General features: G+C 62.5%; 49 protein-coding genes and 1 pseudogene (2 of these 50 only partly in view). 31 read left to right on the forward strand and 19 right to left on the reverse strand.

Features of this window, described 5'->3' with window-relative positions:
• A protein-coding gene (locus C6558_RS03600; protein WP_025426041.1) for a LysR family transcriptional regulator crosses the window boundary here: on the reverse strand, positions 1 to 469 show its 5' portion. Its footprint begins 428 nt before the window's first position; 469 of the gene's 897 nt are visible here — the first part of the coding sequence; the start codon lies at positions 467 to 469; its stop codon lies beyond the left edge, outside the window.
• 106 nt (positions 470 to 575) lie between these two features.
• On the opposite strand from C6558_RS03600, the gene C6558_RS03605 reads away from it, so the two are divergent.
• The 4 genes from C6558_RS03605 to glcF all read left to right on the forward strand — a co-directional run bounded on the left by C6558_RS03605 (position 576) and on the right by glcF (position 5061).
• Positions 576 to 2015 carry an FAD-linked oxidase C-terminal domain-containing protein gene (locus C6558_RS03605; protein WP_025426042.1) on the forward strand — a complete coding sequence of 480 codons (1440 nt, stop codon included), beginning with the start codon at positions 576 to 578 and terminating at the stop codon, positions 2013 to 2015.
• Entirely contained in the window at positions 2012 to 3223 is a 1212-nt protein-coding gene (gene glcE, locus C6558_RS03610) for a glycolate oxidase subunit GlcE (protein WP_057211572.1), read from the forward strand. The genes C6558_RS03605 and glcE overlap by 4 nt, the downstream gene beginning before the upstream one ends.
• A 33-nt stretch (positions 3224 to 3256) precedes the next feature.
• On the forward strand, positions 3257 to 3637 hold the full coding sequence (locus C6558_RS03615; RefSeq protein ID WP_025426044.1) for a DUF4870 domain-containing protein: 381 nt from the start codon (positions 3257 to 3259) through the stop codon (positions 3635 to 3637).
• A 128-nt stretch (positions 3638 to 3765) separates the two neighbouring features.
• Positions 3766 to 5061: a glycolate oxidase subunit GlcF gene (gene glcF, locus C6558_RS03620; RefSeq protein ID WP_025426045.1), complete on the forward strand. Its 1296-nt coding sequence runs from the start codon at positions 3766 to 3768 to the stop codon at positions 5059 to 5061.
• Between the two features lie 63 nt (positions 5062 to 5124).
• On the opposite strand, the gene C6558_RS03625 is transcribed toward glcF, so the two are convergent.
• Entirely contained in the window at positions 5125 to 5820 is a 696-nt protein-coding gene (locus tag C6558_RS03625) for a L,D-transpeptidase (RefSeq protein WP_025426046.1), read from the reverse strand.
• A gap of 191 nt (positions 5821 to 6011) precedes the next feature.
• Positions 6012 to 6782 (reverse strand): L,D-transpeptidase, encoded by a 771-nt coding sequence (locus tag C6558_RS03630; RefSeq protein WP_084814473.1) that lies wholly within the window; start codon positions 6780 to 6782, stop codon positions 6012 to 6014.
• Positions 6783 to 7033: 251 nt separating this feature from the next.
• Between C6558_RS03630 and C6558_RS03635 the strand changes: the two genes are divergently transcribed.
• The gene (locus tag C6558_RS03635) at positions 7034 to 7669 is read left to right on the forward strand and encodes a DNA-3-methyladenine glycosylase I (RefSeq protein ID WP_025426048.1); all 636 of its coding nucleotides are present in this window, start codon (positions 7034 to 7036) and stop codon (positions 7667 to 7669) included.
• 24 nt (positions 7670 to 7693) lie between these two features.
• On the opposite strand, the gene C6558_RS03640 is transcribed toward C6558_RS03635, so the two are convergent.
• On the reverse strand, positions 7694 to 8077 hold the full coding sequence (locus tag C6558_RS03640; RefSeq protein ID WP_025426049.1) for a DUF305 domain-containing protein: 384 nt from the start codon (positions 8075 to 8077) through the stop codon (positions 7694 to 7696).
• A 150-nt stretch (positions 8078 to 8227) separates the two neighbouring features.
• Positions 8228 to 8596: a hypothetical protein gene (locus tag C6558_RS03645; protein ID WP_025426050.1), complete on the reverse strand. Its 369-nt coding sequence runs from the start codon at positions 8594 to 8596 to the stop codon at positions 8228 to 8230.
• Between the two features lie 173 nt (positions 8597 to 8769).
• On the opposite strand from C6558_RS03645, the gene hisS reads away from it, so the two are divergent.
• The 6 genes and pseudogenes from hisS (at position 8770) to C6558_RS03680 (ending at position 17480) form a co-directional block, all read left to right on the forward strand.
• Complete coding sequence (hisS, locus tag C6558_RS03650; RefSeq protein ID WP_025426051.1) at positions 8770 to 10284, forward strand: histidine--tRNA ligase; 1515 nt, start codon at positions 8770 to 8772, stop codon at positions 10282 to 10284.
• Positions 10285 to 10289: 5 nt separating this feature from the next.
• Complete coding sequence (locus C6558_RS03655) at positions 10290 to 11432, forward strand: ATP phosphoribosyltransferase regulatory subunit (RefSeq protein WP_025426052.1); 1143 nt, start codon at positions 10290 to 10292, stop codon at positions 11430 to 11432.
• Positions 11429 to 12124 carry an ATP phosphoribosyltransferase gene (gene hisG / locus C6558_RS03660; protein ID WP_025426053.1) on the forward strand — a complete coding sequence of 232 codons (696 nt, stop codon included), beginning with the start codon at positions 11429 to 11431 and terminating at the stop codon, positions 12122 to 12124. The genes C6558_RS03655 and hisG overlap by 4 nt, the downstream gene beginning before the upstream one ends.
• A gap of 107 nt (positions 12125 to 12231) precedes the next feature.
• A pseudogene (locus C6558_RS40260) lies at positions 12232 to 12940 on the forward strand (glutathione binding-like protein).
• A 77-nt stretch (positions 12941 to 13017) separates the two neighbouring features.
• The gene (locus C6558_RS03675) at positions 13018 to 14256 is read left to right on the forward strand and encodes an NAD(P)/FAD-dependent oxidoreductase (RefSeq protein ID WP_038575919.1); all 1239 of its coding nucleotides are present in this window, start codon (positions 13018 to 13020) and stop codon (positions 14254 to 14256) included.
• Positions 14257 to 14681: 425 nt separating this feature from the next.
• Entirely contained in the window at positions 14682 to 17480 is a 2799-nt protein-coding gene (locus C6558_RS03680) for an EAL domain-containing protein (RefSeq protein WP_025426055.1), read from the forward strand.
• A 165-nt stretch (positions 17481 to 17645) separates the two neighbouring features.
• On the opposite strand, the gene C6558_RS03685 is transcribed toward C6558_RS03680, so the two are convergent.
• From C6558_RS03685 to groES, 3 genes are all read right to left on the reverse strand, one after another.
• On the reverse strand, positions 17646 to 18092 hold the full coding sequence (locus C6558_RS03685) for a hypothetical protein (protein WP_025426056.1): 447 nt from the start codon (positions 18090 to 18092) through the stop codon (positions 17646 to 17648).
• A 765-nt stretch (positions 18093 to 18857) separates the two neighbouring features.
• A complete protein-coding gene (groL, locus tag C6558_RS03690) occupies positions 18858 to 20495 on the reverse strand; it encodes a chaperonin GroEL (protein ID WP_025426057.1) in 1638 nt (545 codons plus the stop codon).
• Positions 20496 to 20557: 62 nt separating this feature from the next.
• On the reverse strand, positions 20558 to 20854 hold the full coding sequence (groES, locus tag C6558_RS03695) for a co-chaperone GroES (protein ID WP_004675403.1): 297 nt from the start codon (positions 20852 to 20854) through the stop codon (positions 20558 to 20560).
• 468 nt (positions 20855 to 21322) lie between these two features.
• On the opposite strand from groES, the gene C6558_RS03700 reads away from it, so the two are divergent.
• The 5 genes from C6558_RS03700 to C6558_RS03720 all read left to right on the forward strand — a co-directional run bounded on the left by C6558_RS03700 (position 21323) and on the right by C6558_RS03720 (position 27655).
• Positions 21323 to 22171 (forward strand): TIGR01459 family HAD-type hydrolase, encoded by an 849-nt coding sequence (locus tag C6558_RS03700; protein WP_025426058.1) that lies wholly within the window; start codon positions 21323 to 21325, stop codon positions 22169 to 22171.
• Positions 22172 to 22184: 13 nt separating this feature from the next.
• A complete protein-coding gene (locus C6558_RS03705; RefSeq protein ID WP_025426059.1) occupies positions 22185 to 23168 on the forward strand; it encodes a bifunctional riboflavin kinase/FAD synthetase in 984 nt (327 codons plus the stop codon).
• 345 nt (positions 23169 to 23513) lie between these two features.
• Positions 23514 to 26423, forward strand: a complete 2910-nt coding sequence (gene ileS / locus C6558_RS03710) for an isoleucine--tRNA ligase (protein WP_025426060.1) — start codon at positions 23514 to 23516, stop codon at positions 26421 to 26423.
• A gap of 128 nt (positions 26424 to 26551) precedes the next feature.
• Positions 26552 to 27172, forward strand: a complete 621-nt coding sequence (locus C6558_RS03715) for a hypothetical protein (RefSeq protein ID WP_025426061.1) — start codon at positions 26552 to 26554, stop codon at positions 27170 to 27172.
• A gap of 3 nt (positions 27173 to 27175) precedes the next feature.
• Positions 27176 to 27655 (forward strand): GNAT family N-acetyltransferase, encoded by a 480-nt coding sequence (locus C6558_RS03720; protein ID WP_025426062.1) that lies wholly within the window; start codon positions 27176 to 27178, stop codon positions 27653 to 27655.
• Positions 27656 to 27667: 12 nt separating this feature from the next.
• Here the strand turns inward: C6558_RS03720 and C6558_RS03725 are convergent, their stop codons facing one another.
• Positions 27668 to 28117, reverse strand: a complete 450-nt coding sequence (locus tag C6558_RS03725; RefSeq protein WP_025426063.1) for a nucleoside deaminase — start codon at positions 28115 to 28117, stop codon at positions 27668 to 27670.
• 73 nt (positions 28118 to 28190) lie between these two features.
• Between C6558_RS03725 and C6558_RS03730 the strand changes: the two genes are divergently transcribed.
• Genes C6558_RS03730 through C6558_RS03740 form a run of 3 tightly spaced genes read left to right on the forward strand, consistent with a single transcriptional unit; the run spans position 28191 to position 31711 of the window.
• Positions 28191 to 30200 carry a pseudouridine synthase gene (locus C6558_RS03730; protein ID WP_025426064.1) on the forward strand — a complete coding sequence of 670 codons (2010 nt, stop codon included), beginning with the start codon at positions 28191 to 28193 and terminating at the stop codon, positions 30198 to 30200.
• A gap of 6 nt (positions 30201 to 30206) precedes the next feature.
• Positions 30207 to 30767 carry a 16S rRNA (guanine(966)-N(2))-methyltransferase RsmD gene (gene rsmD, locus C6558_RS03735; RefSeq protein WP_025426065.1) on the forward strand — a complete coding sequence of 187 codons (561 nt, stop codon included), beginning with the start codon at positions 30207 to 30209 and terminating at the stop codon, positions 30765 to 30767.
• 59 nt (positions 30768 to 30826) lie between these two features.
• On the forward strand, positions 30827 to 31711 hold the full coding sequence (locus C6558_RS03740; protein WP_025426066.1) for a patatin-like phospholipase family protein: 885 nt from the start codon (positions 30827 to 30829) through the stop codon (positions 31709 to 31711).
• Between the two features lie 114 nt (positions 31712 to 31825).
• Here the strand turns inward: C6558_RS03740 and C6558_RS03745 are convergent, their stop codons facing one another.
• A complete protein-coding gene (locus tag C6558_RS03745) occupies positions 31826 to 33661 on the reverse strand; it encodes a monovalent cation:proton antiporter-2 (CPA2) family protein (protein ID WP_025426067.1) in 1836 nt (611 codons plus the stop codon).
• 161 nt (positions 33662 to 33822) lie between these two features.
• On the opposite strand from C6558_RS03745, the gene C6558_RS03750 reads away from it, so the two are divergent.
• The 5 genes from C6558_RS03750 (at position 33823) to C6558_RS03770 (ending at position 38475) form a co-directional block, all read left to right on the forward strand.
• Positions 33823 to 35169: a TldD/PmbA family protein gene (locus C6558_RS03750; RefSeq protein ID WP_025426068.1), complete on the forward strand. Its 1347-nt coding sequence runs from the start codon at positions 33823 to 33825 to the stop codon at positions 35167 to 35169.
• A 61-nt stretch (positions 35170 to 35230) separates the two neighbouring features.
• Positions 35231 to 36046, forward strand: a complete 816-nt coding sequence (locus C6558_RS03755) for a 3'(2'),5'-bisphosphate nucleotidase CysQ (protein WP_025426069.1) — start codon at positions 35231 to 35233, stop codon at positions 36044 to 36046.
• A gap of 57 nt (positions 36047 to 36103) precedes the next feature.
• Complete coding sequence (locus tag C6558_RS03760; RefSeq protein ID WP_025426070.1) at positions 36104 to 36340, forward strand: DUF4170 domain-containing protein; 237 nt, start codon at positions 36104 to 36106, stop codon at positions 36338 to 36340.
• A 91-nt stretch (positions 36341 to 36431) separates the two neighbouring features.
• Entirely contained in the window at positions 36432 to 37745 is a 1314-nt protein-coding gene (gene waaA / locus C6558_RS03765) for a lipid IV(A) 3-deoxy-D-manno-octulosonic acid transferase (protein ID WP_025426071.1), read from the forward strand.
• A 25-nt stretch (positions 37746 to 37770) separates the two neighbouring features.
• Positions 37771 to 38475, forward strand: a complete 705-nt coding sequence (locus C6558_RS03770; RefSeq protein WP_107026863.1) for an HAD family hydrolase — start codon at positions 37771 to 37773, stop codon at positions 38473 to 38475.
• A gap of 55 nt (positions 38476 to 38530) precedes the next feature.
• On the opposite strand, the gene C6558_RS03775 is transcribed toward C6558_RS03770, so the two are convergent.
• On the reverse strand, positions 38531 to 39028 hold the full coding sequence (locus C6558_RS03775) for a DUF2938 domain-containing protein (protein ID WP_025426073.1): 498 nt from the start codon (positions 39026 to 39028) through the stop codon (positions 38531 to 38533).
• Positions 39029 to 39171: 143 nt separating this feature from the next.
• On the opposite strand from C6558_RS03775, the gene C6558_RS03780 reads away from it, so the two are divergent.
• Together C6558_RS03780 and lpxK are read left to right on the forward strand one after the other, a co-directional pair.
• Positions 39172 to 39837 carry a metalloregulator ArsR/SmtB family transcription factor gene (locus tag C6558_RS03780; protein ID WP_084814471.1) on the forward strand — a complete coding sequence of 222 codons (666 nt, stop codon included), beginning with the start codon at positions 39172 to 39174 and terminating at the stop codon, positions 39835 to 39837.
• A 160-nt stretch (positions 39838 to 39997) separates the two neighbouring features.
• A complete protein-coding gene (gene lpxK / locus C6558_RS03785; protein WP_025426075.1) occupies positions 39998 to 41038 on the forward strand; it encodes a tetraacyldisaccharide 4'-kinase in 1041 nt (346 codons plus the stop codon).
• A 70-nt stretch (positions 41039 to 41108) separates the two neighbouring features.
• On the opposite strand, the gene C6558_RS03790 is transcribed toward lpxK, so the two are convergent.
• Both C6558_RS03790 and mutL read right to left on the reverse strand, forming a co-directional pair.
• Complete coding sequence (locus C6558_RS03790) at positions 41109 to 41342, reverse strand: DUF2093 domain-containing protein (protein WP_025426076.1); 234 nt, start codon at positions 41340 to 41342, stop codon at positions 41109 to 41111.
• A 97-nt stretch (positions 41343 to 41439) separates the two neighbouring features.
• Positions 41440 to 43248 carry a DNA mismatch repair endonuclease MutL gene (gene mutL, locus C6558_RS03795; RefSeq protein WP_025426077.1) on the reverse strand — a complete coding sequence of 603 codons (1809 nt, stop codon included), beginning with the start codon at positions 43246 to 43248 and terminating at the stop codon, positions 41440 to 41442.
• A gap of 308 nt (positions 43249 to 43556) precedes the next feature.
• Here mutL and C6558_RS03800 point away from each other — a divergent pair, with 308 nt between their 5' ends.
• A complete protein-coding gene (locus C6558_RS03800; protein WP_025426078.1) occupies positions 43557 to 45281 on the forward strand; it encodes a response regulator in 1725 nt (574 codons plus the stop codon).
• A gap of 265 nt (positions 45282 to 45546) precedes the next feature.
• Positions 45547 to 46893 (forward strand): bifunctional diguanylate cyclase/phosphodiesterase, encoded by a 1347-nt coding sequence (locus tag C6558_RS03805; RefSeq protein ID WP_225906253.1) that lies wholly within the window; start codon positions 45547 to 45549, stop codon positions 46891 to 46893.
• A gap of 21 nt (positions 46894 to 46914) precedes the next feature.
• Here C6558_RS03805 and C6558_RS03810 read toward each other — a convergent pair whose 3' ends face one another.
• Entirely contained in the window at positions 46915 to 47847 is a 933-nt protein-coding gene (locus tag C6558_RS03810) for a LysR substrate-binding domain-containing protein (protein WP_025426080.1), read from the reverse strand.
• 90 nt (positions 47848 to 47937) lie between these two features.
• Here C6558_RS03810 and C6558_RS03815 point away from each other — a divergent pair, with 90 nt between their 5' ends.
• Complete coding sequence (locus C6558_RS03815; protein ID WP_025426081.1) at positions 47938 to 49488, forward strand: trimethylamine methyltransferase family protein; 1551 nt, start codon at positions 47938 to 47940, stop codon at positions 49486 to 49488.
• Between the two features lie 95 nt (positions 49489 to 49583).
• The gene (locus C6558_RS03820) at positions 49584 to 51632 is read left to right on the forward strand and encodes an NADH:flavin oxidoreductase (RefSeq protein ID WP_107026864.1); all 2049 of its coding nucleotides are present in this window, start codon (positions 49584 to 49586) and stop codon (positions 51630 to 51632) included.
• Positions 51633 to 51692: 60 nt separating this feature from the next.
• Here C6558_RS03820 and C6558_RS03825 read toward each other — a convergent pair whose 3' ends face one another.
• The gene (locus C6558_RS03825) at positions 51693 to 52334 is read right to left on the reverse strand and encodes a PRC-barrel domain-containing protein (RefSeq protein ID WP_025426083.1); all 642 of its coding nucleotides are present in this window, start codon (positions 52332 to 52334) and stop codon (positions 51693 to 51695) included.
• A gap of 365 nt (positions 52335 to 52699) precedes the next feature.
• Between C6558_RS03825 and C6558_RS03830 the strand changes: the two genes are divergently transcribed.
• On the forward strand, positions 52700 to 53797 hold the full coding sequence (locus tag C6558_RS03830) for a hypothetical protein (protein WP_025426084.1): 1098 nt from the start codon (positions 52700 to 52702) through the stop codon (positions 53795 to 53797).
• Positions 53798 to 53858: 61 nt separating this feature from the next.
• Here the strand turns inward: C6558_RS03830 and C6558_RS03835 are convergent, their stop codons facing one another.
• The 4 genes from C6558_RS03835 to C6558_RS03855 form a co-directional block, all read right to left on the reverse strand.
• Positions 53859 to 55583 (reverse strand): IlvD/Edd family dehydratase, encoded by a 1725-nt coding sequence (locus C6558_RS03835; RefSeq protein WP_025426085.1) that lies wholly within the window; start codon positions 55581 to 55583, stop codon positions 53859 to 53861.
• A gap of 183 nt (positions 55584 to 55766) precedes the next feature.
• Positions 55767 to 56651, reverse strand: a complete 885-nt coding sequence (locus C6558_RS03845) for an SMP-30/gluconolactonase/LRE family protein (protein ID WP_025426086.1) — start codon at positions 56649 to 56651, stop codon at positions 55767 to 55769.
• Positions 56651 to 57286 (reverse strand): 2-dehydro-3-deoxy-6-phosphogalactonate aldolase, encoded by a 636-nt coding sequence (locus tag C6558_RS03850; protein ID WP_025426087.1) that lies wholly within the window; start codon positions 57284 to 57286, stop codon positions 56651 to 56653. Before C6558_RS03850 ends, C6558_RS03845 begins: the two co-directional genes overlap by 1 nt.
• Positions 57287 to 57302: 16 nt before the next feature.
• A protein-coding gene (locus C6558_RS03855) for a 2-dehydro-3-deoxygalactonokinase (protein ID WP_025426088.1) crosses the window boundary here: on the reverse strand, positions 57303 to 57671 show its final stretch. Its footprint extends 552 nt past the window's final position; 369 of the gene's 921 nt are visible here — the last part of the coding sequence; the start codon falls outside the window, past its right edge; its stop codon occupies positions 57303 to 57305.

Consider the following 57671-nt stretch of genomic DNA (forward strand, 5'->3'; position numbering starts at 1 on the left):
TGCGCGCTACCAGGCTCGAATCGGTCAGCTCACCGATGCGCACGGCCATGTCGAAGCCCTCGGCGACGATATCGGTAAAGTCGTCGGTGAGCACGATGTGCAGCTTGAGATCCAGATGGTCCTTCATGAAGCCGGTCAGATGCGGCGCGATATGCATGCGGCCAAAGGAGGTCGGCGCCGAAATGCGAAGCACGCCCTGCGCCTGCGACGAGCGTCCTGAGGCATAGGCTTCCGCCTCTTCGATGCCCGTGAGGATGCCGAGCACGCGGTCGTAGAAGCCCTGGCCCGCCTCGGTTAGCGAGATCTGCCGGGTGGTGCGCTGCAACAGGCGCGTGCCCAGCCGGTCTTCCAGCCGCTTGATCCGTTTGGAGATGACCGCGGGGGAAAATCCGAGCGCCCGCCCTGCTGCCGACATACTGCCGGAGGAAACGACGCGTGCAAAAATCTCAAGATCGCCTAAATTCGTCATCAATCGTTGCCATTGTTTCCGAAATGGAAAAGCTCGATAGCATTTGCGAGGGGGCTATCCTAGTGGTAAAGAAAATGAACCAATTGACATATGGGCGGAGGATTTGATGGCGGAAACGATCGGCTTTCTGCAGCCAAGGCCGGCCGTCATCGCCCGGCGCCGCGAGATCGCTGCTGACCTGGCAGACCTGCTGCCATCAGGCTGCCTCATCAGCGACGAGCGCGGCTTAAAGCCGTTCGAGACCGATGCCTTCATCGCCTATCGCCGCATGCCGCTTGCCGTCGCCCTGCCCGAGACGACCGAACAGGTGGCAGCGGTGCTTAAATATTGCAGCCGCTACGGCATTCCCGTCGTGCCGCGTGGCGCCGGCACCTCTTTGTCCGGCGGCGCCATCCCCCAGGAAGACGCTGTGGTAATCGGCCTCTCGAAGATGTCGCGCATCCTCGATATCGACTTCTTCAACCGCACCGCGACGGTCCAGGCCGGTGTGACCAATCTCAATATTTCCGAAGCCGTTTCCGCCGATGGCTTCTTCTACGCGCCGGATCCGAGTTCGCAGCTTGCCTGCACCATCGGCGGCAATATCGGCATGAATTCCGGCGGCGCCCATTGCCTGAAATACGGCGTCACCACCAACAATCTGCTGGGCGTGAAGATGGTGCTGTTCGACGGCACGATCATTGATCTCGGCGGCAAGGCGTTCGATGCGGCCGGCTACGATCTGCTCGGCCTTGTCTGCGGCTCGGAGGGGCAGCTCGGCATCGTTACCGAGGCAACCGTGCGGCTGATCGCCAAGCCCGAGGGCGCCCGCCCGGTGCTGTTCGGCTTTGCCTCCTCTGAAGCCGCCGGCGCCTGCGTCGCCGACGTCATCGGTTCCGGCATCATCCCCGTCGCCATGGAATTCATGGACAAGCCGGCAATCGAGATCTGCGAAGCCTTTGCCCATGCCGGCTATCCGCTGGATGTGGAGGCGCTACTGATCGTCGAGGTGGAGGGCTCGGAGGCCGAGATGGACGCGATGCTCGCAAGCATCATCGACGTTGCCCGGCGCCACGGCGTTACCACAATCAAGGAAAGCCAATCGGCGCTCGAGGCGGCGCTGATCTGGAAGGGCCGCAAATCGGCGTTCGGCGCAACCGGACGCATCGCCGACTATATCTGCATGGACGGCACCGTGCCGCTCAGCCAGCTTTCCCACGTTCTGCGCCGCACCGGCGAGATCGTCGCTTCCTACGGTCTGCGCGTCGCCAATGTCTTTCACGCCGGCGACGGCAACATGCATCCGCTGATCCTCTACAACATCAACGACCCCGATGATGCGGCACGCGCCGAAAGCGCCGGCAACGACATCCTGAAGCTTTGCGTCGATGCCGGCGGATGCCTGACCGGCGAACATGGCGTCGGTATCGAGAAACGCGATCTCATGCTGCATCAGTTCACCCAGACCGATCTGGACCAGCAGATGGCGGCGCGCGCCGCCTTCGATCCACAATGGATCCTGAACCCGTCCAAGGTCTTTCCGCTCGAAGGACGCCCCGCCGCATGATCGTGCATTTCGAGCCTGCGAGCGAAGAGGGGATCGCAACCGTGGTTCGGGCGATGGCCGCGGAAAGGGCGTCGCTTACCGTCATCGGCGGCGGCACGCGCTCCGGCCTCGGCAACCCCGTGCGCGCCGACCGGGTGCTGTCCACCCGCCGTCTCTCAGGTATTGTCAGCTACAACCCGGCGGAAATGACCGTCAGCGCGCTCGCCGGGACGCCGCTTGCCGAGGTCGAGGCGGCCCTTGCCGAAAACCGGCAGATGCTGTCATTCGAACCGATGGACCACCGCCCGATCTTTGCAACGACCGGCGAACCGACGATCGGCGGGGTTTTCGCGGCCAATGTCTCGGGGCCGAGGCGCCTCATCGCCGGTGCCGCTCGCGACAGCCTGCTCGGCGTCCGTTTCGTCAATGGCAGGGGCGACGCGATCAAGGCTGGCGGCCGGGTGATGAAGAACGTCACCGGCCTCGATCTGGTAAAACTTTTGGCGGGCTCGCACGGAACGCTTGGAATTCTGACCGAGGTGACATTCCGCGTGCTGCCGAAGCCGCCAGCCTGCGAAACCGTCGTGGTCTCGGGCTTGAACGATGCCGAGGCGGCGGCCGTGATGGCAGAAGCCATGGCGCAAACGGTCGAGGTATCAGGTGCGGCGCATCTGGCCGAGAGCGTCCGCGGCCGGTTCATCGCCGGCGGCCTGCCCGATGGCGCAGCAACCGTTCTTCGGCTGGAAGGCTTGCAGGCCTCGGTCTCGATCCGCGCGGAAAAACTGTCGAAGGCGCTCGAAAAGTTCGGTCCGGTATCGCGGCTCGATGCGGAGCAGACGGCGGCGCTCTGGTTGGAGATCCGCGATGTGAAGCCCTATGCAGATGGCACGGATCGCCCGCTCTGGCGTGTCTCGGTTGCGCCTTCGGCCGGCCACCAACTGGTTGCCGCGTTGCGCCTGCAAACGGGTGTCGATGCCTTTTATGACTGGCAGGGCGGACTTGTGTGGCTGCGCATGGAGGCCGATCCGGAGGCGGCGCTGGTGCGCCGCTATATCAAGGCGCTTGGCGGCGGCCATGCGAGCCTCGTTCGCGCAGCTGACGGCTTTCGCGCGACCATTCCATCGTTCGAGCCGCAACCCGCGCCGGTGGCGCTGTTGAGCGAGCGCGTCCGGGAAAAGTTCGATCCACAGCGGATCTTCAATCCGGGCCGGATGCAGGCCGTCTCCTGAGGCACGGGGAAATGACGAGAGAGGGAGGTATCGATGAGTGACAATGGTCCGCAGGCTCCGCCTCCCAGAGAGACCGATCGCTGGCTGGAGCCCGGGAAGGTCAACGTCCAGGTCATTTATGTGCTCTATCTCGTCGCTTTCGCCGTGGGGATCACGTCTGTCATCGGCGTCGTGCTTGCTTATCTCAACCGCGGCAAGGGTGCGCCCTGGGTCCAGACACACTATACTTGGGCGATCCGCACCTTCTGGATTGCGCTGTTGTTCGGTCTCATCTCGGCGCTGCTGATGGTGTTGCTGATCGGGTTTTTAGGGTTTATCGCCACCGCGGTCTGGATCGTCGTGCGCTGTGTCGTCGGCCTGCAACGCGCCGCTCGCGAGGAGCCGATCAGCAATCCGGAAAGCTGGATGATCTAAACCGTGTGGCGCAAAAGTGTGTAGCGGTTTTGCGACAGCGACATGGGAAAACAAGAGCTTGAAATGCGGTAAGCGATCAGAGATCGCAACGCGCGTGAGGGGCAGAGCCCCGATACTGGAGTAGCCGCTTGCAAACGAACTTTACGCCCGCGCAGCTTGCCGATCCGCATGTGGCCGAATCCGAGGCCATCCTGCGCAAATGCGTGCATTGCGGTTTTTGCACCGCCACCTGTCCCACCTATGTGACGCTTGGCGACGAGCTCGATAGCCCGCGTGGCCGCATCTATCTCATCAAGGATATGCTGGAGAACAGTCGGCCGGCCGACACCGAAACCGTGACGCATATCGACCGCTGTCTGTCCTGTCTCGCCTGCACCACCACGTGTCCGTCAGGCGTCGACTACATGCATCTCGTTGATCATGCCCGTGTTCATATAGAGAAGACCTACAAGCGGCCATTGAAGGATAGGCTGGCCCGCGCCGTGCTGGCGCAAGTCCTGCCCTATCCCTCGCGTTTTCGCCTTGCCTTGAAGGCGGCCGCTTTCGGAAGGCCCTTTGCCAGGGTTCTGAAAAAGGTGGCGGCGCTCAAGACCTTCGGAGTGATGCTCGATCTGGCGCCGAAGGCGGTGCCGGAGCCCTCGGCGACCGCGATCACGGGCACCCATGCCGCCAGCGGCAAGCGCGTCGGCCGCGTTGCGCTGCTGAACGGTTGCGCGCAACCGGTACTGAAGCCGGAGATCAACGAGGCAACCATCCGCCTCCTTACCCGTCTCGGCATAGAGGTGGTCGTCTCGGCAGGCGAGGGCTGTTGCGGCGCGCTGGTGCATCACATGGGGCGGGAGGGCCAGGCGCTCGACGCGGCCCGGCGCAATGTCGATGCCTGGCTGAGCGTGGCAGACGAAGGTAGTCTCGATGCGATCATCATCACCGCATCCGGCTGCGGCACGACGATCAAGGATTATGGCCACATGCTGCGCCTCGACCCCGCCTATGCGGAAAAGGCAGCAAGGGTCTCGGCCATGGCGAAGGACATCACCGAATACCTGTCGACTCTGGATCTTCCAGTGCAGGATCCGCGCGGCATGACCGTGACCTATCATTCCGCCTGCTCCATGCAGCACGGCCAGAAGATCACCATGGCGCCGAAGCAACTGTTAAAACAGGCGGGGTTCGTCGTGCGCGATCCCGCAGAAGGCCATCTCTGTTGCGGCTCGGCCGGCACCTACAACATCCTGCAGCCGGAGATCTCGCAGAAGCTCAAGGACCGCAAGGTCAAGAACCTCGCGGCGACGAAGCCCGACGTGATCGCCACCGGCAATATCGGCTGCATCACCCAGATCGCGACCGGCACGGCGATCCCGATCGTCCACACGGTCGAACTGCTCGACTGGGCCTATGGCGGCGCGAAACCGGCTGGATTGTGAAACGAAAAATGCCGGCGCGATGGCGCCGGCATTGGTTTTTCTGGGCTATTTCTGGCGAGCGTATCAGCCGCCAAAGATCTGGCGGAAGATATCGACGCCGCGATCGTTGAAGTAGGTATCGCCGGTCTTGCTGCCGGGTCCGATGACGATCACCTTGGTGCCGACGTCGGCCCGGTCGTAGAGGTGCTCGATGTCGTTATTCATCATGCGGATGCAGCCCGAAGACATATTCTGGCCGATCGTCCACGGCTGGTTGGTGCCGTGGATGCGGAAGATCGTGTCGCGGCCGCCCTTATAGAGATACATGGCACGCGCGCCGAGCGGGTTGTCGATGCCGCCTTCCTGCGTGATCGGCAGGATGCGGCCCTTGGCGGCTTCGCGGCGGCGCATTTCTTCCGGCGGCGTCCAGGTCGGCCATTCAGCCTTGCGGCCCACCTTCACCACGCCTGACCAGCCGAAGCCTTCACGACCGACGCCGATACCGTATCGGGTCGCGCGGTTCGGACCGTCGATGTAGTAGAGAAACTTGTTGTTGGTATCGACAATGATCGTGCCGGGGGCTTCGTCGGTGCTGAAGCGAACCTTGGTGCGCCAGAATTGCTTCGGCGGCTTTTTCTGCGTCGCGACAAGGACGATATCACTGCTCTTGGGAGTGGTTCCGGATGTCGGCGCGGGCGTGAAAGCCTGGGCATTGGCGGCGGCAAGAATAGCGCTGGTCGCGATGGCGATCGCGACCAATTTGCTGGCATGACGTTTCATATACGATTCCCTCTAAGCCCTCGTTACATCAAGGCTATGCAAATTGGCCCGAAGTTCAAGCCCGGGATACATCCGATAGACCGAACATGGTCACGGATTTTGTATCTTTAAGCCCGTCTGTTGCCTGAAGATCACGACCAGGCAACAGCAAAACGTATGGGGAGAGGGAAATATTCTATGTCCGGCGCCAATTATATGACGATAACCTTGGTGCCGACATTCACCCGTTCATAGAGATCGACGACGTCCTCGTTGCGCATGCGGATGCAGCCTGAGGAGACCGCGTAACCGATCGTCCAGGGCGCATTGGTGCCGTGGATGCGGTAAAGCGTCGAGCCGAGATACATGGCGCGTGCGCCAAGCGGATTTTCCGGGCCGCCGTCCATGCGGGCCGGCAGGTAGTGCCCCTTGGCGGCTTCGCGCGAGATCATTTCCGTCGGCGGCGTCCAGCTCGGCCATTCCGCCTTGCGGGTGACCTTATGAGCGCCGGCCCATTCGAACCCCGGCTTGCCGACGCCGACACCGTAGCGCCGTGCCTGACCATTACCGGCGACAAGGTAGAGGAAACGATTGTTGGTATCGATGACGATCGTGCCTGCCTTTTCCTTGCCGTCGTAGGCAACTGTCTGCGGCAGATACTGCGGGTCGAACTTAGACTTGACGGGACGCTGGGCGCGGGTGGCGTTGACCGGTTGTACCAGCGGGGCGCCGACGCGGCGTTTTGCCTGCGGCTTCACGGTCAGGCCCTGATAATACTGTTTTCGGGTGGTGGTCGGTATCTGCTGGCGGTAGATGACCCGGCGCGCCTGTTGCGGCTGGCCGCCGAGCTGCATCACCCACGGGGCGGTCAGGTCTGGGCTGACGATCACCGGCGGCCGGTTCTTGTACCGGTCCTGGGCCTGCGCCTGGCCGGCGACGAGGGTGAGGATGGATGCGGCTACAACAAGGGATTTTTTCAACATCGGACGGACTCGCTACCTTTCGCCGAAACGTATCAAAATGGGGCGCGGCCAGCCGGAGAACGGGTCTCCAGGACGGACGGCATGCGCCTTGGCAATGGGGCGATCGTGTCATCGCGGCGCCACGGAATGGTAAACGGCAGCCCGCGAAAGGGAGGAAGCGCCGATAAAGCTTTGGGTAGGGTTATCCGTCGCTTTAGGAATCTGGTTTGTGAATGGTAAATGCGGAAGAGCACGATGAAACGGGGCTGGTAATGACGACCAAGGGCATAATGATTGGCGAAGACGGCCTTGGGCGTTGCGCCTGGCAGAGCAATCTCGATGACTACAGACGGTATCACGACGAGGAATGGGGGCGGCCGGTTACCGATGACCGGCGCCTCTTCGAGAAGATCTGTCTGGAGGGGTTTCAATCCGGCCTCTCCTGGCTGACGATCCTGCGCAAGCGCGAGGCCTTTCGCGCCGCCTTCGCCGGCTTCGACGTCGATGCGGTTGCCGCCTTCGGCGATGCTGACATCGAGCGCTGCCTTGGCAATACCGGCATCGTGCGCCATCGCGGCAAAATCGTCTCGACCATCAACAACGCCAAGCGCGCCCAGGAGCTTAAAGCCGAGTTTGGTTCGCTTGCTGCCTATTTCTGGTCGCACGAACCCGGCCCGGACGAGCGGCCGGCATTTGTCAGCTATGAAGCGATCGCCGCCAATCCGACGACTCCGACCTCGACGCTGATCTCCAAGGATCTGAAAAAGCGCGGCTGGACCTTCGTCGGCCCGACGACGATCTATGCCTTCATGCAGGCCATGGGGCTTGTCAACGACCACATCGAAGGCTGCCATTGCCGCGCGACGGTCGAGGACATGCGGCGGGCGCTGACGCGCCCGCAACCCTGAATTTGCATCTTTCCAGGAACGGCTTCAGCCACCGTTCTTGGCAAGCCAATCCTTCATCATCTGGATCTCGCCCTCCTGGGCCTTGATGATGTCTTCCGCCAGTTTGCGCAGTTGTTCGTCCTTGCCGTATTCGAGTTCGACCCTGGCCATGCCGATCGCGCCCTGATGATGGGCGATCATGCCCCGCACGAAGTCGACATCGGCGTTGCCGGTAAAGGCGATGTCCATGCCCTTGTGCATGCGGGCGTTGACCTCGGCGAAAGCCTTGCTGGAGGCGGAGGTGTCGCCGGCCGGCGCCGCCGCCTCAGCCGATCCGTGATGCATGCTGCTGCCGTGGTCCTGGGCCATAGCGGGAGCATAAAGTGACGCGATCAGGACTGAGGCTGCTATGATCGTTTTCAAAGACATGATGGTTTCCTTCTTCATCTCATTATCATCTCGCGCGACTGAGGCAGCGCCGTGCAATCGCCGAAATGTCGGCCGGTTGTTGCGGCCGGTCATATGGAATTTCGTTTCGTCAGCGCAGCCGATACACCCGAAGGTGAGCCACGATGACGGTCACACAAGCAGGAACGACTTGGGTGGTGGCGAGCGCGGCCCGATCGTGATCGCGTGCAATGCGGGATATGTCGCTGCCGCCAGACGCGACGATGTCGTGGTCGCCGGATCGAACATCAAGGCAATTGGCTCGATCGCGATGCAGGCCGAACAGGACGAAGGATGCGCCTGTTTTTTCGAGTGGTCCTTGCATGCCCGGATATCTTCGCAGGAGATCGCATGGCCAGCGTGAACGGCTTGCTTTTGCGACGAGTCATGGGCGGCGGTTTGTGCGGCACCGGCCGCCAGGTCCTGGGCCTGCAGCATCGCCGAAGGCGCGCCTGAGAACAGGGCTGCAACGAACAGGAGTATGACGGCGGCAAAACGCATGCCCTTTACTTAGGATGGCCCGTGGCAAAGAGAAGACGTGATCGGCACGCTGCCGGTCCGATCGTTGCCTTCGCGCACGCCTGGAGCCGCTTTGCGCCGTGCTAACCCTTGCCGCCCATGCCTCTATCCGATAGGGAAAGCTCGAAACCCGCTGACAGTCCGGAATGCTCCCCATGACCGAGAAACAAAAGAAACCGCAGAAGCTCAAGGCACGCCTTCCGCGTGGCTTTGTCGACCGTTCGGCCGCCGATATTCGCGCCACCGACGACATGATCGTCAAGATCCGCGAAGTCTATGAGCGTTATGGTTTCGATCCGGTCGAAACGCCGCTGTTCGAATACACCGATGCGCTTGGAAAATTCCTGCCCGACAGCGACCGCCCGAACGAGGGCGTGTTTTCGCTGACGGATGACGACGACCAGTGGATGTCGCTGCGCTACGACCTGACGGCGCCGCTTGCCCGTCACGTCGCCGAGAACTTCAACGAGATCCAGCTTCCCTTCCGCACCTATCGCGCCGGCTACGTTTTCCGCAACGAAAAGCCGGGCCCGGGTCGCTTCCGCCAGTTCATGCAGTTCGATGCCGATACGGTCGGTGCCGCCGGCGTCCAGGCGGATGCCGAAATGTGCATGATGATGGCCGACACGATGGAAGCGCTCGGCATCAAGCGCGGCGACTACGTGATCCGGGTCAACAACCGCAAGGTTCTTGATGGCGTCATGGAGGCGATTGGCCTCGGCGGCGACGACAAGGCGAATGCCCGCCTGACGGTGCTGCGCGCCATCGACAAGCTCGACAAGTTCGGTCCCGAAGGCGTGCGCCTGCTGCTCGGCGAAGGCCGCAAGGACGAGAGCGGCGACTTCACCAAGGGCGCCGGTCTGAACGGCGAGCAGATCGACAAGGTCCTGTTCTTCGTTGGCATCCAGGACTACGCCGAAAGTGCCGCCGAACTCGCAGCGCTCGTTGCCGGCACAGCCAAGGGCGGCGAGGGCGTCGAGGAACTCAACACCATCCGCAGCCTGGTCGTGAGCGCGGGCTACGAGGCCGATCGCATCAAGATCGACCCTTCGGTCGTTCGCGGTCTCGAATATTACACCGGCCCGGTTTTCGAGGCCGAGTTGCAGTTTGCCGTCACCAATGAGAAGGGCGAAAAGGTCGTCTTCGGTTCGGTCGGCGGCGGCGGACGTTACGATGGTCTCGTCTCGCGCTTCATGGGCCAGCCGGTGCCGGCCACCGGTTTCTCGATCGGTGTTTCGCGCCTGATGACCGCGCTCAAGAACCTTGGCAAGCTCGGCACGTCGGACGTCGTGGCACCGGTCGTCGTCTGCGTTATGGACCGTGACATCGACAGCATGGGCCACTACCAGCGCTTCGTGCAGCAGCTCCGCCATGCCGGCATTCGCGCCGAGATGTACCAGGGCAACAAGAAGAACTTCGGCGACCAGCTGAAATACGCCGACCGTCGCGGTGCGCCGCTCGCGATCATTCAGGGCGGCGACGAGCGCGCCGCCGGTCTGGTGCAGATCAAGGATCTGATCGAGGGCAAGCGCTTGTCGGGCGAAATCGAGGACAATGCGGCATGGCGCGAGGCGCGGGTGGCGCAGGTCTCCGTGCCCGCAGGCGACCTTGTCGAAAAGGTGCGTGAAATGCTCGCGGCACAGGCCGAGGACCGGGCAAGGGCAGGCTGACGGCGATGCCTCTGATCAACCTTCCCGCCTTCTCCGCAGATCTGCTTGCCGAGTTCGAAAGTCTCGGCACGCTTCGGGTCGACACACCGGTGATCCAACCGGCGGAGCCGTTTCTCGCCATGGCTGGCGAGGATCTTCGCCGCCGCATCTTCATGACCGAGAGTGAGACCGGAGAGAGCCTCTGTCTGCGGCCGGAATTCACCATCCCCGTCTGCCTTCGCCACATCGAAACGGCAACCGGCACGCCCAAGCGTTATGCCTATCTCGGCGAAGTGTTTCGTCAGCGCCGCGAAGGCGGCAACGAATTCTATCAGGCCGGCATCGAAGATCTCGGTGATACCGATATCGCCGCCTCCGACGCGCGTGCGGTCGGCAATGCCATGCGGGTGGTTGCCAATCGTCTTCCTGGCCGGCGCCTGGCGGTCACGCTCGGCGACCAGTCGGTCTTCGAAGCGGTCGTCGGTGCCTGTGGCCTGCCGGGCGGCTGGCAGAAGCGGCTGATCCATGCCTTCGGCGACCAGAAGCACCTGCAGAAGCTGCTTGCCGAGCTTGCCGATCCAAAGGCTGCCGGCGTCTTTGGCCCCGAGGTCGAGCGGCTGGCGATCGCCGGCATGCTCGATGACGAGGTGCGGCTTGTCGCCCATATCGGCGAAACCATGGAGGCGACGGGCTACTCCACCAATGCCAGCCGCTCGCCGCAGGACATCGCCCGCCGCCTGAAGGAAAAGATGGAACTGGCGAATACCCGGCTCGATCCGGAAACGCTGGATCTCGTGCGTGAATTCCTGGCGCTCGACATGCCGCTTGCCGAAGCGCCTGCCGCACTCTTCCGCTTTGCCGAGAAGACCGGATTGACGCTCGATGGAGCGCTGGCGCGTTTTGACGCGCGCGTGGCGGCGCTTGCCGGCATCGGCGCCGATGTCGATGTCATTCGCTATCGTGCCGCCTTCGGCCGCCCGCTCGACTATTATACCGGCCTCGTCTTCGAAGTCGAAGTCGAGGGGACACCGGCGGTGCTTGCCGGTGGCGGGCGCTTCGACCGGCTCCTAACCCTGCTTGGCGCGCGCGAACATATTCCCGCCGTCGGCTTCTCGCTCTGGCTCGACCGGATCGAAGCGGCGATCGCCGCCAGCGGAGGTGCCGCATGACCATCACCATCGCATTGCCGTCCAAGGGGCGGATGAAGGACGACGCCTCGGCGATCTTCGAGCGCGCCGGCATGAAGATCGTCGCCGTCGGCAATGACCGCTCCTATCGCGGCCGTGTCGAAGGCTGGGACGATGTCGAGATCGCCTTCCTGTCGGCCTCGGAGATTTCGCGCGAGCTCGGCAACGGCTCGATCGATTTCGGCGTCACCGGAGAAGACCTTGTGCGCGAGGGGCTTGCCAATGCCGACGCTCGCGTCGAGTTCTGCGCCCGCCTCGGCTTCGGCCATGCCGATGTCGTCGTCGCCGTTCCGGAGATCTGGTACGACGTCGACACCATGGCCGACCTCGGCGACGTCGCCGCCGACTTCCGCGCCCGCCACGGGCGGCGGCTGGCGATTGCCACCAAATACTGGCGGCTGACGCAGAACCACTTTTCCGGCAGCCACGGCATCCAGCTCTACCACATCGTCGAAAGCCTCGGAGCGACCGAGGGTGCGCCGGCCTCCGGCTCTGCCGACATCATCGTCGACATCACCTCGACCGGTTCGACCCTGCATGCCAACCACCTGAAGACCCTTGCCGACGGCGTCATACTGCGGTCGGAGGCCTGCCTGGTGCGTGCACGCAAGCCGGCGCATGACGGCGACCCGATCGTCGGTCGCATTCTCTCGGCGGTGCGCGACGCGCTTTGAAACTTAAGAACCGCCGCTCAGGCGCTCTGCCGGGCGCAGCGCAGGTTGGTATCTGCGCGGCGCAAGCGGCGGGTGCCGTTCGCGCCATTCGTTTCGAGGAGCATTCCATGGCCGACCTTTCCGCCTTTCCGATCACCAAGCGCTGGCCTGCGAAGAACCCGGACATCGTCCCAGCTCTATTCCTTGCCGACGCCGAACGGCGTGAAGATCTCCATTGTGCTCGAAGAACTGGGATTGCCCTACGAGGCGCACCGGATCTCGTTCGACACCAACGACCAGAAATCGGCGGAATTCCTGTCGCTCAACCCCAATGGCCGCATTCCGGCGATCATCGATCCGCACGGCCCTGGCGGCAAGGCGATCGGGTTGTTCGAGTCTGGGGCGATCCTTCTCTATCTCGCGGAAAAGACAGGGAAACTTCTGCCTTCGGATGCGGCCGCGCGTTATGAAGCGATCTGCTGGGTGATGTTCCAGATGGGCGGCGTCGGCCCGATGCTCGGCCAGTTCGGTCACTTCTTCAAATTCGCTGCCGACAAGGTCGCCAACAACATCTATCCGGTGGAGCGCTACCGCGACGAATCGAAACGGCTGCTGGGCGTGCTGGAGGGGCGGCTCCAGGGGCGGTAATGGCTGATGGGCGATGAGTATACGATCGCCGACATCGCCACCTATCCCTGGGTCGAAGGTGCGCGCAAATTCTATGGCGGCGCCGATGTGCTCGACTACAAGAGCTTCCCGAATGTGATGGCCTGGGTCGACCGAGGACTGGCGCGTCCGGCAGCGCAAAAGGGCATGGAGATCCCGGCCAAGGGCTGACGATCGGCCGGCGTGGCCGTCGTTCGAGTTGACGAGGCTCGGGCGGAAAGGCTACGCCTTGTTGTACAAACGAATAAATGACGGGTGAGAGCGTGTCCGGAAAGCTTGTTGTTATCGGTGGCGGTCAGGCCGCCTTTGCGTTGGTCGCCAAACTGCGGGCGTTGAAGGACGAAAGACCGATCACCATCGTCGCGTCCGAGGCAAGCCTGCCCTATCAGCGTCCGCCACTTTCCAAGAAATACCTGCTTCGCGAGATGAGCCTTGATCGACTGCTTTATCGGGCGGAAGCCTGGTACGGCGAGCATGATGTCGACATCAGGCTGTCGACCACGGTGACGGATCTCGACCGAGATGCCAGCCGCGTGATGCTGAGCGACGGCACGTCGCTCGACTATGAGACGCTCGCGTTTGCAACCGGCGCCACCCCCCGTCGGTTGCCAGCCTCGGTCGGCGGCGATCTCGACGGCGTTTTCACCGTCCGCGACTTCAGGGATGCCGATCTGCTGGCTGAAGAGATGAAGCCGGGCAGGCGGGCGCTCGTCGTCGGCGGCGGCTATATCGGCCTTGAGGCCGCGGCCGTTGCACGAACGCTCGGGCTTGAGGTGACGGTCATCGAGATGGCCGACCGCATCCTGCAACGCGTCGCCTCCGCGGCGACGTCAGGCATCGTTCGAGAAATCCATCGATCGCGCGGTGTCGATATTCGCGAGGGAACAGGGCTCAACCGGCTGGTTGGCGAGAATGGCCGCGTTACCGGCGTCGAGCTTTCCGACGGGTCGGTGCTTCCGGTCGACCTCGTCATCGTCGGTATCGGCGTGACCGCCAACGACCACCTGGCGCACGACGCCGGTCTTGAAACCGCCGGCGGCATCGTCGTCGACAGCCACGGCCGCACCTCCGACCCGGCGATTTTCGCGATGGGCGATTGCGCCGTTCAGCCCTGGGGCAACATGCGCATCCGCCTCGAATCGGTTCAGAACGCCGTGGATCAGGCCGAGGCTGTTGCCGCCGTCATTGCCGGCGGTGTCGAGCCTTATGCGCCCAAGCCCTGGTTCTGGTCGGACCAGTACGATGTGAAGTTGCAGATCGCCGGCTTTGGCCTCGGCCACGACGAAACCATCGTTCGCCCCGGCCAGCGCGAGGGCAGCGTTTCGGTCTGGTATTTCCGCGAGGGCAAGCTTCTGGCCGTCGACGCGATCAACGACGCCAAGGCCTATGTCACCGGCAAGAAGCTGCTGGAGACGGGTATTCATCCGGACAGGGCCGTCATTGCCGATCCGCAATCGGATCTGAAGGCGCTTCTGGCCCAGGCTTAGAGCCTGTCGCGCAAAAGTGCGTAGCGGATTTGCGACATCGACAGGCGAAAACAGGGGCTTGAAGCGCACCAAGCGAATTCTACAGCGCCGCGCGTCTTATTAGACGCGCAAAGGTCGCTGTAGCACTTTGAATTGCTGCATGTTTTTATCCTTATATCGAAGACGATTTAAGGAAACATGCAGTAGAGACCCCGATGCGCTTTAGCGGTGTGACCGTCACAGCGTCATTGGGCCGCTTCGAAATCTTTAACTACAAGGCGTTGGCATTTCAGCCTTCGTTAAGGACGAAAGCAACGTCCTGTTTCGAAACGGACGTTGCGACCTGACTTTTCACAATTCCTTAAACGGCACGACGCCAACAGAAGCGATGAACCGGAAGTGGGCGTTCCATTTCCGGACCAGAAATTTCATTTAGGCGTTTGGCGATGTTCAAGGTTCTTACATGCCTCGTGGTCGAGCATGACCCAAAGCTGGTCGTGCTCGCCGCCCTCATCTGCTTCCTGTCGAGCTACGGTGCCGTGACCTTGCTTCAGCGAGGACGCGCATCCGCAGGCAAGGCGCGGGCGATATGGGCCGTGGCTGCCGGCATCGCCAGTGGCTTCGGCATCTGGGCGACCCACTTCATCGCCATGCTTGCCTACGACCCAGGCGTCGTGCTCGGCTATCAGATCGATCTGACGGCCCTGTCGCTTGCCGTCGCGGTCGTTCTGACGACGATGGCACTGCTGATTGCGACCTATGCGCAGGGACCTGTCGCCTGGATCGCCGGCGGCATCGTCCTCGGTTTCGGCGTCGCCTGCATGCACTTCCTCGGCATGGCGGCGCTCGATGTTCCAGGTACCATCCGCTGGGACTGGACGCTCGTCGTCGCCTCCGTCTTTGCCGGCTCCCTGTTCGATATCGGCGCCTTGCGGGCCATCACACACATCGATCGGCCGTTGAAAGCCAAAATTCTGGCGACGCTGTTCATGACGCTCGGTATCGTCGCCTTGCACTTCACGGCGATGGGTGCGGTGACGATCGAAGCCGATTTGCTGCTGCCGTCGCCCGAGGGGATGATACAGCCGCATTTTCTTGCTTTCGTCATCGCCGGAACCGCTTTCTTCCTGCTAACCATGGTCTTGCTTGCCGCAGGCTTTGCGCACCATGCCGAGCTTTCCGCCGCCGCCTCCGAGCGCGAATTCGCCCGCTTCGTGAAAAGCGTCAAGGACTACGCCATCTACATGCTCGACGCAAAAGGCCGCGTCGCGAGCTGGAATGCCGGAGCCGAAGCCAACAAGGGCTATACTGCCGACGAAATCGTCGGCAAGAGTTTCGGATGCTTCTATTCTCCCGAGGATCAGCGGGCAGGCGTACCGCAACAGGCGCTCGACGAAGCCTATGCCAACGGCAAGTTCGAGTGTGTAGGCTGGCGCTATCGCAGGGATGGCACGCGCTTCTGGGCGCATGTCGTGATCGACCCGTTCCTGCATGAGGATGGCACGCATGCGGGCTTCATCAAGATCGTCAAGGACATCACCAAGGAAAAGGTCGACGCCGACCGCATCGCCGAAGTGAGCAAGAATCTCGACATTGCGCTTGAGAACATGTCGCAGGGCATCTGCCTCTTCGACAGCGGCGACCGCCTGCTGCTATCCAACCGGCGCTGCCGCGAGATCTTCGGCTTCTCGGAGACGCTGGCCGGAAAGGGCCTGACGTTCCGCCAGATCCTCGACGAGGTTTTTGCCCGAACCTATTCCGATCCGGTCATCGCCCGGGCGAAATCGGAAGAACTCTATCAGAGGCACCGCGTCGACATGGTCGGCAAGGGCGGTGGCGACATCGTCGAAAAGCTGCCGAACGGTCGCTCGATCCTGACCAAGCACCGCACCCTCGCGGATGGCGGCTGGGTCAGCACCTACGAGGACATCACCGAGCGCCTGGACAGCGAGGAGCAGATTTCGTTCCTCGCTCGCCATGACAGCCTGACGGGCCTCCCGAACCGGCTGCAGTTCAGCAGCTATCTAGAGGAGGAACTCGATGCGGCCGCCTGGTTCTCGCGCAAGGTCGCGGTGATCGGTCTCGACCTCAATAAGTTCAAGGAAGTCAACGACCTGCATGGCCATGCTGCCGGCGATTTCGTGTTGGTGACGATTGCCCAGCGGATGAAGTCGCTGTTGCAGGAGGGCGAGTTCGTGGCCCGCTTCGGCGGCGACGAGTTCGCGGCCGTCAAGCGCTTCGAGGAATTGTCCGAACTCAACGACTTCCTCCGCCGCATCGAGAAAAGCCTGCATGAAGAAATGCGCTTCGGCGACTTCGAGTTGAAGTCCGGTGGCAGCATGGGTGTCGCGATCTATCCGCAGGACGCCGAGACGGCCGACACGCTGATCAACAATGCCGACCTTGCGATGTACCGCGCCAAGGCCGCGCTGAACCAGAGCGTCTGCTTCTACGAAGTGTCGATGGATGAGGCTGCACGCCAGCGCCGCAGCCTTGCCAACGATCTGTGGGATGCGATCGAGAAGAATCAGTTGGCGTTGCACTACCAGGTCCAGAAGTCGGTGATGTCAGGTGACGTCATCGGTTATGAGGTGCTTCTGCGCTGGCACCATCCCGAGCGCGGTATGGTGCCTCCGAACGAGTTCATTCCGCTGGCGGAAGAATGCGGCGCGATCCTGCCGATCGGCGAATGGGTTCTGCGCGAGGCCTGCCGCGAAGCCGCGGGCTGGCAGAGCACCCACAAGATCGCCGTCAATCTTTCGCCGGTGCAGCTTGCCAATGGTGACATCGTCAGCCTGGTCGAGGACGTGATTTCCGAGACCGGGCTCGACCCGAAGCGGCTGGAACTCGAAATCACGGAATCGACGATCATCGACGACAAGGAGCGCGCGCTCCTGACCCTTCGCCAGATCAAGGAGCTTGGGGTCACCATCGCGATCGACGACTTCGGCACCGGCTATTCGTCGCTCGAGACGCTGCGGTCCTTCCCGTTCGACAAGATCAAGCTCGACAAGAGCTTCATGTGGGAGGTGGAAGCAAGTCCGCAGGCAAAGGCGATCGTGCGCGCCATCCTCGCACTCGGGCAGAGCCTCTCGGTTCCTGTTCTCGCCGAAGGCGTCGAGACGCAGACGCAGCTCGATATCCTGCAGGCGGAAGGCTGTGACGAAGCGCAGGGTTACCTGCTCGGCAGACCAGCACCGATCTCAAGTCTCGCCATGGGCAAGGTGAAAGTGGCGGCCGCCTGACGGTCGCCGCCGCCTGCACGACACGGCGGCCCGGCAAACATCATTGAGGCTATTTCCAGGAAAAGTGCGATGCGATTTTCCACCAGGAAACGCGTAAAGACAACGAGCTGGAACGCTTTTGGGACTCTGTTTAAGCGCGGAAGCGCTCTGTAGGCGGGAATGCACCTACTGGCGCAGAAGCATCTTTCCCGCACCTTCGACAAGGAAGCGCGGGAAGAAGAAGATGCCGTGGATCGTACCGGAATAGCGTTCTTCGAGGCCCGAGGATTCGCCGATGCAGAACACCGGCTGCTTGTGGCCGGATTCGAGGCTGATCGTCGTCGAGAAGCAGAAGGACGAACACGTGGTTGCCGCCTGCTCAAAAAGCTCGAGCACGTGGTTGCGGTCGGCGAGGTCGTAGCAGCGCACGAAATTGAGCAGCCCGCATTCGCTCTCGTTGAGACCGTGGATCGCGGACGCCTTCTCGCCAAGCCGGAACAGGCCCGTCGACAGGTCGCCCGACCAACCTTCGGAAACGCAGAACTGTTCCAGGAATTCCTGATGCGGGAGACCGGAATGCATCTGTCCCGGAACACCGAGGGGAACTGAATTTGTTCTCGTGATCTTAAACACGGTCTACCCCAGCACGACCCCTGGCGAATGTCGTCTTCCCACCAGGCAGGCCCATCCCCAATATACAACCCTCGCCAGCCATCGACCCATAGCAGGAAGAACACGCACGATAGTCGTTTGCGTCTTTCTGTACGGAAAGGTCACGAAACTGTGACGTAGCTCGCCAAGCGAAATGATTTCGCAGGAAAGGCCGGCTTAATTTGCGATGAAATACTTATATGCTTTGCGTGATGTTCTCAAAGAGAGCTTGGACACACAGTTAATATGAAAAGTTTGAGCGATTTTTCGCTCGCTTTAGGCCCACCATCCAGTCTCTCGTGAATCTCTGTCCACTTGGGGCGGTGTTATAGTTCGTTTTTTCTCGACTTCAACGCTTTTTTAGTGCCGCCGCAGCTACCGGGTAATTTTTCCTGCGGACAGCTTTGACGTGCACGTTAGATGCAACCGCAGGATTATCGCAAAAACGAGAAAGGGCGACCCGAGGGTCGCCCTTTCCGATCCGAATGGATCATCGTGGATCTGCTTGAACAGGTCCGCGATAAGGCTGGCGCCCTATCACATCATGTCCATGCTGCCCGTTCAGCGCGCTTGACGCGCTGAACCGCTCTTAGTGCATGGGCAAAGCTTTATGGACAATGCTGCGATTGGGCTGGCGCCCTATCACATCATGTCCATGCCGCCCGTTCAGCGCGCTTGACGCGCTGAACTGCTCTTGGTGCATGGGCGAAGCTCTATGGACAATGCTGCGATTGGGCTGGCGCCCTATCACATCATGTCCATGCCGCCCATGCCGCCCATGCCGCCCGGCATCGCCGGCGAGTCCTTCTTCGGCAGTTCGGCGATCATGGCTTCCGTCGTAACGAGAAGGCCAGCAACCGAAGCCGCGTCCTGAAGGGCGGTGCGAACAACCTTGACCGGGTCGATGATGCCCATGGCAATCATGTCGCCATATTCGCCGGTCTGGGCGTTGTAGCCGAAGTTGTCCTGGTCCTTGTCGAGGATCTTGCCGACAACGATCGAAGCTTCGTCACCAGCGTTCTCAGCGATCTGGCGGGCCGGAGCCTGCAGAGCGCGACGAACGATGTTGATGCCGGCTTCCTGGTCGTCGTTCACACCCTTGACGGTGATCTTGACGGAAGAACGCAGCAGGGCAACGCCGCCGCCCGGTACGATGCCTTCCTGAACAGCAGCGCGCGTCGCGTTGAGAGCGTCGTCGATGCGGTCCTTCTTTTCCTTCACTTCAACTTCCGTCGAGCCGCCAACGCGGATTACGGCAACGCCGCCAGCGAGCTTGGCAAGACGTTCCTGCAGCTTTTCGCGGTCGTAGTCAGAAGTGGTTTCTTCGATCTGAGCCTTGATCTGCGAAACGCGGCCTTCGATGTCGCTCTTCTGGCCAGCACCGTCGACGATCGTGGTGTTTTCCTTGGAGATCGAAACCTTCTTCGCACGGCCGAGCATGTCGAGCGTGACGTTTTCGAGCTTGATGCCGAGGTCTTCGGAGATCACGGTACCACCGGTCAGGATGGCGATGTCTTCGAGCATGGCCTTGCGGCGATCGCCGAAGCCCGGAGCCTTGACGGCAGCGATCTTCAGGCCGCCACGCAGCTTGTTGACGACGAGCGTAGCAAGAGCTTCGCCTTCGACGTCTTCAGCGATGATGAGGAGCGGCTTGCCGGTCTGAACGACAGCTTCGAGAACCGGGAGCATGGCCTGGAGGTTCGAGAGCTTCTTCTCGTGGAGGAGAACGAAGACGTCGTCGAGGTCAGCGACCATCTTTTCCGGGTTGGTGACGAAGTAGGGGCTGAGGTAGCCACGGTCGAACTGCATGCCTTCGACGACTTCGAGTTCGGTTTCGGCGGTCTTGGCTTCTTCAACCGTGATGACGCCTTCGTTGCCGACCTTCTGCATCGCTTCTGCGATGTCGAGGCCGATCTGACGCTCGCCGTTTGCCGAGATCGTGCCGACCTGTGCGACTTCTTCCGAAGTGTTGATCTTCTTGGCCTTGGCCTGGAGATCCTTGACGACTTCGGTGACAGCGAGGTCGATGCCGCGCTTCAGGTCCATCGGGTTCATGCCGGCAGCAACAGCCTTGGCGCCTTCGCGAACGATCGCCTGGGCCAGAACGGTTGCAGTCGTGGTGCCGTCGCCGGCGATGTCGTTGGTCTTCGAAGCAACTTCGCGGACCATCTGGGCGCCCATGTTTTCGAACTTGTCTTCAAGTTCGATTTCCTTGGCAACTGATACGCCGTCCTTGGTGATGCGCGGAGCGCCGAAGGACTTGTCGATGATGACGTTACGGCCCTTCGGGCCGAGCGTGACCTTTACGGCGTCAGCGAGGATATCGACGCCACGCAGCATCTTTTCGCGCGCGGTGCGGCCGAATTTGATTTCTTTTGCAGCCATTTGAGAAAACTCCCGGGCTCATTGCCCATTGGTTGTCATGAAAAGGTGTGGACGACGGCAGATCAGCCGATGATGCCCATGATGTCGGCTTCCTTCATGATGAGAAGGTCTTCGCCGTTGATCTTGACTTCGGTGCCCGACCACTTGCCGAACAGAACGCGGTCGCCAGCCTTGACGTCGAGAGCAACAACCTTGCCGCTTTCGTCACGGGCGCCCGAGCCAACAGCGACGATTTCGCCTTCCTGCGGCTTTTCCTTAGCGGTGTCCGGAATGATGATGCCGCCCTTGGTCTTTTCCTCAGACTCGACGCGGCGGACGACAACGCGGTCGTGCAGCGGGCGAAAATTGGTGCTTGCCATTAGTCTAATCCCTCGATCAAATGACACTACGGATCGCTCAACGACCCGATGGATGGGTGTTAGCACTCTCTTTTGTCGAGTGCTAGCGAGGCCGAGATAAGGCTGGGTCCGGGACGAGTCAAGGATTGGCCGTTCAAAAAATTTCAGGCGACATGATTATCGGCGGCTGATGACAGGCAACGAACGGCGGCCGGGCCGGAACGTTTGCCTGCCTATTGCATGAAGCGGTCGGAATTTGGGCAGATCCGATATCGAGGATTTGCCTGGTCTCGCTGCCCGATCCGGTTGTTATCATGAGCCTCGGGGTCGGCAGGCCCTGACGCTGATGTCCCGTGGACCGTCTCCTCGGCATGAGGGAGGGGCGGGCGCCGAATCCTTGGGAATGGCGGCGATTTTCTAGGCGCGAGGCTTGTATTCTCGGCCCTTCCTTGCCATGCAAGCCGGAAACCGAGTTTGCAGGAAGCCCGCATGGCCGCAAGGATCAACAGTTTTCGGGAAATCGCAGGGCGCTATGACGTCGTGCTCTGTGACGTCTGGGGTGTTCTCCACAACGGCGTTCAGGCGTTTGCGTCGGCCTGCGAGGCCCTGGCGGAAGCGCGTGCAGCAGGGCTTACGGTTGTCCTCATCACCAATTCTCCCCGGCCAAGCCCCAGCGTCAAGGTACAGATCCGCGGGCTGGGCGTTCCCGATGAAGCCTATGATCGCATCGTCACGTCGGGCGATGTGACCCGCACCTTGATCGCCGCAGCCGACAAGAAGATTTTCTTCATCGGCGCCGAACGCGATCTGCCGTTGCTCGAAGGGCTCGGCACCGAGATCGTCTCGTCGGAAGATGCAGAGACCGTCGTCTGCGCCGGCTTCTACGACGATGAAACCGAAACGCCGGAGCACTATCGCGCGACGCTGACCGGACTTGCCAAGCGCAAGATCCCGTTCATCTGCGCCAATCCGGACCTGGTGGTCGAGCGCGGCCACCGGCTGATCCCCTGTGCCGGCGCCATCGCCAAGCTTTACGAGGAGCTCGGCGGCGAAGCCCGGATCGCCGGAAAGCCCTATATCTCCATCTACCGTGCCGCGCTGACGGAAGCCAAGGCCGTTCGCGGTCCACTCGATCTGTCGCGTGTCATCGCCGTCGGCGACGGTATGCCGACCGATGTCAAGGGCGCCCAGGATGCCGGCTTCGATCTGCTTTACATCAGTGCCGGTATTCACGCGCAAGAATACATGAACGAAAGCCGCACCGACGAGGCGAAGCTTACTGCCTTCCTGAGGAAGGAAGGTGCTTCGCCGAAGTGGTGGATGCCCAGGCTCGCCTGACGGGAAGATCGAGATGACGGTTTTTCATCGCAACGAAACCCGCGACCCGCTGCCCGAGCGTCTGCGTGGCGGCGTTGTCGCCATCGGCAATTTCGACGGTGTTCACCGCGGCCACCAATCCGTGCTGGAGCGAGCGCTGGAAGAAGCCGCGGCACGCGGCGTTCCCGCACTGGTGTTGACCTTCGAGCCGCATCCGCGCACGGTCTTTCGGCCAGACACGCCGGTCTTCCGGCTGACGCCCGCACCGCTGAAAGCCCGTATCCTCGAAGGCATGGGGTTTGGCGCCGTCATCGAATACCCGTTCGATCGCACCTTCTCCGAACTTTCCGCGTCCGATTTCATCCATCGGGTGCTCCTGGAGTGGCTGCATGCCTCGCATGTGGTCACCGGGTTCGATTTCCATTTCGGCAAGGGGCGCGAAGGCGGTCCCGCCTTTCTGATGGCGGCGGGCGGCGAAAACGGCTTCGGCGTCACCCTGGTCGACGCCTTCCGCGATGAGAATGCCTCGGTGATCTCCTCGAGCTTCATTCGCTCGCTGCTCGGCCAGGGCGACGTTTCTCACGCGGCCGGCTTGCTCGGCTATCGCTACACGGTCGAGGCCGAAGTAATCGACGGCAAAAAACTCGGGCGGACCCTCGGCTATCCCACGGCCAACATGCGTCTACCGCCCGAGGTCGAACTTAGAACCGGCATCTATGCCGTGCGCTTCCGCCGGGCTGACGGCTCGCTCTATGATGGCGTTGCCAGCTTTGGCCGGCGTCCGACCGTCGACAGCGACGGCGAGGCGTTGCTTGAAACCTTCGTCTTCGATTTTTCCGGCGATCTCTACGGCGAGGTCTGTTCGGTTTCGTTCTTCGGCCACCTGCGCGACGAGCTGAAGTTCGACGGGCTCGACCCGCTGGTGGCGCAGATCCGAAAGGACGAAGACGAGGCGAGGGCGTTGCTCTCCGGCGTCACGCCCTTGAGCGATATCGATCGCCGGATCAACTTCGCCTAAAGAAATCCGTCGCGCCGAAGCGGCGGACCTTTTCAAAAGGCCGAAAACGCCTTAAACAACCGGCCACCATGACCCGGCACCGTCGACTGACCATCGATCAGCGAATTATTGGCCCGGCTTTCCGCGCGCACTAGGCCGCCGGAAGGTCCGGGATTTCGGCGTTTCCAACGCCTCAGTCATCTCTGGAGCGCCGCGCGTCTCTTGGACACGCTAAGGTAGCTCGAACACTTTGAAGCTGCGCATGATCCTTTTCCGAAAATCGATCCCGATTTCAGGGTTATGCGCCGGATACCGAACCCTTTCGCATGCGCGATGATCCGCGCGGAAAAGACGATTGCAAAGACCATGACAGATACCGCTGAGAAGATCGACTATTCCTCCACCCTCTATCTGCCGCAGACGGAGTTTCCGATGCGTGCCGGCCTGCCGCAGAAGGAGCCCGAAACGGTTTCCCGCTGGCAGAAGATGGGTCTCTACAAGAAGCTGCGTGCCTCGGCCGCCGGTCGCGAGAAATTCGTGCTGCATGACGGCCCTCCCTACGCCAACGGCAACATCCATATCGGCCATGCGCTGAACAAGATCCTCAAGGACGTCATCAACCGCTCGTTCCAGATGCGCGGCTTCGACGCCAACTACGTGCCGGGCTGGGATTGCCACGGCCTGCCGATCGAATGGAAGATCGAGGAGAAGTATCGCGAGAAGGGCCAGAACAAGGACGAGGTCCCGGTTAACGAGTTCCGCAAGGAATGCCGCGACTTCGCTGCGGGCTGGATCCAGATCCAGGCGGAAGAGTTCAAGCGCCTCGGCATTGAGGGCGACTTCGACAACCCCTATACGACGATGAACTTCCACGCCGAAGCCCGCATCGCCGGCGAACTGATGAAAATCGCCAAGATGGGGCAGCTCTATCGCGGCTCCAAGCCGGTGATGTGGTCGGTCGTCGAGCGCACGGCGCTGGCCGAAGCCGAAGTCGAATATGCCGACGTCGAAAGCGACATGATCTGGGTGAAGTTCCCGGTCACCGAAGGCTCGGCAGATCTTGCAGGCACCTTCGTCGTGATCTGGACGACCACACCCTGGACGATCCCCGGCAACCGCGCCATCGCCTTCTCCTCGCGTTACGCCTATGGTCTCTACGAGGTTGCGACTGCAGAGAACGATTTCGGTCCGCAGCCCGGCGAAAAGCTGATCTTCGCCAAACGTCTGGCAGACGAGTCCGCCGCCAAGGCGAAGCTCACCTTCAATTTCGTCCGCGACATCGAGGGCGCTGAACTGGCCGCCGTCACCTGCGCCCATCCGCTGCATGGGCTGGGTGGCGGTTACGCGTTCAAGGTGCCGTTGCTCGATGGCGACCATGTCACCGACGACGCCGGCACCGGCTTCGTGCACACGGCGCCGAGCCACGGCCGCGAGGACTTTGACGCCTGGATGGACAATGCCCGCGCGCTTGAAGCCCGCGGCATCTCCTCGGCAATTCCGTTCACCGTCGACGACGCCGGTTATTTCACCGCCGACGCCCATGGCTTCGGCCCGGACGCCGAAGGTGGCGCCGGCCGCGTGCTCGACGACAAGGGCAAGAAGGGCGATGCCAATGATCGCGTCATCAAGGCGCTGATCGCCCGTCACGCGCTGTTTGCCCGCGGCCGTCTGAAGCATTCCTATCCGCATTCCTGGCGTTCCAAGAAGCCGGTGATCTTCCGCAACACGCCGCAGTGGTTCGTCTACATGGACAAGGGCTTCGGCGACGGCACGACGCTGCGCTCGCGCGCCCTGTCGGCCATCGACGATACCCGCTTCGTCCCCGGCGCCGGCCAGAACCGCCTGCGTGCGATGATCGAGGGACGTCCGGACTGGGTGCTCTCGCGCCAGCGTGCCTGGGGCGTTCCGATCGCGATCTTTGCCGACGAGCAGGGCGAGATCCTTGTCGATGAGGCCGTCAACGCCCGCATTCTCGAAGCCTTCGAGCAGGAAGGCGCCGATGCCTGGTTCGCCGAAGGTGCCAAGGATCGCTTCCTCGGTAATGACCACGACCACGAGAAGTGGCACCAGGTCATGGACATTCTCGACGTCTGGTTCGATTCAGGCTCGACGCATACCTTCACGCTCGAAGATCGTCCGGATCTGAAGTGGCCGGCTGACGTCTATCTCGAAGGCTCCGACCAGCACCGCGGCTGGTTCCATTCGTCGCTGCTCGAATCCTGCGCAACGCGCGGCCGTGCGCCCTACAACGCCGTTGTCACTCATGGTTTCACCATGGATGAGAAGGGCGAGAAGATGTCGAAGTCGAAGGGCAACACCGTCACGCCGCAGGAAGTGATGAAGGATGCCGGCGCCGACATCCTGCGCCTCTGGGTGATGACGACGGACTATTGGGAAGATCAGCGCCTCGGCAAGACGATCATCCAGACCAACATCGACGCCTATCGCAAGCTGCGCAATACCATCCGCTGGATGCTGGGCACGCTGGCGCACGACAAGGGCGAGGAAGTCGCCCACGCCGAGCTGCCCGAGCTGGAAAAACTGATGCTGCATCGCCTGGCCGAACTCGACCAGGTCGTTCGTGAAGGTTATGACGCGTTCGACTTCAAGAGGATCGCCCGCGCTCTGATCGATTTCTCGAACGTCGAACTCTCCGCGTTCTATTTCGACGTGCGCAAGGATGCGCTCTATTGCGACGCACCGTCGAGCCTTCGTCGCCGGTCGGCGCTTGCGGTGATCCGCAAGCTGTTCGATTGCCTGGTGCTGTGGCTCGCGCCGATGCTGCCCTTCACCTGCGAAGAAGCATGGCTGTCGCGCAAGCCTGACGCTGTCTCGGTCCATCTCGAGCAGTTCCCGGCGATCCCGGCGGAATGGAAGAACGACGCCCTCGAGGCGAAGTGGGAAAAGATCCGCGCGGTGCGCACGGTCGTGACCGGGGCGCTTGAAATCGAGCGTCGCGAGAAGCGTATCGGCTCGTCGCTGGAGGCGGCTCCCGTCGTCTACATCGCCGATCCGGAGCTGTTGAAGGCGCTCGAAGGCGAAGACTTCGCCGAGATCTGCATCACGTCGGCGATCACCGTCGAGGCGGGCGAGGGCCCTGCCGACGCCTTCCGTCTGCCTGAGGTCGCCAAGGTTGGCGTCGTTCCGGAGGCCGCCGTTGGCCGCAAGTGCGCCCGCTCCTGGCGGATCACGACCGATGTCGGTTCGGATGCACTCTACCCTGAGGTGTCTGCCCGCGATGCCGCCGCCCTGCGGGAACTTGGCTTCAAGGCTTAAGGGATCATTTACCGGATGAATTGCGCTTACCGCATTCATCCGGTAAAACCTGCCCGAAATTTGGCGGATTTATCCGCCATGGCGCTGAGTGGCCGCGCACGTGACGGTGGCCGGCTAGAAGGAATTTCATGGAAATGACGCGAGAGTTGCGACTGTTTGCTAGCGTTGCCGCCATTATGACGAGCGGCCTGGTACTTTCCGGCTGCATCGGCGGTCCGACCTACGGCACCGACAAATCGGCTGGCGAGCAGTTGATCGACGATCTCGGAAGCGCTGTGAGCTTTACCCCGACGAAGCGTGATCCGGTCAAGTACCAGCCGCGCCCCGGCCTGGTGCTGCCGCCTACCGGCCAGCAGACCGCCCTCGTGGAGCCGCAGAAGTCGCTCGCCAGTCGCGAAGCCAATCCGGAGTGGGTCGAATCTCCGGAAGAGGCGCGCAACCGTCTGCGCGAAGAAGCCGACGCCAACAAGGACAACCCAAACTACGTCTCGCCACTCGCAAAGGCCAGCGCCAATGGCCGCCGCCTTTCGGCCAAGGAGCAGCAGCAAGCCTATCGCGACGCGCGCAAGATCGAGATGGGTGCCTACGCCGACAAGCGCCGCTTCCTGAGCGATCCGCCGCTCGAATACCGCCGCCTTCCGGAAGCTTCGGAAGCCGACCTTGGTGAGCCGGAAAAGCTCAAGGAGCGCCGCCGCAAGAAGGAAGCGCAGATCAAGAATTCCGGCAGCAAGTGGTACTGGCCCTTTTAAACCATGACGATCAGCATTCGCGACGCGCGACCGGAAGACGCGGAAACCATCCTGCGCTTCATCACAGAACTGGCCACCTACGAGAAGGCGCCCGACGAAGTCGAGGCGACGGTCGAGCAGTTGCAGGCCTCGCTCTTTGGCCCGGATGCGCTCACCCGTGCGGTGATCTGCGAGAAGGACGGAAAGCCGGCTGGCTTTGCCATGTGGTTCTACAACTACTCCACCTGGCAGGCGCGCAAGGGGCTTTATCTCGAAGACCTCTACGTAACGCCGGATTGCCGCGGCTCCGGCGCGGGCAAGATGCTGTTGAAGCATCTCGCCAAGATCGCCGTCGAGGAAGGCTGTGGTCGTTTCGAATGGAGCGTGCTCGATTGGAACGAGCCGGCAATCCGCGTTTACGAAGCCGTCGGCGCCGAACCGATGTCGGAGTGGACGCGCTACCGGCTTGCGGGTGCGGCGCTAGAGTCTTTCGCAGCCGGCTGAGAGTTCGCTCACTTAGCGTTTCCCGGCAAAAAAATCCCTGAGAATGTCAGCGGCTTCGCGCTCGGCAAGCCCGGAATAGACATCGGGCACGTGGTGGCATGTCGGCGAGCCGTAAAAGCGCACGCCGCTATCGACCGCGCCACCCTTGGGGTCTTCGGCGCCGTAGTAGAGGCGACGGATGCGGGCAAAGGAAATCGCTGCCGCGCACATGGTGCAGGGCTCCAGGGTGACATAGAGGTCGGCGCCCGTCAGCCGTTCGTCGTTGAGCACCATGGACGCTTCGCGGATCGCAACGACCTCGGCATGGGCGGTGATATCGTTGAGTTCGCGGGTTCGGTTTCCGGCGCGCGCGATGATCTCGCCGTTGAAAACGACGACGGCGCCGATCGGCACCTCGCCACGTTGGCCCGCCTTTTTGGCCTCTTCGAGGGCCGCATCCATGAAGCGTGTCGTATCAGCCATCGCTCAAACAATAATTTCTCTTAACCCACGGGCTCCGACCTGATAGGACAGCCGCAAAAGGCAGGCAACACAAATGACATCCAAAGACAAGCCCACGCGGCCTGGCGGCAAGCCCGCTGGCCGGGACAAGAAACCTCAATTCGCTGGCAAGAAGGCGGCAGCGCCTGAAGCCGGTGCCTCGCGGCCGCCCAAGGCAGGCCCGAAGCCCGCCGCCGCAAGCAGCGACGAGCCGCAGCGCATCTCCAAAATCCTGGCGCGCGCCGGCGTTGCCTCGCGCCGCGATATCGAACGCATGATCATGGAAGGTCGGGTGAAGCTCAACGGCGTCATTCTCGACACGCCTGTTGTCAACGCGACACTGGCCGACAGCATCGAAGTCGACGGAAATCCGATCCGCGGCATCGAGCGCACCCGTCTGTGGCTCTACCACAAGCCGGCCGGACTGGTGACCACCAATGCCGACCCGGAGGGCCGCCCGACGGTCTTTGACAACCTGCCGGACGAGCTGCCGCGCGTTCTATCGATCGGCCGCCTCGACATCAACACCGAAGGCCTGCTGCTTTTGACCAACGACGGCGGGCTTGCCCGCGTGCTCGAACTTCCGTCGACCGGCTGGCTGCGCCGCTATCGCGTGCGCGCCCATGGCGAAATCGACCAGGACGAACTGGACAAGCTGAAGGACGGCATTGCCGTCGACGGCGTGCTTTACGGCGGCATCGAAGCGACGCTCGACCGTGTGCAGGGTTCGAACGTCTGGATCACGATGGGTCTGCGCGAAGGCAAGAACCGTGAGATCAAGAACGTGCTCGGCGCGCTCGGGCTCGACGTCAACCGCCTTATCCGTATCTCCTACGGCCCGTTCCAGCTCGGCGAATTGCCGGAAGGCCATGTGCAGGAAATCCGTGGCCGGACGCTGCGCGACCAGCTCGGCCCGCGCCTGATCGAAGACGCCAAGGCGAACTTCGACGCGCCGCTCTACAACGATCAGTCGGCAACCCTTCCTGGCGAAGCGCCGGAAGGCGAAGCCTCCGACACCCGCAAGCCCGAGCGTGCCAACCGCTGGGAAAAGCCGGAAGACAAGCGCGAGCGCGCGCTTTCCCGTCTTGATACCCGTCGTGACGACCGCCGCGACGGTGGCCGTGGCAAGGATGGGCCGCGTGGTAAGGAAGGTCCCCGCGGCAAGGGTGGCCCCCGCGAAGAGCGCGGCGACGCCAAGTTCGAGGATCGGCCGAAGCGCACGCCGGCGCAACGCGCCCGCACGGCCAATGTGTGGATGGCGCCCGGTGCGCGTCCGCTGGCCGAGAAGAAGCCGAAGTCCGCTGAAGGCGATGCCTCGGCAACGCCGGCCCGTCGCGAGCGCCCGGATGGCGCTCCGAAGACCAAACGCTACGGCCGCACGAAGGATGGATTTGCGACGAAGTCATCCGGCAAGTTCGATCCCGACCGCAAGGGCGGTGCGCCCAGGGACTTCGACCGTCCGGCTTCCGCCGCACCGGTCAAGCGCCGGGATGAAGAGGGCGAATGGATCAGCGCCAGCGAACCCGCACGCCGCGGCAAGGATGAAGGCCGTGATGGCGGCTTCGGCCGGCGCAAGTCGGGCGATGCCGGAGACCGCAGGTCGCGCGATCACGGTGATCGTCCCCCGCGTCGCGAAGGCGGCGATCGGCCGGCCCGTTCAGAAGGAGGACCGCGCAGCTTCTCCGACAAGCCGCGGTTCCCGCGCGCTGAAGGCGACCGGCCTGCACGTCGCGAAGATGGCGACCGCCCACGTGGCGATCGGCCTGCCCGCGCCGAAGGTGGTCCGCGCAGCTATTCCGACAAGCCGAGAACCCCGCGCGCCGAGGGCGATCGTCCGCCACGCCGCGAAGGCGGTGACCGCCCGTTCGGCGATAAGCCTCGCGGTAAGTCCTTCGGTGGCAAGCCATCCGGCGGCAAATCCTTTGGTGAACGCTCGGGTGGTCCGCGTGGCGGCAAGCCCGGTGGCGGAAAACCGGCTGGCGGCGGCGGCAGGCCCGGTGGTGGCGGCCGTCCCGGTGGCGGTGGGCGCCCGGCCGGCGGCAAGCCGCGCGGCAGAGGAAACTAAGCGGTCGTGCGCATTGTCGGCGGAGAGTTCCGTGGCCGCAGTCTGGCTACGCCCAAGTCGAATGATATCCGTCCGACCACCGACCGGACGCGCGAAAGCCTGTTCAACATCCTGAGCCATTCGTATCCGGAGGCTCTCGATGGCACCCGGGTGCTGGATCTTTTTGCCGGCACCGGAGCCGTGGGCCTCGAGGCCCTGTCGCGGGGGTGCCGTCAGGCACTCTTCGTCGAACAGGGCGTCGAGGGCAGGGGTCTCCTGCAGAACAATATCGAGGCGTTCGGCCTGCAAGGTCGCGCCAAGGTCTTCCGCAGGGATGCGACCAGCCTCGGTTCCGTCGGCACGATGGAGCCGTTCCACCTGGTCTTTGCAGATCCACCCTACGCGATGGGATTGGGAGAGAAGGCGTTGGCGTCGGCGGCTCTCGGCAATTGGCTGGTTCCGAATGCCCTTGTCGTGCTGGAGGAGCGTGCCGACGTTCAGCCTGCGCCAACAGCCGTTTTCGAGCGGCTGGACGTCAGGGTGTTCGGCGATACACGCATGCATTTCTACCGCTTCCGTGGCGTCTGACGTCACACTTTTGATTCGCTTGCAAAGTTAGACTGCCGGCTGAACTGAGGTGCAGGTCGATGAAGCAGGACGTTTCCACCGCGGATATTTCGCCGGTCAGCGCGAGCGAACCGTCGGTCGCGCTGGCGCTTGGCGGCGGCGGTGCCCGCGGGCTCGCCCATATCCATGTCATCGAGGCTTTCGACGAGTTGGGCATTCGCCCTGTTGTCATCGCCGGCTCGTCGATCGGCGCCATCATGGGCGCCGGTATGGCGGCGGGCCTCAGCGGCAAGGAAATCCGGGAACACACGCTTGCGACGGTTGGCCACCGCCGCGAGGTCGTCAATCGCCTGTGGCAGTTGCGACCGGCTAGCTGGTCGGAAGCGATGACCAACGGCTTTCGTTTCGGTCAGTTCAACATCGAGCGCGTCTTGAAGGCGTTCCTGCCCGAAGCCATCCCCGCGACGTTTTCAGAACTGGATATTCCGCTCAAAGTTGTCGTTACCGACTACTATGGCCAGACCGAGCACATCTGCGCGACAGGCGACCTGCAGAAGGCGCTGGCGGCGTCCGCAGCCCTGCCTGCGGTCTTCATGCCGGTCAAGATCGACGGCCGGGTGATGATCGATGGCGGCATCTACAATCCCATCCCCTTCGATCATCTTCGCGGCCTTGCTGAGATCGTCGTCGGCGTCGATGTCGTCGGCGGCCCGGACGGTGATGGCGAGACGATCCCCAGCCGCATCGACAGCCTGTTCGGCGCCAGCCAGCTGATGATGCAGTCGATCATCGCCATGAAACTGAAGGAAGGTGCGCCGGATATCCTGCTGCGGCCGGATGTCGGCCGCTATCGGGTGATGGATTTTCTGCGCGCAAAGGAAGTCCTGGCGGCGACCGCCGGCATCAAGGATCAGTTCAAGCGGACGCTTGAGGAGCGAATGAAGGTGGCCGGCGTCTCCGGATAAGGCTGTCGGCCGGTCGCCGTTTCTGTTAGAGCGACAGAGCCGCAGAAACGCTCTATCTCCCTATTTTAACACATTGCCTGACGGAAAACCGCTTCGCCTTTTCCTGGAAATGTTCTAGGCGCTTTCCCGCTCGTCAGCCGGCAATCCCGGCAGGATGCTCTCGCCCGTTTCCGAGGAATGATCGACGTCGCGCTTGGGCTTGACCAGCGGCTCGGGACGCACGGGCTGCGAATGCAGCATGTCGCGCCCGGCGGTGATGCCCTCTGCCTCCTGCAGCACCAGGCGGGCCTCGTCGCGCTTGCGGATATCGTCCATGATGGCGAGCGCCTCTTCGTTGCCGACGCCCAGCGCCTCCAGCGTCTTTCGACCGAAGAGCAGGCCGGACTCGAAGGTTTCGCGCAGCTCGTAGTCGACGCCCTTCGCCCTCAGTTCGAGCGTATGCAGCCGGTCGTAGGATCGCGCGAAGATACGGGCGTCCGGATATTCGGCCTGAACCAGATCGACGATCCGGTCGGTCGTTTCCTTCTTTTGCGTGCAGATGGCGATGAGCTTCGCCCGCTCGATGCCGGCGGCACGCAGCACGTCGAGCCGGTTGCCGTCGCCGAAGTAGATCCGGAAGCCGAAGGTCGCCGCCTGGCGAACACGCGCGGCCGAGTGGTCGATGATCGTCACGTCGCGACCGCCGGCAAGCAGGATCTGCGCGGCGATCTGGCCGAAACGCGAAAAGCCGATCATCAGCACGTCGGCATCAGCACCTTCGAAGTCCTCCTCCATTTCGTCGGCCATCTCGTCCTGTTCGCGCATGAGGCGCGGGGCGAGCATGGAGGCGATCGGGGTCAGCGCCATCGAAAGCGTAACGATGGCGACGAGCAGCGATGCGCTGCCCGGCGAGAAGACGCCAGCGACCGCTCCAGCAGTAAACAGGACGAAGCCGAATTCGCCGCCTTGCGGCAAGAGCAAGCTGACGCGCACCGCATCGTTGTGATGCGAGGCGGCCAGGCGGCAGAGCCAGTAGAGGATGAAGCTCTTCACCAGCATCAGCAGAGGTACGGCAACAATGATCACCAGGTAATTGTCGATGATCACGTCAAGTTGCAGCGACAGGCCCACGGCCATGAAGAACAGGGCTTGCAGGATGCCGCGAAAGGGCTCGATATCGGCCTCAAGTTCATGGCGATAGGAGGATTCTGCCAGGAGCACGCCGGCAAGGAAGGCGCCCATGGCCATGGAAAGGCCGGCCATCTGCATCAGCGTTGCCGCTCCCATGACCACCAGCAGGGCGGCGGCAATCATCACGTCGCGCGCGCCGGTTCGGGCGATGATCTGGAACAGTGGGTTGAGTAGATAGCGGCCTGCGGCCACAAGGACCGCAACCGCTGTGATGGCGATGGCAAAGTCTTCGAGTGGCGGCGTCGTATCCTCCGGCGCTTGCGCCGCCAGAAGCGGGATCAGCGCAAGCAGCGGGACAATCGCCAGATCCTGCAGCAGAAGGATCGAGAAGGCGCGTTGGCCGAAGCGCGTATTGCGGTCGTTGCCCTCATCGAGAATCTGCATGGCAAAGGCCGTGGACGACAGCGCTAAGCCGAAGCCGGCGACGATGCTTCCGGCATGATCGAGCAGTCCGGTCAGGGCGATCCCGTAGGACAGGACCACACCGGTGATGAGGACTTGCGCCGTGCCGAGACCGAAGATGTCGCGCCGCAGCTGCCAAAGCCGCGACGGCTTCAGTTCCAGCCCGATGATGAAGAGCAGGAAGACGACGCCGAGTTCGGAACCGTGCAGGATCTCTTCGCCATCGGTGATGCTCTGGGCAACCGGGCCGATCAGGATCCCGGCCGCGAGATAGCCGAGGATCGTGCCAAGCCCGAGACGCTTGAACAGTGGCGCCGCGATGACTGCGCCCCCGAGCAATATCAACGCCTGGGAGTAGATGATCGGGGTCGTCGTCATGCTGATTGCTTTCGATATGGCCTCGTCCTGCCCAGGCAGGCAGAGGTTTCGGCGGGAGTGTCATTGCAGTGTATGGGGCAGTGTATGGGCGGGAATCATGCCAATGCCCTTGATGCATGCTTCAGTGCACAATAAATGGGGCAGGAATGAAAGGCCACATCATGTCAGAAACGATCGATTCCGCCTCCCTCGAAAAACGCGCCGCCGAACTGGTGGATCTTGCCCGCAAGGCAGGTGCCGACGCCGCTGACGCCGTCGTCGTTCGCGGGCGCTCCCGTTCCGTCTCGGTTCGCCTCGGCAAGGTCGAAGCAACCGAAGCATCCGAAAGCGACGACTTCTCGCTGCGCGTCTTTGTCGGCAACCGCGTCGCCAGCGTTTCGGCCAATCCCGGGTTCGACCTGAAGGTGCTCGCCGAGCGGGCCGTGGCGATGGCCAAGGCATCGCCCGAAGATCCCTTCGCTTCGCTTGCCGATCCGGACCGGCTGGCGAAATGCTACCCGGATCTCGAGCTTTTCGACGATCGCGAAGTTTCGACGGACGCCCTGACCGAGGCGGCACTCGCCGCGGAAGAGGCTGCCCTTGCGGTGTCTGGTGTCACCAACTCCAGCGGCGCAGGTGCCTCCGCCGGCATGGGCGGGCTCGTGCTCGTGACCTCGCATGGTTTCTCCGGCTCCTACATGGCGACCCGCTTCGGCCGTTCGGTGAGCGCGATTGCCGGCGAAGGCACGAAGATGGAGCGCGACTACGACTACGACAGCCGCATCTACTTCGACGAATTGCGTGCTGCCGAAGAAATCGGCCGGCTTGCGGGCGAGCGTGCCGTCGCGCGGATCAACCCCCGCCAGGTGCCGACTGCCAGGAATGTCACTGTTGTTTTCGATCCGCGCATGGCGCGCGGCTTCGTCGGGCATATCGCCGGCGCCATCAACGGCGCATCCGTCGCGCGCAAGACCAGTTTCCTGCGCGATATGATGGGCAAGCAGGTCATGAAGGCCGGCCTGTCGGTGACGGACGACCCCTTGATCGTCCGTGGCTCCTCTTCGCGTCCGTTCGACGGCGAAGGCGTCAGCGGCTCCAAGCTGACGATGGTCGAGGATGGCGTGCTGAACCATTGGTTTCTGTCGACCTCCGCGGCGCGCGAACTCGGTCTTGAGACCAACGGCCGCGGCGTGCGCGGCGGCCCGACGGTCAATCCGGCTTCCACCAACCTGGCGCTCGAACCGGGTTCGGTTTCACGCGAAGACCTGATCCGCAGTGTCGGAACCGGCTTCTACGTGACCGAGCTGATCGGCCAGGGCGTCAATATGGTGACCGGCGAATATAGCCGCGGCGCCTCAGGCTTCTGGATCGAGAACGGTGAGCTGACTTTTGCCGTGTCCGAGGTCACGATCGCGTCCAACCTCAAGCAGATGTTCATGGCGATCACGCCGGCCGACGACATCGACAGGAAGTTCGGCGTTGCCGCACCGACACTCGCCATCGAAGGCATGACGCTCGCCGGCCTCTGAGCTGCTGACGTCGATGCCATGACAAAAACGTTCGGCCGTATGCCGACGCATAAGGATTTGAATGTCAGACAAAGCACCATCGATCGCGACGTGGAAGGAGGATCTGGATCTGATCCTTTCCGCCGCGATCGCCGCCGGCGAAACGGCTTTGACTTACTTTCGGAACGAGCCCGATGTGCGCTGGAAAAACGAGGGGCGTTCGCCGGTCAGCGAGGCCGATATCGCCGCCAACGACATCCTTAGGGACCGCCTGCTGGGCGCCCGGCCGCACTACGGCTGGCTGTCGGAAGAGACGGACGACGATGAGAGCCGTCTCACCCGCGAAACGGTCTTCGTCATCGACCCGATCGACGGTACCCGCGCCTTCATCGCCGGCAAGGATCTCTGGTGCGTCAGCGTCGCTGTCGTCCACCGTGGCCTGCCGGTTGCCGGTGTGCTCTATGCGCCGGCGCTCGACGAGCTGTTTCAGGCAACCGTGGATGGTCCGGCGCTGAAGAACGGTGCGGGCATTCGCGTGCGCGACGTCCACGATGGCGAAGCGCTGCATGTGGCGGTCGCCGAAGACGTCGTCTCGGCCCTAGCACCGTCCTATCGCAACGGCATCGTGCGGGTACCGCATGTGCCTTCGCTCGCCTACAGGCTGGCAATGGTTGCGGACGGGCGGATCGACGGCACGGTGGTCAAGAAGAACTCACATGACTGGGATCTCGCCGCCGCCGACCTCATCCTCGAAAGGGCGGGCGGGGCGCTCAATACGCTTGAATCTCGGGCCCTGTCCTACAATCGCCCCAATGTCGTTCATGGGCTTCTTTGCGCGGCGTCGAAGGCGACGTTGCCGGGATTGCTTGCTGCCTCAAGGACCCTTGAGGGCCATTGACCTTTCTGGCCGAATGCCGCAAACCAACGCCCATACCCTAAAAAAAATGGAACTCCAATGGCTCACGACTCCGAGAAGAAACAACGTCTGCATTTGGTCTTTGGTGGTGAACTGACCACACTCACCGATGTTCATTTCCGTGACCTGGACAAGCTCGATATCGTCGGCATTTATCCTGACTACGAAAGCGCCCACATTGCCTGGAAGTCGAAGGCCCATATGACCGTCGACAACGCCCATATGCGTTATTTCATCGTTCACATGCATCGCCTGCTCGATCCGGAAAACGATTGATGCCGATGCCTTGGGCATGCGTGGCGCGTTCCCGCGCGCGCGCTGCGTCTGACCTTCGCCCGAGCTTTCCATTGGGCTGGGGATTGAGGCCATGAGCAGCTTTCGCGCCCGGCTGGCGCTCTCCAGCTATCGCTGGATTGGTTCGGCGATCTATCCGTTCGTGTGGTCCTATCTTGCCCTGCGCGCTGCGAAGGGCAAGGAGGACCCGGCGCGCCGCCGCGAGCGTTACGGCCATGCCAGCGTGCCGCGTCCGCAAGGTCCGCTCGTCTGGTTCCACGCTGCAAGCGTCGGAGAGACCAATGCGGTCATCCCGCTGATCAAGGAAATCCATCGCCGCGGTATCAATGTCGTGCTGACGACCGGCACGAAGACGTCGGCGCGGGTCGCGGCTGGGCGTCTGGGCGAGGCGGTCATTCACCAATACGTGCCGCTCGATTTCAAGCCGGCGGTCAATCGTTTCCTCGAATACTGGCAGCCGGATCTGGCCATCATCGCCGAATCCGAGATCTGGCCGATGACCATCCTGGAACTTGGGCGACGCCATATCCCGCAGGTTCTGGTCAACGGCCGCCTGTCCGACCGCACATTCGCCCGCTGGAAGAAACGGCCGGCGCTCGCCGATGCACTGTTTGAGAACCTCGCGCTCGTCATCGCCCAATCGGATGTCGATGCCGAGCGGTTTCGCACGCTCGGTGCTCTGCCGGTAATGGTATCGGGTAACCTGAAGGTCGATACCGACGCGCCGCCGCACGACCCGCAGGCGTTGAAGGAATATCGCCAGCAGATCGGCACGCGCAAAACCTGGGCGGCGATCTCGACCTTCGACGGCGAGGAAAATGCTGCCGGCGTCGTGCATCGTGCCCTCAAGGAGCGCACCGGTCTGTTGACCATCGTCGTGCCGCGGCACCCCGAGCGCAGCGATGCGATCGAGGCGGCGCTAACGGCCAAGGGGCTGAAAGTTGCGCGTCGCACCCGTCGCGATCCGCTGACATCAGACGTCGATATTTTCCTTGGCGACACGATCGGCGAGATGGGGCTCTATCTGCGCCTGACCGAGGTGGCCTTTGTCGGACGCTCGCTGTTTGCCGAAGGCGGGCAGAATCCGCTGGAGCCGGCAATGCTCGGCTGCGCCGTTCTTTCGGGTGGCAACGTCCAGAATTTCCGCGAGACCTACCAGATGCTCGCCAAGAACGGCAGCGCCAAGATCGTCCGCGATACCGAGATGCTGGCAAAGGGCGTCAACTACCTGCTCGCCAACGACGACATGCGTCGTTCGATGATCGATGCCGGCCTCGAAACCGTGCAAGAGATGCGCGGAGCGCTGTCGGCGACGATGAAGGGGCTCGAGCCCTATATCAATCCGCTCGTCGTCAAGGCGCGGCTCGAACCGCGCAACGACATCTGACCACACCGGGAGACGCAAGATCACCATGAGCGCACCGACAGCCATCGCCGGTATCCTGTTCGACAAGGACGGAACGCTGCTCGACTACGCCAAGAGCTGGGTGCCGGTGAACTACGAACTGGCGAAGATCGCAGCCAAGGGCGACGAGGGCCTGGCCCGCACCCTGCTCAAGGCCGGCGGCATGGATCCGGACACCGGCCATGTGTTGCCCGACAGCCTGCTTGCCGGCGGCAACACCGTCGAGATCTCGACCGGGTTCGTCACCGCCGGTGCGCCGTTTACCGTGGAAGCGTTGACGACGCTGCTTGACGGGTTGTTTGCCCGTTCTGCCGAGTACGCGGTACCGGTCACCGACCTCGGGTCGTTCTTCGCCGGTCTGCATGCCAAGGGCTATCGCCTGGGTGTCGCATCCAGCGACAACGAGCGCTCGATCCGCGAAACCGCCAGACGCTTTGGTTTCGACGGCTATCTGCATTACGTCGCCGGCTACGACAGCGGCTACGGTGTCAAGCCCGAGCCCGGCATGGTGCTCGGCTTCTGTGCCGCGACGGGGCTTGATCCGCAGCAGGTCGTGGTCGTCGGCGACAACAATCACGACATGCACATGGGCCGCAACGCCGGCGTCGGCATGACCGTCGCAGTGCTGACGGGCACCGGCTCGCGCCAATCGCTCGCCGATGCCTCTGACCATTGCCTGGCTGATATCACCGAGCTTGAAGCCGTTCTCTAGGTTTTGCCGAGCTGTATTTCCTTCGTTGCCGCTCTCACGAGTTTCAAGCATGGTCCTATGATCGCCAGAGGACCGATAAAGCCAACGCCGAGAGATAGAGCCCGAAGCCGAATGCCGCATGTGCGAGCAGGCTGCGCAGGCGGGCAATGTTGGGGCTCGGCGTTTTCGAGGCCGCGATGCCCGCGCCCATACCCGGCTGCATCAGGAAGAACGGTGCGACCACGGTCGCGAGGCCGACAATGAGTGCCGGGACAAGCGTCGGCCGCTCCGCCCAGTCAGTCCCCCAGATCAGCAACAGAAGTCCGGCGAAGACTACGCCGATCGCATAATGTGCAGTCCAGCCGATCAGCCGCTCGCTACGGACGGGTGCCGCTGCTGCGATACGCTGGTGCAGGAAGCGGCCCTGCGGAAAATGTCCGATCCAGCGGCCCACCATGCCGTAGTCCAGGGAAGGTATGCCGAGCAAACGTTTCACCGCCACCGCCCAGAGATCCATGACCGCAGTCGCACCGATCCCGATCAGGATGGCCTGCAACACCAGATCCTTTTCCATATTCGTATCCTCTCACATCATCTTCATGGCCGCTGCATCGACAGATCGCGCACATGCGGGCGTTCGATCTGTCATCTGACAAGTCAAAGCATCATTCAATTGAGTAATTGAATGAGTCATGGAGAAATGCTAGGCTTCTGTCAATGACCGACCTTCAACTCCATATCTTCGAGGAATTTGCCGAGCTTGCCCACACGCTTGCGAGCCCCCAGCGCCTGCTCCTGCTCGAGCATATCGCCCAGGGCGAGCGCTCGGTGGAGCGTCTTGCTGAGCTCGCCGGCCTGAGCATCGCCAACGCGTCGCAGCATCTGCAGCAGTTGCGCCGCGCCGGTTTTGTCGAGACCCGGCGGGATGGCAAGCGCGTGCTTTATCGGCTGGGTGCCGGCCCGGTGATCGGCCTGCTCTCGGCCCTGCGTCAATATGCCGAGCACAATCGCGCTCAGATCCGCGAACTCGTCGCCGATCGCCTCGACCGACCGGACCGCCTCGAGGCGATTTCGCGCGAAGAGTTGCTGCTGCGGATGCGGGGAGGGGACGTCACGCTGCTGGATGTGCGGCCGCAGGACGAATTTTTGTCGGGTCATCTTCCCGGTGCGATCAATATTCCGATTGCGGAACTCGAACGACGCCTTGCCGAACTGCCTGAAGGAGGCGAGATCGTCGCCTATTGCCGCGGGCCTTACTGCGCCTTGTCGTTTGACGCGGTGAGGGTTCTGCAAGGCAACGGCTTTACCGTCCGCCGGCTTGAGAGCGGGTTCCCGGATTGGAAAGCAGCCGGCCTTGCTGTGGAAAGCCGGGACCTCAGCTAGACGACAAGTCTGACGCAACAGGCATTGTCTTGTGCCGCTTGCCTTTTTCCGCGTTCTGACGTTTTTTGTCGGCAGTTACGCCGTCGCCGGTTTTGGCCAGCGGCAGCCAAGATGTGCATCGTCCTTCCCGGAAGGACCAGACGGGGCCACGGAAACAAAGATGGTATCGGAAGCGCCGCCGTTCTGGTGGACAAAGGCGGATTGGCGTGCGCGGGCTTTGTGGCCGTTTTCCTGGATCTATGGACGTATCGCCGGCCTGCGCATGGACCGCGCTCGCCGAGCGTCCGTTCCGGTCCCGATCATCTGCATCGGCAATTTCACGGTCGGCGGCGCCGGCAAGACGCCGACGGCGATCGCGCTTGCGCGCGCCGTCAGGGCCAAAGGCCTGAAGCCGGGTTTCCTCAGCCGCGGCTATGGCGGTTCGCTTGATGTGACGACGATCGTCGAGCCTGAACACCACAGGGCACGCGATGTTGGCGACGAGCCGTTGTTGCTGGCGCGCGAGGCGCTGACGGTTGTGTGCCGTCGCCGCGTCGATGGTGCCCGCCGGCTGGTGGCCGAAGGCGTCGATATCATCATCATGGACGATGGTTTCCAGAGCGCGCGGCTGGCCTTCGATTTTGCGCTGCTCGTCATCGATTCCCGCCGCGGCATCGGCAACGGTTACCTCGTGCCGTCAGGCCCGGTGCGCGCGCCGATTTCCAATCAGTTGCGCCATGCGACCGCGCTGTTGAAGATCGGCAACGGCGCCGAGGCGGATGCCTTGATCCGTCGCGCCGCCCGGGCCGGCAAGCAGGTCTACCAGGCGGAGGTCGTGCGGCTCGACGACGGCTCGCTGAACGGCGTGAGAGTGTTGGCCTGGGCCGGTATCGCCGACCCGGAAAAATTCTATCGCACCGTACGGGAAACCGGCGCCGTCATCGAGGAAACCCGCAGCTTCCCCGACCATCATCATTTCTCAGAGGACGAGATATCGGACCTTCTCGACCGGGCCGCAGCACTCGGCTGCACGCTCGTGACCACGGCCAAGGACATGGTTCGCCTGGAGCCCGGCCACGGCCGGGCAGCGGAACTGGCTCGGGCAAGCCGGGTGATCGAAATCGACGTGCACTTCGACGATCCGTCGGCACCGGCAAAGATCGTGACAACCGCGCTGTCGGCCGCGCGCACCCGCAAGCTGCGGGAAGCGGAACAGAAGTAAGGCTGGATTTGGCCGTTAGAGCGTTTTTGTCGCCAGCGGAGCCATGGGAAGGCCCTCCTGACGGAAAACGTTAGCGGCGCTGGTTCGGCAGGGCGCCTGCGCGCTTTTCCGCTTCGAGCGAGGCTTCCGCGTCGACATAGGGCTGCTGACGGGCAACGCTCCAGTAGCGCAGTTCGTCCACGGGAATGGTCTTGCCCGTCATCGCGCAGATGACATGCGAGCCAGCAAGGACGATCTGAAAGTCGCCGTCGAGATAACGGACCTTCGCTTCGCGCGAGGCGCTTCCTTCAAACCGGTTCATCATTTTCTGGGCCTGTTCCGTCTTCGTGGTCTGCTGTCTGATCTAGCCCGACGCCCGGTAAAATGCCAGTGCATTTCGCCGCGCCGGACCGCTCCCGGCATCAGCTCCTGCCGAACAGTCGCTCGATGTCGGAGAGCTTCAGCTCGATATAGGTCGGCCGGCCGTGATTGCATTGGCCAGAGCCCGGCGTTGCTTCCATCTGGCGCAACAGTGCGTTCATTTCCTCAGTCCGCATGCGGCGGCCGGAGCGGACGGATCCATGGCAGGCCATGGTCGCGGCGAGATATTCAAGCCGGCTGGCGAGCCCGTTGGCCGTGTCCCATTCGGCAATCTCGTCGGCGAGCTGGCGCACGAGGCCGGCGGCATCCATCTCGCCCAGCATGGCCGGCGTTTCCCGCACTGCGATGGCGCCAGGTCCGAAGCGCTCGATGCCGAGGCCGAGGCGACCCAGTTCTTCCGCATGCGTCATCAGCCGGTCGCAATCGTCTTCGGAAAGATCGACGATTTCCGGGATCAGCAGCGCCTGGGCGGCGACAGGCTTCGAATGCAGCGCCGTTCGCATGGTTTCGAAGACGAGACGTTCGTGGGCGGCGTGCTGGTCGACGATGACAAGGCCGTCCTGCGTCTGCGCGACGATATAGTTTTCGTGAAGCTGGGCGCGCACGGCGCCGAGTGGAAACGATTGCGGCGCCAGCGCGTCCGCAACGGTCCGGTCAGGCTCTGCCAAAGGCGACGCCGTGCGGGCCGAGGGTGCGGAGAAGGCAGAAAAGCTTGCCTGCGGCGTCTCGGACAGGCCGCGCACGATGGTCTCGAAATGCGTCGGCCGGTAGGGCGAGGTTTCCGCGCTCCAGGGCTGACGCGGCCGGAACTGCTCGGCGCGGAACGCCTGCATCATTCCGCTCGCTCCGGTCGTCGATGCCCGGTCACCCTCGCGGGCCAGGGCCTCGCGGATGGCACCGATGATCAACCCGCGGATGAGGCCCGGATCGCGGAAGCGAACATCCGATTTCGCCGGATGCACGTTGACGTCGACGAGTGCCGGGTCGAGCGCGATCGACAGCACCGCCACGGGATAGCGGCCATGCGGGATCGTTTCGGAATAGGCTGCCCGAATGGCGGAAAGCAGTTGCTTGTCCTGAACCGGACGGCCGTTGACGAAAACATATTGCTGCAGCGAGTTGCCGCGGTTGTAGGTCGGCACCCCGGCAAAGCCGGTCAGCTGAATGTCCTCGCGCTCGGCATCGATCTCGATGGCGTTGTCGCGGAAATCCTTGCCGAGCACCTGCGCCATGCGGGCGAGCCGGTCGTCGCCCGTCGCCGGAAACTCCAGCGTCGTCCGGTCAGATCCCGACAGCACGAAACGCACCTTCGGAAAGGCGATCGCCATGCGACGCACCACATCCGAGATCGCCGAGGCCTCGGCCTTTTCCGACTTCATGAATTTGAGCCGGGCGGGGGTCGCAAAGAACAGGTCGCGGACTTCGACGACCGTGCCGGTATTGGCGGGCGACGGGCGGACGGGGTCCGTCCTGCCGCCGGCAATGGAAATGACGGCACCCTCGCTAGCGCCTGCCGTTCGAGTGGTGATCGAAAGCCGGGAGACCGATCCGATCGACGGCAGAGCCTCGCCGCGAAAGCCGAGTGTGCGGATATCGAACAGGTTGTCGTCGAGCTTCGACGTGCAGTGCCGCCTGACCGCCAGCTCCAGATCGGCCGGCTGCATGCCCGCGCCGTTGTCGGTGACGCGCAGCAACGTCTTGCCGCCACCGGCGGTGGCGATTTCGATCCGGGTCGCACCGGCATCGAGCGCGTTTTCGATCAGTTCCTTGGCGGCACTGGCCGGGCGTTCGATGACTTCGCCGGCGGCGATCTGATTGATGAGGGTCTCGGAGAGCTGCTTGATGGCCATGCTCTATTTTCCCGGATTCGGCGACGGAACGGAAGTGGAAATACAGCTCTGTCCCCGCCTCGTGCCTTCTATTATTGGGCTTTGGTTGTGCAACCCATTGGTGCACCAAAAAATGAGACGGAGATTTAATTGCCCCTTAATATTCTGCTGCGATTTTCCACAACAACCTGAATGATCACGGGTTTTGTCTTTGGAGCACCGCGGCGTTGCTGGACGTCGTGTCACCCCCGCTCGAAGAGACGCCTTCCAAGGCCATCCCAGCATGTCCCGAAATGAAACCGCCGCAGGGGGCGAGTGAGGACAGCGCAATGAACGATGGGGCGCCGAACGGCGCGGACATCAACAGGATCATTCTTGAGTCGAGCTGCGATGCGCTCGGCTCAGCGATGGTTGTCTGCGGCCGGGACGACACCATCCTCTTTGCCAGCCGCACCATGCTGCAGTACTTCCCCGTTCCCTCCGAGATGCTGTTGCCGGGAACGCGATTGCGCGATTTCCTCGGCGCCGTCTACGACACCGGAGTTCGCCCCGGCACAGTTCCCGAAAACAGCCGTCGTCGGACGAACCGCGAAGACTGGATTGCCGAGCATATGGCGCTGCACTGGCGCGAGCGCTACGAGAATGTCGAGCGCGCCGGCCGCACGCGCTGGGTTTCCATGCGCAAGCGTCGTCTTTCCAACGGTATCGGCATCCTTTCGATCACCGATGTCTCCGACCAGAGGAAGCGTGACGAGCAGTTGCAGACGGACCTCGAGCGGGTCGAACTGACCGAAGAGATCCTGGATGTCCAGCCCAATCCGATCTGCGTCAAGGATCGCAACCTCAACTACATCGCGGTCAACAAGGCGTTCTGCCTAATTCACGATCTCTCGCAGGACGCGATCCTCGGTCGTTCGGCCTGGGATCTGGTCGACAGCGAACTTGCCGAACGTTTCGAGCACTCCGATCGGCGCGTGCTTGAAACCGGCAAGCCGCATTCGGAAGCGGAACATATTGTCCGCGCTGATGGCAGCGACCTCTGGGTTCTCACCCGTAAGTATCGCGTTGGCATGCCAGGCCGCCATTTCGTCGTGACCTGCATGAGCGACGTGACGGATATCGCCGGCTGGTACAATGGCTCCGAGGATGGTTCCGCTCCCTCCGGCGGTCTCCAGATCAACGACTACAGCATTTTTGCGCCGGCCCAGAATTTCTACGATCCGTTCCGCGCGCTGAACGTACAGCAACTGGTCGAGGCGGGCTCGATGATCGAGACCCTTCCGGCGCGCGGTTTGCGCGTTCTGCTTGCCTCTGCCGATCGGCTGACGGAAGATCGGCTGGTTGCGCGTCTGCGCGGCTCGGGCCTTGAAGCCTGTGCGGTGCGCAACCTCGATGAGTTGACCGCCTTCGGCATGGCCGCCGAAAGCGCCGGCGTGAAGCTCGACATTCTGCTGCTGGATGGTGCTTTTCCGGATGGGCAGCATATTCCGGGGGCCTGGCGCAATTGCCCGGTCGTTACCGTCGAATCCGATCAGGATGCTGCCGCTGTTCTGACCGAGGTTTTCCGTGTTTGTGCCGAGCGCCCGCAGGCCTCGCCGCTCCTACAATCGGACTGGTCGATCTCGTTTGAGGACGAGGGCACAGCGTCCGTGCCGGTTTCACAGGTCGACGTCCTCGTTGCCGAAGACAACCAGATCAACCAGTTCGTCTTCACGCAGATCCTGGAAGGGCTCGGCGTCTCCCATCGCATTGCTGCCAACGGTCGCGAGGCCGTCGAACTCTGGCATGAGCTTCAGCCGGCACTGGTCCTCATGGATGTGTCCATGCCTGTCATGAACGGCTTCGATGCGACCGTTGCCATTCGAACAGCGGAAAAGGCGAGAAACGACAGAACGCCAATCATCGCCGTGACCGCTCAGGCCCTCGATATCGATCTGGAGCAGTGCAAGAGGTCGGGCATGGATGATCACATCATGAAGCCGGTTAGCCCCGACATGATCGAGGCCGTGCTGCGAAAATTCATGCCGGTAATGGCCATGCGAACGGCAGGTTGAACGGAATTCGTGTCAACTCGCTAGAATTGGGGATGTCGATGGCAGATCTTGGAGCGAGGCGATATCGGATTGTTAACCCCCGATTGCGATCTTCTGCACCGTATTGCCAAAAAGTGTAGAGCCCCTCCGGAATGCATCGCAGCCCCACAGCCGTCAACGTCGGAACTTCGCCGGAAGCGCACCGCCGCTTCGCGGACCGGCTTGCCTTGTCGGCCGACCGGCACGGACGGGCGGGTTCTTTTGAGATCCAGGGGCTTGGCCGATGATGTCGGGCGAAACTCCCTATCATCGCATCGGCAGGGAGGCTCCGGCTATCGGCGGCTCGGTCGATCTGTTGACCGGGCTCGGCAACGCGCGCCAACTCCGCAAGACCGTTTGCGATCTGGCTGAAGAGCGCGCCAGCGATCCCGCTCCCTTTACCATCGGTCTTGCCAATATCGATGGGTTCAAACCGATCAACGATCTGTTCGGCCCGCGAGCCGGCGACGAGATCCTCTGCCAGGTTGCCCATCGGCTGCAAGCCTGTGCACCTGAAGGCGCGACAATCATTCGCTCCGAGAACGACGAATTCGCTTTCGTCCTGCCGCTCGTCTTCGAGCGCAAGGGTGCGGAGAAAGTCGGGCAGATGTTGAAAGAGGTGCTGTCGGCGCCCTTCGATCTCGGCGATCGCAACGTCCGCCTTTCCGCTTCGTTCGGCTTTGCCGTCTATCCTTTTGCCGGCGAGGTCTTTGAAGACCTGCTGAAGAGCGCCGATACGGCGCTTTATCGTTCCAAGCGCCGCGGCCGCGGCCAGATCACCGTCTATTCCCAGGAAATCGCCCAAGAGATGAAGCGCGCGACGCAGCTCGAACAGGCGCTGCGCAACGCGATCATCGCCAACGAGGTCGACGTGCACTTCCAGCCGATCGTCGATCTGCGCAACGACGCGGTCGTCGGTTTCGAAGCCCTGGCCAGATGGTGCGACGCCGACCTCGGCTATGTCTCTCCAGCCGTGTTCGTACCTTTGGCAGAAGAGCGCGGCTTCATCGAATCGCTGGCCGAGACGCTGTTGCGCAAGGCCGCCCATGCGGCACTCGCCTGGCCGAAGGAGCTGTTCCTGTCGTTCAACCTGTCGTCGGCACAGTTGATGGACCCGGCGACCAGCACGCGTCTCCTGACGATCATCAACCAGATCGGTCTCGACCCGCGACGGTTGGAACTGGAGATCACCGAGACGGCCGTCATGGCTGACGCGGAGACTGCCCAGAAGATCGTGACTGAGCTTCGGGCAGCCGGCGTGCGCGTCTCGCTCGACGATTTCGGCACGGGTCAGTCGAGCCTTGGGCGCCTTCGCGACTTCTCCTTCGACAAGGTCAAGATCGACCGTGCCTTCGTGTCGCGGATTTCCGCCGACCGGGCCTCCGAGCATATCATCAAGGCGATCGTGTCGATGTGCGAAGGCCTGGAACTTGAGGTCGTCGCCGAAGGCATCGAGGATTTTTCCGAAGCGTTGAAGCTGAAGGCGCTCGGCTGCGGCATGGGCCAGGGCTACTTCTACGGCAAGCCGGCCGACGCTGTCGCGACGATGCGCTACCTCTCGGACCGCTATCGCGGCGTTGCAGCTCAGCTTTAGACCCTGCCGCAATAGTGGGTTTCAGTCCTTGGCGCTCTCGGCCCGGTTTCGCGTACCTTCCGCCAGCAGCCAATCCCTGACCCGTCGCGCCTGACTGTTCAGCTCGCGTGAGCGCGGCCAGACGACGTAAAACGCCAGTCCGGTCTTCAGCACGTGACCGCAGACCGGCACCAGTGCACCGGAGCGAACCTGCGGATCGGTCAGGTGCTCCCAGCCAAGCGCCACCCCTTCGCCTGATAGCACCGCCTGGATCACCAGGACATAGTCGTTGATGGCGAGACGACGCGCCTGAGGCGGGTAGGGAAGGCCGGCGCTGGCGAACCATTCGGTCCAGTCGCAGGCGCGCCGGACCGGTTCTTCCAGATGAATGAGGTTGTGGCGCAGCAAATCGGCAGGTTTGCTTGGCAGTCCATGCTGCTCGATATAGGCGGGCGTCGCCACCGCATTGACGACTTCCTCGGCCAGAAGTGCTGCATGGTAGCGCGGCCAATGGCTCGGATCGCCGCCGCGGATGCCGAGCGGGATCGGCTCCTCGTCGAGGTCGAGATCGCGCACGCTCGTCTGGATCCTCAGATCGATCTCCGGCAGATCCTCGCGCATGCGGTTGAGGCGCGGCAGCATCCACATCGAGGCAAAAGCGGTCGATGCCGCAAGCGTCACATTAGTCTCGCGCCCCTTGGAGCGAATGTCTTCCGCCGACTTCTGGATCCGTGACAGACCGACGGATACGTCGGCGTGGAATTTCTCACCAGCCTCCGTCAATTCGACGGCGCGATGCACGCGGTGGAAGAGCGGTACACCCAGCTGCTCTTCCAGCCCGCGAATGGCGTAGGAGACGGCCGCCTGCGTCATGCCGAGCTCGTTGGCGGCTCGGGTGAAATTCTGATGACGGCCGGCAGCCTCGAACACGATGAGGCTGGTTGCAGACGGGAGCAGGCGGCGTAGATTTTCCATAACTTAGGCTTATCGCATGGCTCAATTTTTTCCAGCGTTACAACGTGATTTTTCGTCAATACCATCACCTCAAATGATGGGAGGACGGCGATGGAAATGGTGGCTGTGGAAGCGGGCGAAGCACCGAGACGGACACGAGGATCAAGGCCGCAACGCGGCGGTGTCAGCGCCAAGAGCCTTGGCGTCCCCTACATCGTCCGCAATATTCCGACCTACGATATCCTGAGCGAAGAAAACCTGCTCCGAATCGAGAAGGTCGCCGACCGTATTCTTGCCGAAGTCGGCATCGAGTTTCGCGATGACCCGGCATCCCTTGATCATTGGAAACGCGCTGGCGCCAAGCTGGACGGCGTGCGGGTGACGTTCGAGCCCGGCATGCTGAAGGAGATCGTGCGCTCGGCGCCGCGCCAGTTTACCCAGCATGCCCGCAACCCCGTCCGCAGCGTCGAAATCGGCGGCAACAATGTCGTGTTCTCGCCAGCCTACGGCTCTCCTTTCGTCACCGATCTCGACAACGGCCGGCGTTACGGCACGATCGAAGACTTCCGCAATCTGATAAAGCTGGCGCAGTCGAGCCCCTGGCTGCACCATTCCGGCGGCACCATCTGTGAGCCGGTCGATGTTCCGGTGAACAAGCGCCATCTCGACATGGTCTATTGCCACATCAAATATTCCGACCGAGCCTTCATGGGCTCGATCACCGCCGAGGATCGCGCCGAAGACTCGATCGAGATGGCGCGCATTGTCTTCGGGCACGATTTCGTCGACGCCAACTGCGTCATTCTTGGCAACGTCAACGTCAATTCACCGCTCGTCTGGGACGGAACGATGACGAAGTCATTGCGCGCCTATGCGCGGGCAAACCAGGCGGCTGTCATCGTGCCCTTCATTCTCGGCGGCGCCATGGGTCCGGTCACCAATGCCGGAGCGATCGCGCAATCCTATGCCGAGACGCTGGCCGGCTGCGCCTTGACCCAGCTGGAGCGCAAGGGCGCGCCTGTTATCTTCGGCAACTTCCTGTCGTCCATGTCGCTGCGTTCGGGGTCGCCGACCTTCGGCACGCCGGAGCCGGCGATCGGCAGCATGGTGATCGGCCAACTGGCACGGCGCCTCGGCCTGCCGCTGCGCTGCGCCGGCAATTTTTCCAATTCCAAGCTGCCAGACGCGCAAGCGATGCAGGAGGGCGTCATGTCGATGCTGTCGGCGGTGCATTGCGGCGCCAATTTCATCCTGCACTCGGCCGGCTTCGTCGATGGGCTGCTCGCGATGTCCTACGAAAAGTTCGTCATGGACACGGATTTCTGCGGCGCGCTGCATTCCTACCTCGCCGGCGTTGTCGTCGATGACAACACGCTGGCCATGGACGCCTTTCTGCAGGTTGGGCCAGGCAGCCATTTCCTCGGATGCGATCACACCATGCGCAATTACCAGACCGCCTTCTGGGATTCGGCCCTGTCCGACAACGAGCCTTTTGAAAAATGGACAGAGGAGGGCGGAACCGACATGGCGGCGCGCGCCAACAGGAGTTGGAAGAAGACGCTGGCCGAATACGAAGCGCCGCCGCTGGACGTGGTGATCGACGACGCTTTGACGGACTATGTTTCTCGCCGCAAGAACGGCATGGCGGACGCCTGGTACTGAGCCGACGCCGAGCCTTCTTTGAGAATGCGCATAACAAGAATGATGCCGTGCCACCGGTCCAGCTCAGCGGACAGGCGGTGCTCAAGGGAACAGAAATGACGCTGCCGAAAGACCCACTGCTCCAGCCTTACCGCCTCAAGCATCTGACGCTCAAGAACCGGATCATGTCGACGTCCCATGAGCCGGCCTATTCCGAAGACGGCATGCCGAAGGATCGCTACCGCCTCTATCATCTTGAGAAGGCCAAGGGCGGCATGGCGCTGACCATGACGGCGGGTTCCGCCATCGTTTCGGAGGATTCTCCGCCTGCCTTCGGCAATCTCCACGCCTATTCCGACGAGATCGTGCCCTGGCTGAAGAAGATCGCCGACGACTGTCATGAGCACGACACCGCGGTGATGATCCAGCTCACCCATCTCGGCCGCCGCACCGGCTGGAACAAGGGCGACTGGCTGCCGGTTCTCTCAGCCTCGCCGGTGCGCGAGGCCGCGCATCGGTCGTTTCCAAAGGAGATCGAAGACTGGGATATCGAGCGCATCGTCGGCGACTATGCGACAGCCGCCGCCCGCATGCAGGCCGCCGGCCTTGATGGTATAGAGCTTGAGGCCTACGGCCATCTGATGGACGGCTTCTGGTCGCCTGCCACCAACCAGCGCGACGACGACTTCGGCGGCTCGCTCGACAACCGCCTGCGCTTTACCCACATGGTGCTCGACGCCATCCGCAAGTCCGTCGGGCCGGATTTCATCGTCGGCATGCGCATGGTGGCAGACGAGGATTGGGAGAAGGGGCTTTCGAAGGAAGAAGGCATCGAGATCGCCCGCCGCCTGGCAAACTCCGGCAAGGTCGATTTCCTCAACATCATCCGCGGACACATCGACCATGATGCGCCGTTGACCAAGGTCATCCCGATCCAGGGCATGGCCGCCTCGCCGCATCTCGATTTTGCCGGCGAAATCAGGGCGGCGACCAAATTTCCGGTTTTCCATGCGGCCCGCATCGCCGATGTCGCCACCGCACGCCACGCGATAGCCGAGGGCAAACTCGACATGGTCGGCATGACCCGTGCCCATATCGCCGACCCGCATATCGTCCGGAAAATCGAAGAGGGCCGGGAAGCCCAGATACGCCCCTGCGTCGGCGCGACCTACTGTCTCGATCGTATCTACGAGGGTGGCGGCGCACTCTGCATTCACAATGCGGCGACTGGGCGCGAGGCGATCGTGCCACACGTCATCTCCAGAAGCGAAGGGCCGAAGCGAAAGGCCGTCGTCGTCGGTGCCGGTCCGGCCGGCCTTGAGGCGGCGCGTGTGCTTGCCGAGCGCGGCCATGTGGTCGAGATCATCGAGGCTACCGGCGAGGCGGGCGGGCAGATTCTGCTTGCCCAGCGCAATCCGCGGCGCAAGGAACTGATCGGCATCGTCGACTGGCGGCTGTCGGAGCTGGAGAGGCTTGGCGTGCGGATCCACTACAACGTCTTTGCCGGCGTCGACGATGTTCTGGAGCGGTCGCCCGATCTTGTCGTCGTTGCTACCGGCGGCATCGCCCAAAACCCGGCTCTGGAGGCGGGGGACGAACTGGTTGTCTCAAGCTGGGATATCATCGCCGGTGCGGTGAAGACGGAGGGACCCGTGCTGCTCTATGACGACAACGGCGCCCATAGCGGCATGACTGCGGCCGAATTGATTGCGCGCGCTGGCGTCGAGCTCGAGATCATCTCGCCCGAGCGCATGTTCGCGCCCGAAGTCGGCGGCATGAACCATGTGCCTTACGCCAGGGCGTTTGCAGATCACAATGTGCGTGTGACGATCAACACCCGCCTCCGGTCGGTTCGGCGGGAAGGCAATGGGCTGGTGGCGACGCTCGGTTCCGATTTTTCTGACACGGCATCGAGCGAACGCCGGGTGGCGCAGGTGGTGGTCGAGCACGGCACCGTGCCGATGGACGATCTCTACCGCGAATTGAAGCCGATTTCTCGCAATCTGGGCGCCGTCGACTACAAGGCGCTGCTTCGCGGCGAAAACCCGATCCCACTGCGCAACCCGGGCGCCGGCTTCGACATGTTCCGCATCGGCGATGCCGTCGCCAGCCGCAACATCCATGCCGGCATCTATGATGCGCTGCGCTACGGCGTGCTTTTCTGAACAAAACGAGCGGCGGTGAAAGCACCGCCGCTCCATCTTCTGGTCGTCTAACGATCCAGCTTACTGCTGGGTACCCTCAGCCGGTGCCGGCTGCATCGGGGTAGCCGGTGCCGTTCCGGTGGTCGAGGAGGTCGTCGACGTGTCAACCGGCTGGTTGGCGAGCTGTTCGGCGACCTGCTGCGCCTTGGTCTTGAACTCGGGAGCCGCCTTCAAGGTTTCGGCGGTTTCCGTCGTCGTCAGCTTCAAGGCATCCGTATTGGCCTGTTCGGAGATCTGAATGCGATCGAACGGGACCGCAACGTTCTTCTCACCGAGGCCCAGGAAGCCGCCGACACCGATCACAGCAGCTACAACGCCGCCATCCTTCTTGATGATCAGGTCGTTAATCTCACCGACATTTTCGTCGCCGGCATTATAGACGGTCTGGCCGACATAGGTGCTGGTCGCGATCTGGTCACTGGCCTGTTCGGTCAGGTACGTTCCGTCAGACTGGGCCGTGACAGCAGGTGCTTCGGTGGTTGCCGGCGGTGTCGTCTGCGCCTGGTCTGCAGGTGCTTCGGCACCCGGAGCCGGCTGAATTTCCATCGTCTGCGGCTCGGCCGGCTTAGGCTGGGTGGCGTCCTGAGCGAAGGTCATCGGCGCGAACGCAACACTCGCGATAAGCGCACCGGCCGCAACGGAAGATACAAGTTTCTTGGTCATCTCAAACTGCCTTTCCTTGACGTTGTCGATCAAGGCGCGGTCCTGATCGTCGCCAGGTTTCCACCGCACCGGTGATACCAAAGCAACGCCTGGCGGCAGAAACGGTTCCAGAAAAATTCGACTGATCGCGCCGGAATTCTGGCAGTCATGCGCCAAACTTCTATGGTCGCAGATCAATATCGCCGGTGGTCGTCGCTCACCTTTCGGCAGATATCGGAGCGTCATCACTCCGGCTATGTATTTTAGTGGTCTATTGAGTTCTGCTTTACATTCATACAATATTGAGTGTTCTTGCCTATACTTGCTGAAGACGGGATGGAGCATTCTTCGTGGATATTCCATCCTGTTGATCTGGACGGTTCCCCATGTTTCTGCCACGGCGATTTCTCTCCGTTTCCCTGCTTTCCGTTTTGGTGATGGTCGGCCTTGTCGGGATCGAGCGCAGCCTGTTCGGCGTGCGCTATTTTTCGGAGCGGATGCCTGAGATCGAACCCTACAATCTTTGGCATGCATGGGTGTCGCTCAGTCTGTCGCTTGCGGCTATTCAGGGGTTCACGCGCGATGCGTCCTGGCTCGGCGCACCCGCGCTTCGGATGGCCTCACGCCGCGAACTGTGGATCTGCATCGCAATGCCGGTCTTTGCAGCCGCGGCGGCCCTTCTTTTCAGCGTCGATGCCGCGATCTTCAGCGCCCTGGCCCGCGAGGACAACATCTTCGAGTGGCTTTCCGCCCTGTTGATCTTTGCCTCAAGCGTGTTCTTCGCGCTGGCGGCCATGGGTCAATTGCGCGCGGCGCGGGGTGAGGCCGATCGCGTCGCATGGCTGGCGGCCGGTGCCGCGGCATCCTTCAGCCTTGTTCTGTTCATCGTCGGCATGGAAGAGATATCCTGGATGCAACGCGTGTTCGGCATTTCCACGCCCGACGCGTTGCTGGGCCTCAACAAGCAGCAGGAACTGAACCTGCACAACATCTCAACCGGTTTCACCGAGCTGCTCTATTATACCGGCAGCTTCGTGCTTTTGACGTTAGCGCCCTTTGTCTGGCTCTACCTTCGCAAGGGTTTCGCGCTCGGGCGGTTCGAAGCATTCACGCCGAGCGTTTTGGTGTTGGCGGCAAGCGCACCGATGGCGGCGTTCAACAGCGACAACTGGAGCATGCTGCCGACCCAGATGATGGTGATGATGACGATAATCATCCTGCTGGTGATCGCCGATCTCGCACTGCGGGGCGGCTTATGGCGGGAATTCACAGTGCTCACCGCCGGCGCGATCCTGATCGTCGCGATCCAGGAACTGTTCGTGCTGCAGGCGCAGGAACTCGTGCGCATCTGGGATCCGACCGAATACAAGGAACTCTTCATTGCGGTTGGTCTCGCCATCTATGGCTATGAGACCTGGTCGCGGCTGCGCTCGTTGGCGCCGGCCACCGAGTTGCTGGTCGGTCGCCGATCGACGGCCGGATAAACGAAAACCCCGCCGAAGGGGCGGGGTTCCACTGCCGTGTCGCTTGGCGCAACAGCTATCCTCAATGGCTTTCGCGCAGAACCTCGCTGCCGCTTCCGCCAACGAGGAAATCCAGGTCGGCGCCCTTGTCCGCCTGCAGCACCGTATCCTGATAGAGCTTGTAGTAGCCGCGTGTCCATTTCTGCTCCGGCGGCTGCCAGGCGGCCATGCGGGCTGCAAACTCTTCCTCGCTGATCATCAGGTTGAGTTCGCCCTTCATCGCGTCGAGCCGGATGCGGTCACCGGTTCTGACGATCGCCAACGGCCCGCCGGCGTTCGATTCCGGGCTGACATGCAGCACGACGGTTCCAAACGCCGTACCCGACATGCGGGCGTCCGAAACGCGCACCATGTCGCGCACGCCCTTTTCGACCAGCCGGCGCGGGATCGGCATGTTGCCGACTTCCGCCATGCCGGGATACCCCTTGGGACCGCAGCCCTTGAGCACCAGGATGGTGTCTTCGGTCACCGGCAGATCCGGATCGTCGATCTTGGCCTTCAGGTCCTCGATCGTCTCGAAGACATAGGCCGGGCCCTCATGCGCCAGCAGATGTTCGCTGGCGGCAGACGGCTTGATGACCGCGCCGTTCGGCGCAAGGTTGCCTTTGAGCACGCGAATGCCGGCTGCCGCACGCAGCGGATTGTCGAGTGGGCGGATGACGTCGTCGTTGAAGACCTCGGCGTCTTCCCAATATCGGCTGATCGGCATGCCGAAGACCGTTGGCGCATCCGCATGCAGCAGATGCTGGATGCGGTTCATGACGGCTGGCAGGCCGCCGGCATAGGCGAGATCCTCGATCAGATACTTGCCTGAAGGCATGCAGTTGACGATGCACGGCACCTGACCGCCGACGCGGTCGAAGTCCTCGAGACAGAGATCGACGCCGGCACGGCCGGCGATCGCCAGCATATGCACGACCGCATTGGTCGATCCGCCGACGGCGGCGTTGGCAATGATCCCGTTTTCGAAATTCTTCTTGGTCAGGATCTTCGACAGGCGCAGATCCTCATGCACCATCTCGACGATGCGCTTGCCCGTCATGTGCGACAGCGCCATTCGGCGCGCATCGACGGCGGGGAGTGCGGCATTCATCGGCAGCGACAGGCCCATCGCCTCGACGATCGACGCCATGGTGGTGGCCGTGCCCATGGTCATGCAGACGCCGGGCGAACGCGACATGCCGCTCTCGGCCGCCATGAACTCCTGAACGCTCATCTCGCCGGCGCGCACCGCTTCTGAAAATTTCCAGACGTCGGTGCCGGAGCCGATGTCCTTGCCCTTCCATTTGCCGTTCAGCATCGGCCCGGAGGAAACGACGATCGTCGGCAGGTCCACCGAAGCCGCGCCCATCAGCTGGCCGGGTGTCGTCTTGTCGCAGCCGCCAAGCAGCACGACGCCGTCGATGCCATAGGCGCGGATTGCCTCCTCGACGTCCATGGCGAGCAGGTTGCGAAACAACATCGCCGTCGGCCGCATCTGCGTTTCGCCAAGCGAGGACACCGGAAACTCGACCGGAAAGCCGCCGGCCTCCCAGACGCCGCGCTTGACGCCCTCAGCCAGAATGCGCAGGTGGCTGTTGCATGGGGTCAGTTCCGACCAGGTGTTGCAGATGCCGATGATCGGGCGCCCGTCGAAGACATGGTCCGGAAATCCCTGGTTCTTCATCCAGGAGCGATGGATGAAACCATCCTTGTGGGTGCCGCCATACCAGTGCCGACTGCGCAGTTCTTTCTTCTTGTCGCTCATTCAAGCTTCCTCCTCACCATGCGATTGATCGCGTGGATGAATTGTATGACTTTTTATTGGCGCTTCGCTACTGCATGTTTCTTTAAAATCCCATTCGATTTAAGGAAAAAACATGCAGCACTTCAAAGTGCTACAGCGACCTTTGCGCGTCTAATAAGACGCGCGGTGCTGTAGGGTTTCCGATCAGAGGCGGAAGGACGGCTCGAACCGGCCGTTGACGCTGACGCCGAGTTCGAAGGTCTTGCCGGCATGCGGATCAGCTGCGCGCGCCGCTTCGTCCAGATCCTGCCAGGCCGACGTCACCAGCATGCGGTCGGCCTTCGCCCCGATGAAGGCCGTGCAGCTCGGCTGCGTCGTCGGCATCGCATAGCGCGTGAGACGCACGCCGTCGGGCCTATAGACGTCGACCGTGCCGCTGCCCCAGCGGGCATTCCAGATCAAGCCGTCGGCGTCGCAGACCGAGCCATCGATGCCGCCGGCCTCGCCGCTGCTGTCGACGAGCAGGCTGGGCTCGCCCGTTGGCAATCCCGTCTCGGCATCGATGTCGACGCGCATCAGGTGGTTGACATCGGTGTCGACGAAATAGGCAACGGTTCCGTCAGGCGAAAAGCAGATGCTGTTGGGAATGGTGATCCGGTCATAGAGCCTAGTCACCTGCGTGCCGGCGACGTGATAGATCGCGCCCGCTCCCTTTTCGGCGCTGCGCCCCATGGTGCCGATCCACAGCGAACCGGACGCATGAACGCGGCCGTCGTTCGAGCGGTTGCCGGGCTTGTCCTCCAGCGTCGTCACGAGGCTGAACGCGCCCGTCTGCGTATCTCTCAGGAACAGCCCCTGGTCGGAAACGATCAGTTGCCGGAGCGGATCGATGACGGCAAGGACGCTGCCGAGGAACGGAAGCGCATGCACGGCCTTGCGGCCGGTTTCGAGGTGCAGTTCGTGCAGTTCCTGGCCCTTGATGTTGAACCACCAGGCGGTGCCGCTGCCGGGGTCGTAGGTTGGGCCTTCCCCGAGGATCGAGGTCGCTCCGCAAAGGATGCTGCCGGCAAAAGGAATACTATCGCTCATCATCGTGCTCCGTAGACGGCGTCGTAGGCCTTGACTGTCGCGACGGCGCGCTTGCCGACGTCGGAGGCACTCATTCCGGGCTTGTAGAGGCTCGATCCGAGCCCGAAGCTTCTGATGCCGATCTTGGCATAGTCGGCGAAATTCTCCTCCGACACGCCGCCGACGGCTGCCACTTCGACATCGGTCGGCAGCACGGTGCGGATCGCGGCGATCCCGGAAGGGCCGAGCACGCTTGCCGGGAAGAATTTGAGGCCGGTTGCGCCTGCCGCAGCGGCCGCGAGCGCCTCCGTCGGGGTGAAGACGCCGGGCATGGTCACCATGCCCTTTTGCGCCGCCAGCCGGATCACTGCCGGCTCGACATTGGGGCTGACCATCAGCCGTCCGCCGACATCGGCAAGCTGTTCGACCTGCGCGGTCGTCAGCACCGTGCCGGCGCCGATCAGGCAGCCCTGCGGCGCCATCTTTACCGCGGTTTCGATCGACCGGAACGGGTCCGGCGAATTGAGCGGGATCTCGATCGCGGTGAAGCCCGCCTCGATCAGCGTGCCGACGACGCCTTCGGTTTCCTCGGGCTTGAGGCCGCGCAGGATGGCGACCAGCGGGTATTTCATCGGCGGAAAGGGGATACGGTTCATATCAGCAGTCTTTCGGTCAGAGGGGCCAGATTGCCTGTGCGGCAGTCGAAAGGCCGGCGCGCACGGCCTCGTCGGCGTCGACGATCCGGGGGCTAAGATTGAGGCTTGCAAGTGCTTCGCGATAGAGCGCACCGAGAGAGCCGGAGGCGACGAGGCAGACGCTATCGACGGTTCCGGCCGCTGCCAGGGCGCCGGCGATCTCAAGCCCGATCAGCGTACCCGACAGCGTCGCCTTGGCGTCCGTCGCCGTCGTGCCGTGCAGCAATTGCCCGGCCCGCACGCCGAACGGCAGGTTGGTGGCGAGCGCCGGGTCGGCGTAGGCCGCCGCGACGGCGGCGAGGAACGCGGGATGGTCGCGGGAAAAAACCTGCGCATCCGCGACCGA

Source organism: Ensifer sp. NM-2, from assembly GCF_003024455.1.
Taxonomy (GTDB): domain Bacteria; phylum Pseudomonadota; class Alphaproteobacteria; order Rhizobiales; family Rhizobiaceae; genus Ensifer; species Ensifer canadensis.

Coding starts and splice junctions, on each gene's coding strand:
- C6558_RS03750 (WP_025426068.1), top strand. CDS start 33,823: ATGTCAGAAACGATCGATTCCGCCTCCCTCGAAAAACGCGCCGCCGAA.
- C6558_RS03755 (WP_025426069.1), top strand. CDS start 35,231: ATGTCAGACAAAGCACCATCGATCGCGACGTGGAAGGAGGATCTGGAT.
- C6558_RS03705 (WP_025426059.1), top strand. CDS start 22,185: ATGACGGTTTTTCATCGCAACGAAACCCGCGACCCGCTGCCCGAGCGT.
- C6558_RS03680 (WP_025426055.1), top strand. CDS start 14,682: ATGTTCAAGGTTCTTACATGCCTCGTGGTCGAGCATGACCCAAAGCTG.
- C6558_RS03625 (WP_025426046.1), bottom strand. CDS start 5,820: ATGAAACGTCATGCCAGCAAATTGGTCGCGATCGCCATCGCGACCAGC.
- C6558_RS03635 (WP_025426048.1), top strand. CDS start 7,034: ATGACGACCAAGGGCATAATGATTGGCGAAGACGGCCTTGGGCGTTGC.
- C6558_RS03775 (WP_025426073.1), bottom strand. CDS start 39,028: ATGGAAAAGGATCTGGTGTTGCAGGCCATCCTGATCGGGATCGGTGCG.
- C6558_RS03675 (WP_038575919.1), top strand. CDS start 13,018: ATGACGGGTGAGAGCGTGTCCGGAAAGCTTGTTGTTATCGGTGGCGGT.
- C6558_RS03760 (WP_025426070.1), top strand. CDS start 36,104: ATGGCTCACGACTCCGAGAAGAAACAACGTCTGCATTTGGTCTTTGGT.
- C6558_RS03810 (WP_025426080.1), bottom strand. CDS start 47,847: ATGGAAAATCTACGCCGCCTGCTCCCGTCTGCAACCAGCCTCATCGTG.
- C6558_RS03605 (WP_025426042.1), top strand. CDS start 576: ATGGCGGAAACGATCGGCTTTCTGCAGCCAAGGCCGGCCGTCATCGCC.
- C6558_RS03645 (WP_025426050.1), bottom strand. CDS start 8,596: ATGCGTTTTGCCGCCGTCATACTCCTGTTCGTTGCAGCCCTGTTCTCA.
- C6558_RS03615 (WP_025426044.1), top strand. CDS start 3,257: ATGAGTGACAATGGTCCGCAGGCTCCGCCTCCCAGAGAGACCGATCGC.
- C6558_RS03745 (WP_025426067.1), bottom strand. CDS start 33,661: ATGACGACGACCCCGATCATCTACTCCCAGGCGTTGATATTGCTCGGG.
- mutL (WP_025426077.1), bottom strand. CDS start 43,248: ATGGCCATCAAGCAGCTCTCCGAGACCCTCATCAATCAGATCGCCGCC.
- C6558_RS03825 (WP_025426083.1), bottom strand. CDS start 52,334: ATGACCAAGAAACTTGTATCTTCCGTTGCGGCCGGTGCGCTTATCGCG.
- C6558_RS03630 (WP_084814473.1), bottom strand. CDS start 6,782: ATGTTGAAAAAATCCCTTGTTGTAGCCGCATCCATCCTCACCCTCGTC.
- C6558_RS03820 (WP_107026864.1), top strand. CDS start 49,584: ATGACGCTGCCGAAAGACCCACTGCTCCAGCCTTACCGCCTCAAGCAT.
- C6558_RS03850 (WP_025426087.1), bottom strand. CDS start 57,286: ATGAACCGTATCCCCTTTCCGCCGATGAAATACCCGCTGGTCGCCATC.
- glcE (WP_057211572.1), top strand. CDS start 2,012: ATGATCGTGCATTTCGAGCCTGCGAGCGAAGAGGGGATCGCAACCGTG.
- C6558_RS03800 (WP_025426078.1), top strand. CDS start 43,557: ATGAACGATGGGGCGCCGAACGGCGCGGACATCAACAGGATCATTCTT.
- C6558_RS03830 (WP_025426084.1), top strand. CDS start 52,700: ATGTTTCTGCCACGGCGATTTCTCTCCGTTTCCCTGCTTTCCGTTTTG.
- C6558_RS03780 (WP_084814471.1), top strand. CDS start 39,172: ATGACCGACCTTCAACTCCATATCTTCGAGGAATTTGCCGAGCTTGCC.
- C6558_RS03815 (WP_025426081.1), top strand. CDS start 47,938: ATGGAAATGGTGGCTGTGGAAGCGGGCGAAGCACCGAGACGGACACGA.
- C6558_RS03655 (WP_025426052.1), top strand. CDS start 10,290: ATGCCTCTGATCAACCTTCCCGCCTTCTCCGCAGATCTGCTTGCCGAG.
- ileS (WP_025426060.1), top strand. CDS start 23,514: ATGACAGATACCGCTGAGAAGATCGACTATTCCTCCACCCTCTATCTG.
- C6558_RS03725 (WP_025426063.1), bottom strand. CDS start 28,117: ATGGCTGATACGACACGCTTCATGGATGCGGCCCTCGAAGAGGCCAAA.
- C6558_RS03715 (WP_025426061.1), top strand. CDS start 26,552: ATGGAAATGACGCGAGAGTTGCGACTGTTTGCTAGCGTTGCCGCCATT.
- C6558_RS03740 (WP_025426066.1), top strand. CDS start 30,827: ATGAAGCAGGACGTTTCCACCGCGGATATTTCGCCGGTCAGCGCGAGC.
- C6558_RS03730 (WP_025426064.1), top strand. CDS start 28,191: ATGACATCCAAAGACAAGCCCACGCGGCCTGGCGGCAAGCCCGCTGGC.
- C6558_RS03805 (WP_225906253.1), top strand. CDS start 45,547: ATGTCGGGCGAAACTCCCTATCATCGCATCGGCAGGGAGGCTCCGGCT.
- hisG (WP_025426053.1), top strand. CDS start 11,429: ATGACCATCACCATCGCATTGCCGTCCAAGGGGCGGATGAAGGACGAC.
- C6558_RS03790 (WP_025426076.1), bottom strand. CDS start 41,342: ATGATGAACCGGTTTGAAGGAAGCGCCTCGCGCGAAGCGAAGGTCCGT.
- groL (WP_025426057.1), bottom strand. CDS start 20,495: ATGGCTGCAAAAGAAATCAAATTCGGCCGCACCGCGCGCGAAAAGATG.
- C6558_RS03720 (WP_025426062.1), top strand. CDS start 27,176: ATGACGATCAGCATTCGCGACGCGCGACCGGAAGACGCGGAAACCATC.
- C6558_RS03845 (WP_025426086.1), bottom strand. CDS start 56,651: ATGAGCGATAGTATTCCTTTTGCCGGCAGCATCCTTTGCGGAGCGACC.
- C6558_RS03700 (WP_025426058.1), top strand. CDS start 21,323: ATGGCCGCAAGGATCAACAGTTTTCGGGAAATCGCAGGGCGCTATGAC.
- groES (WP_004675403.1), bottom strand. CDS start 20,854: ATGGCAAGCACCAATTTTCGCCCGCTGCACGACCGCGTTGTCGTCCGC.
- C6558_RS03640 (WP_025426049.1), bottom strand. CDS start 8,077: ATGTCTTTGAAAACGATCATAGCAGCCTCAGTCCTGATCGCGTCACTT.
- hisS (WP_025426051.1), top strand. CDS start 8,770: ATGACCGAGAAACAAAAGAAACCGCAGAAGCTCAAGGCACGCCTTCCG.
- C6558_RS03770 (WP_107026863.1), top strand. CDS start 37,771: ATGAGCGCACCGACAGCCATCGCCGGTATCCTGTTCGACAAGGACGGA.
- waaA (WP_025426071.1), top strand. CDS start 36,432: ATGAGCAGCTTTCGCGCCCGGCTGGCGCTCTCCAGCTATCGCTGGATT.
- lpxK (WP_025426075.1), top strand. CDS start 39,998: ATGGTATCGGAAGCGCCGCCGTTCTGGTGGACAAAGGCGGATTGGCGT.
- C6558_RS03835 (WP_025426085.1), bottom strand. CDS start 55,583: ATGAGCGACAAGAAGAAAGAACTGCGCAGTCGGCACTGGTATGGCGGC.